At 64.4% G+C, this 57,234-nt stretch carries 49 protein-coding genes and 1 riboswitch (2 of these 50 cut by a window edge); of the genes, 16 read left to right on the forward strand and 33 right to left on the reverse strand.

Annotated features, from left to right (window positions below; genetic code table 11):
- The 4 genes from rarD to metX all read right to left on the reverse strand — a co-directional run.
- On the reverse strand, positions 1-34 hold the 5' portion of the coding sequence (gene rarD / locus Q5Z11_RS14845; RefSeq protein WP_303747111.1) for an EamA family transporter RarD. It extends 848 nt beyond the left edge of the window; 34 of the gene's 882 nt are visible here — the first part of the coding sequence; the start codon lies at positions 32-34; its stop codon lies beyond the left edge, outside the window.
- 269 nt (positions 35-303) lie between these two features.
- Positions 304-1,371 (reverse strand): homoserine dehydrogenase family protein, encoded by a 1,068-nt coding sequence (locus tag Q5Z11_RS14850; RefSeq protein ID WP_303747112.1) that lies wholly within the window; start codon positions 1,369-1,371, stop codon positions 304-306.
- A complete protein-coding gene (locus tag Q5Z11_RS14855) occupies positions 1,368-2,618 on the reverse strand; it encodes an O-succinylhomoserine (thiol)-lyase (RefSeq protein ID WP_303747113.1) in 1,251 nt (416 codons plus the stop codon). Before Q5Z11_RS14855 ends, Q5Z11_RS14850 begins: the two co-directional genes overlap by 4 nt.
- Positions 2,615-3,643, reverse strand: coding sequence for a homoserine O-succinyltransferase MetX (gene metX, locus Q5Z11_RS14860; protein ID WP_303747114.1), 1,029 nt, complete (start codon positions 3,641-3,643; stop codon positions 2,615-2,617). Before metX ends, Q5Z11_RS14855 begins: the two co-directional genes overlap by 4 nt.
- Before the next feature lie 71 nt (positions 3,644-3,714).
- Positions 3,715-3,834, reverse strand: a riboswitch (SAM riboswitch).
- Between the two features lie 117 nt (positions 3,835-3,951).
- Between metX and Q5Z11_RS14865 the strand changes: the two genes are divergently transcribed.
- From Q5Z11_RS14865 to Q5Z11_RS14880, 4 genes are all read left to right on the forward strand, one after another.
- Positions 3,952-4,761: a M23 family metallopeptidase gene (locus tag Q5Z11_RS14865; protein WP_303747115.1), complete on the forward strand. Its 810-nt coding sequence runs from the start codon at positions 3,952-3,954 to the stop codon at positions 4,759-4,761.
- Positions 4,762-4,930: 169 nt separating this feature from the next.
- On the forward strand, positions 4,931-6,535 hold the full coding sequence (locus Q5Z11_RS14870) for a peptide chain release factor 3 (protein WP_282265802.1): 1,605 nt from the start codon (positions 4,931-4,933) through the stop codon (positions 6,533-6,535).
- Positions 6,536-6,620: 85 nt separating this feature from the next.
- Positions 6,621-7,256, forward strand: a complete 636-nt coding sequence (gene trhA / locus Q5Z11_RS14875; protein ID WP_303747116.1) for a PAQR family membrane homeostasis protein TrhA — start codon at positions 6,621-6,623, stop codon at positions 7,254-7,256.
- Between the two features lie 118 nt (positions 7,257-7,374).
- Positions 7,375-9,345 carry an AsmA family protein gene (locus Q5Z11_RS14880; protein ID WP_405051608.1) on the forward strand — a complete coding sequence of 657 codons (1,971 nt, stop codon included), beginning with the start codon at positions 7,375-7,377 and terminating at the stop codon, positions 9,343-9,345.
- Positions 9,346-9,356: 11 nt separating this feature from the next.
- Here the strand turns inward: Q5Z11_RS14880 and Q5Z11_RS14885 are convergent, their stop codons facing one another.
- Genes Q5Z11_RS14885 through mtgA form a run of 3 tightly spaced genes read right to left on the reverse strand, consistent with a single transcriptional unit; the run spans position 9,357 to position 11,547 of the window.
- Positions 9,357-9,788: a CBS domain-containing protein gene (locus Q5Z11_RS14885; RefSeq protein ID WP_303747117.1), complete on the reverse strand. Its 432-nt coding sequence runs from the start codon at positions 9,786-9,788 to the stop codon at positions 9,357-9,359.
- Positions 9,748-10,770 (reverse strand): glycosyltransferase family 2 protein, encoded by a 1,023-nt coding sequence (locus Q5Z11_RS14890; protein WP_303747118.1) that lies wholly within the window; start codon positions 10,768-10,770, stop codon positions 9,748-9,750. Before Q5Z11_RS14890 ends, Q5Z11_RS14885 begins: the two co-directional genes overlap by 41 nt.
- A 27-nt stretch (positions 10,771-10,797) precedes the next feature.
- Entirely contained in the window at positions 10,798-11,547 is a 750-nt protein-coding gene (mtgA, locus tag Q5Z11_RS14895) for a monofunctional biosynthetic peptidoglycan transglycosylase (RefSeq protein WP_303747119.1), read from the reverse strand.
- A gap of 74 nt (positions 11,548-11,621) precedes the next feature.
- Here mtgA and hslO point away from each other — a divergent pair, with 74 nt between their 5' ends.
- From hslO to Q5Z11_RS14910, 3 genes are all read left to right on the forward strand, one after another.
- Positions 11,622-12,515 (forward strand): Hsp33 family molecular chaperone HslO, encoded by an 894-nt coding sequence (gene hslO, locus Q5Z11_RS14900; RefSeq protein WP_303747120.1) that lies wholly within the window; start codon positions 11,622-11,624, stop codon positions 12,513-12,515.
- A 151-nt stretch (positions 12,516-12,666) separates the two neighbouring features.
- Complete coding sequence (locus Q5Z11_RS14905; protein ID WP_303750059.1) at positions 12,667-13,494, forward strand: XOO1806 family protein; 828 nt, start codon at positions 12,667-12,669, stop codon at positions 13,492-13,494.
- A gap of 34 nt (positions 13,495-13,528) precedes the next feature.
- On the forward strand, positions 13,529-14,362 hold the full coding sequence (locus Q5Z11_RS14910) for a TonB-dependent receptor domain-containing protein (protein WP_303750060.1): 834 nt from the start codon (positions 13,529-13,531) through the stop codon (positions 14,360-14,362).
- Between the two features lie 259 nt (positions 14,363-14,621).
- On the opposite strand, the gene Q5Z11_RS14915 is transcribed toward Q5Z11_RS14910, so the two are convergent.
- A complete protein-coding gene (locus tag Q5Z11_RS14915) occupies positions 14,622-15,224 on the reverse strand; it encodes a TetR/AcrR family transcriptional regulator (RefSeq protein WP_303747121.1) in 603 nt (200 codons plus the stop codon).
- A gap of 165 nt (positions 15,225-15,389) precedes the next feature.
- Between Q5Z11_RS14915 and Q5Z11_RS14920 the strand changes: the two genes are divergently transcribed.
- The 4 genes from Q5Z11_RS14920 to Q5Z11_RS14935 all read left to right on the forward strand — a co-directional run bounded on the left by Q5Z11_RS14920 (position 15,390) and on the right by Q5Z11_RS14935 (position 19,729).
- The gene (locus tag Q5Z11_RS14920) at positions 15,390-16,295 is read left to right on the forward strand and encodes an alpha/beta fold hydrolase (protein ID WP_303747122.1); all 906 of its coding nucleotides are present in this window, start codon (positions 15,390-15,392) and stop codon (positions 16,293-16,295) included.
- Complete coding sequence (locus Q5Z11_RS14925; RefSeq protein WP_303747123.1) at positions 16,292-18,772, forward strand: acyl-CoA dehydrogenase; 2,481 nt, start codon at positions 16,292-16,294, stop codon at positions 18,770-18,772. Before Q5Z11_RS14920 ends, Q5Z11_RS14925 begins: the two co-directional genes overlap by 4 nt.
- A gap of 66 nt (positions 18,773-18,838) precedes the next feature.
- Positions 18,839-19,321, forward strand: a complete 483-nt coding sequence (locus tag Q5Z11_RS14930) for a hotdog fold domain-containing protein (protein ID WP_303747124.1) — start codon at positions 18,839-18,841, stop codon at positions 19,319-19,321.
- Between the two features lie 3 nt (positions 19,322-19,324).
- A complete protein-coding gene (locus tag Q5Z11_RS14935; protein WP_303747125.1) occupies positions 19,325-19,729 on the forward strand; it encodes a hypothetical protein in 405 nt (134 codons plus the stop codon).
- A gap of 221 nt (positions 19,730-19,950) precedes the next feature.
- On the opposite strand, the gene Q5Z11_RS14940 is transcribed toward Q5Z11_RS14935, so the two are convergent.
- Positions 19,951-20,307: a DUF1304 domain-containing protein gene (locus tag Q5Z11_RS14940; RefSeq protein ID WP_405051609.1), complete on the reverse strand. Its 357-nt coding sequence runs from the start codon at positions 20,305-20,307 to the stop codon at positions 19,951-19,953.
- Positions 20,308-20,356: 49 nt separating this feature from the next.
- Entirely contained in the window at positions 20,357-21,685 is a 1,329-nt protein-coding gene (locus Q5Z11_RS14945) for an NTP/NDP exchange transporter (RefSeq protein WP_405051610.1), read from the reverse strand.
- Positions 21,686-21,854: 169 nt separating this feature from the next.
- Between Q5Z11_RS14945 and Q5Z11_RS14950 the strand changes: the two genes are divergently transcribed.
- Complete coding sequence (locus Q5Z11_RS14950; RefSeq protein WP_303747127.1) at positions 21,855-23,450, forward strand: GMC family oxidoreductase; 1,596 nt, start codon at positions 21,855-21,857, stop codon at positions 23,448-23,450.
- Positions 23,451-23,554: 104 nt separating this feature from the next.
- Here the strand turns inward: Q5Z11_RS14950 and Q5Z11_RS14955 are convergent, their stop codons facing one another.
- Positions 23,555-25,480 (reverse strand): M48 family metallopeptidase, encoded by a 1,926-nt coding sequence (locus Q5Z11_RS14955; RefSeq protein ID WP_303747128.1) that lies wholly within the window; start codon positions 25,478-25,480, stop codon positions 23,555-23,557.
- 29 nt (positions 25,481-25,509) lie between these two features.
- Positions 25,510-26,115 carry a LemA family protein gene (locus Q5Z11_RS14960; protein ID WP_405051611.1) on the reverse strand — a complete coding sequence of 202 codons (606 nt, stop codon included), beginning with the start codon at positions 26,113-26,115 and terminating at the stop codon, positions 25,510-25,512.
- 79 nt (positions 26,116-26,194) lie between these two features.
- On the opposite strand from Q5Z11_RS14960, the gene Q5Z11_RS14965 reads away from it, so the two are divergent.
- Complete coding sequence (locus tag Q5Z11_RS14965) at positions 26,195-27,610, forward strand: serine hydrolase domain-containing protein (protein WP_303747129.1); 1,416 nt, start codon at positions 26,195-26,197, stop codon at positions 27,608-27,610.
- Between the two features lie 676 nt (positions 27,611-28,286).
- Here Q5Z11_RS14965 and Q5Z11_RS14970 read toward each other — a convergent pair.
- From Q5Z11_RS14970 to nudE, 10 genes are all read right to left on the reverse strand, one after another.
- Entirely contained in the window at positions 28,287-28,829 is a 543-nt protein-coding gene (locus Q5Z11_RS14970; RefSeq protein WP_303747130.1) for a hypothetical protein, read from the reverse strand.
- A gap of 791 nt (positions 28,830-29,620) precedes the next feature.
- The gene (gcvH, locus tag Q5Z11_RS14975; RefSeq protein ID WP_282270622.1) at positions 29,621-30,016 is read right to left on the reverse strand and encodes a glycine cleavage system protein GcvH; all 396 of its coding nucleotides are present in this window, start codon (positions 30,014-30,016) and stop codon (positions 29,621-29,623) included.
- Between the two features lie 86 nt (positions 30,017-30,102).
- Positions 30,103-31,224, reverse strand: a complete 1,122-nt coding sequence (gcvT, locus tag Q5Z11_RS14980) for a glycine cleavage system aminomethyltransferase GcvT (protein ID WP_303747131.1) — start codon at positions 31,222-31,224, stop codon at positions 30,103-30,105.
- A gap of 90 nt (positions 31,225-31,314) precedes the next feature.
- Positions 31,315-31,746: an NfeD family protein gene (locus Q5Z11_RS14985; RefSeq protein ID WP_303747132.1), complete on the reverse strand. Its 432-nt coding sequence runs from the start codon at positions 31,744-31,746 to the stop codon at positions 31,315-31,317.
- 3 nt (positions 31,747-31,749) lie between these two features.
- The gene (locus tag Q5Z11_RS14990; protein ID WP_303747133.1) at positions 31,750-32,718 is read right to left on the reverse strand and encodes an SPFH domain-containing protein; all 969 of its coding nucleotides are present in this window, start codon (positions 32,716-32,718) and stop codon (positions 31,750-31,752) included.
- Positions 32,719-32,784: 66 nt separating this feature from the next.
- Positions 32,785-33,087, reverse strand: coding sequence for a DUF962 domain-containing protein (locus tag Q5Z11_RS14995; RefSeq protein ID WP_282270617.1), 303 nt, complete (start codon positions 33,085-33,087; stop codon positions 32,785-32,787).
- A gap of 39 nt (positions 33,088-33,126) precedes the next feature.
- On the reverse strand, positions 33,127-33,450 hold the full coding sequence (locus tag Q5Z11_RS15000) for a YnfA family protein (RefSeq protein WP_303747134.1): 324 nt from the start codon (positions 33,448-33,450) through the stop codon (positions 33,127-33,129).
- Entirely contained in the window at positions 33,447-34,268 is an 822-nt protein-coding gene (gene mazG, locus Q5Z11_RS15005; protein WP_303747135.1) for a nucleoside triphosphate pyrophosphohydrolase, read from the reverse strand. The genes Q5Z11_RS15000 and mazG overlap by 4 nt, the downstream gene beginning before the upstream one ends.
- 79 nt (positions 34,269-34,347) lie before the next feature.
- The gene (gene cysQ, locus Q5Z11_RS15010) at positions 34,348-35,157 is read right to left on the reverse strand and encodes a 3'(2'),5'-bisphosphate nucleotidase CysQ (RefSeq protein ID WP_303747136.1); all 810 of its coding nucleotides are present in this window, start codon (positions 35,155-35,157) and stop codon (positions 34,348-34,350) included.
- Positions 35,154-35,702: an ADP compounds hydrolase NudE gene (gene nudE / locus Q5Z11_RS15015; RefSeq protein ID WP_303747137.1), complete on the reverse strand. Its 549-nt coding sequence runs from the start codon at positions 35,700-35,702 to the stop codon at positions 35,154-35,156. The genes cysQ and nudE overlap by 4 nt, the downstream gene beginning before the upstream one ends.
- Positions 35,703-35,826: 124 nt before the next feature.
- Between nudE and Q5Z11_RS15020 the strand changes: the two genes are divergently transcribed.
- Positions 35,827-36,561, forward strand: a complete 735-nt coding sequence (locus tag Q5Z11_RS15020) for a 16S rRNA (uracil(1498)-N(3))-methyltransferase (protein ID WP_303747138.1) — start codon at positions 35,827-35,829, stop codon at positions 36,559-36,561.
- A 401-nt stretch (positions 36,562-36,962) separates the two neighbouring features.
- On the opposite strand, the gene Q5Z11_RS15025 is transcribed toward Q5Z11_RS15020, so the two are convergent.
- The 7 genes from Q5Z11_RS15025 to pilG all read right to left on the reverse strand — a co-directional run bounded on the left by Q5Z11_RS15025 (position 36,963) and on the right by pilG (position 49,124).
- Positions 36,963-37,439, reverse strand: coding sequence for a chemotaxis protein CheW (locus tag Q5Z11_RS15025; protein ID WP_303747139.1), 477 nt, complete (start codon positions 37,437-37,439; stop codon positions 36,963-36,965).
- 25 nt (positions 37,440-37,464) lie between these two features.
- Positions 37,465-38,805: a chemotaxis protein CheB gene (locus tag Q5Z11_RS15030; protein WP_303747140.1), complete on the reverse strand. Its 1,341-nt coding sequence runs from the start codon at positions 38,803-38,805 to the stop codon at positions 37,465-37,467.
- Positions 38,792-45,625, reverse strand: coding sequence for a hybrid sensor histidine kinase/response regulator (locus Q5Z11_RS15035; RefSeq protein WP_303747141.1), 6,834 nt, complete (start codon positions 45,623-45,625; stop codon positions 38,792-38,794). The genes Q5Z11_RS15030 and Q5Z11_RS15035 overlap by 14 nt, the downstream gene beginning before the upstream one ends.
- A 108-nt stretch (positions 45,626-45,733) precedes the next feature.
- On the reverse strand, positions 45,734-47,770 hold the full coding sequence (locus Q5Z11_RS15040; RefSeq protein ID WP_303747142.1) for a methyl-accepting chemotaxis protein: 2,037 nt from the start codon (positions 47,768-47,770) through the stop codon (positions 45,734-45,736).
- Between the two features lie 41 nt (positions 47,771-47,811).
- On the reverse strand, positions 47,812-48,342 hold the full coding sequence (locus tag Q5Z11_RS15045) for a chemotaxis protein CheW (protein WP_303747143.1): 531 nt from the start codon (positions 48,340-48,342) through the stop codon (positions 47,812-47,814).
- Entirely contained in the window at positions 48,342-48,704 is a 363-nt protein-coding gene (locus tag Q5Z11_RS15050; RefSeq protein WP_303747144.1) for a response regulator, read from the reverse strand. The genes Q5Z11_RS15045 and Q5Z11_RS15050 overlap by 1 nt, the downstream gene beginning before the upstream one ends.
- A gap of 18 nt (positions 48,705-48,722) precedes the next feature.
- The gene (pilG, locus tag Q5Z11_RS15055; protein WP_057628851.1) at positions 48,723-49,124 is read right to left on the reverse strand and encodes a twitching motility response regulator PilG; all 402 of its coding nucleotides are present in this window, start codon (positions 49,122-49,124) and stop codon (positions 48,723-48,725) included.
- Positions 49,125-49,365: 241 nt separating this feature from the next.
- On the opposite strand from pilG, the gene gshB reads away from it, so the two are divergent.
- Positions 49,366-50,313: a glutathione synthase gene (gshB, locus tag Q5Z11_RS15060; protein WP_303747145.1), complete on the forward strand. Its 948-nt coding sequence runs from the start codon at positions 49,366-49,368 to the stop codon at positions 50,311-50,313.
- The gene (locus tag Q5Z11_RS15065; protein WP_303747146.1) at positions 50,313-51,203 is read left to right on the forward strand and encodes an energy transducer TonB; all 891 of its coding nucleotides are present in this window, start codon (positions 50,313-50,315) and stop codon (positions 51,201-51,203) included. The genes gshB and Q5Z11_RS15065 overlap by 1 nt, the downstream gene beginning before the upstream one ends.
- 129 nt (positions 51,204-51,332) lie before the next feature.
- On the opposite strand, the gene tsaB is transcribed toward Q5Z11_RS15065, so the two are convergent.
- The 4 genes from tsaB to mrcB all read right to left on the reverse strand — a co-directional run.
- Entirely contained in the window at positions 51,333-52,040 is a 708-nt protein-coding gene (tsaB, locus tag Q5Z11_RS15070) for a tRNA (adenosine(37)-N6)-threonylcarbamoyltransferase complex dimerization subunit type 1 TsaB (RefSeq protein ID WP_303747147.1), read from the reverse strand.
- Positions 52,041-52,049: 9 nt separating this feature from the next.
- Positions 52,050-54,146, reverse strand: a complete 2,097-nt coding sequence (locus Q5Z11_RS15075) for an ATP-dependent DNA helicase (RefSeq protein WP_303747148.1) — start codon at positions 54,144-54,146, stop codon at positions 52,050-52,052.
- A 152-nt stretch (positions 54,147-54,298) separates the two neighbouring features.
- On the reverse strand, positions 54,299-54,832 hold the full coding sequence (locus tag Q5Z11_RS15080) for a hypothetical protein (protein ID WP_303747149.1): 534 nt from the start codon (positions 54,830-54,832) through the stop codon (positions 54,299-54,301).
- An 8-nt stretch (positions 54,833-54,840) separates the two neighbouring features.
- Positions 54,841-57,234: the 3' portion of a penicillin-binding protein 1B gene (gene mrcB, locus Q5Z11_RS15085; RefSeq protein WP_303747150.1), read on the reverse strand. It continues 33 nt past the right edge of the window; only the last 2,394 of its 2,427 coding nucleotides appear in the window; the start codon falls outside the window, past its right edge; it ends in the stop codon at positions 54,841-54,843.

The raw sequence follows: 57,234 nt of genomic DNA on the forward strand, positions 1-57,234 counted from the left end.
ACGCTGCCAGCGAAACCAGAACACCTTTGGACACGAATACACCTGTCAGATGAAGGGACACAGAGCCCTGCTCCTGCCCCGGTTTGGCGCGGAAACCGCCGCTACCCGTAGCAAGCCATAGTAGAGCCTTGGCGCTGTGCTGTTGCTGTCCAATCGCGCGACGCCCAACTCAGGCGCAGCGCAAAAGCACGTCGCCGCGATCAGCACCCCGACCTGAGCACACCGCACGCAAGCCCGCTGCGGATAGCGGCAGGCTCGTGGCAACCTTCTTTCGTTGCAAGATGCTGGAGAGGAATTTCCTGCTCAGCGATTGACGATCGCCAGTACGTCGTCCAGCAGCGCTGCGGCAGTTACTTCGGCACCGGCGCCCGGGCCCTGGATCAGCAGGGGCTGGGTGTTGTAACGATCACTGTGGATCGCCACCCGGTTGTCGGTGCCGCTGCCGCCGGCCAGGGCATGGCCCGGCGGCAATGCGCGCAGGCCAACACTCGCGCCCTGCGCATCCAGGCGACCGACGAAGCACAGCTTCAATCCATCCGCCTGCGCCTGTTGCAGGCGTTCAGCCAAAGGCGCATCCAGCAATGACAAGGCAGCATCTACGTCATTGGCCGACAGTGCCGCTAATGCCGCAGGCACGAGCGAGTCGACGGTGATCTGATCAGCCTCCAATGGCACGCCCGCTGCACGTGCAAGTATCAGCAGCTTGCGGCGTACATCTTCGCCGGAGAGGTCAATGCGCGGATCCGGTTCGGTGTAACCAGCAGCTGCGGCTTCACGCACGCAAGCCGAAAACGGCTGGCTGCCGTCGTAGCGATCGAACAGCCAGGCCAGCGAGCCGGACAGCACGCCTTCAATGGCGTGCACATGGTCACCACCGGCAACCAGTGCACGAATGCTGCGCAACAGCGGCAAGCCGGCACCGACGGTTGCCGCGTCGCCATAGCGTGCATCGCCAGCTGCAGCTGCCACGCCAATCTGCTGTGCGCGCACCAGGGCGGTGCCATTGCCCAGTTTGTTCGCGGTCACCACGTGGATGCCCTGCGCCAACCAAGGCGCATGATCAGCAGCAACCTCTTCGCTGGCAGTGGCATCGACCACGATGTCGCCAGCACGCAGACGCCCTACTTCCTGTTGATGCACGGGCTTGTCGCCCTGCCGCTGCGCGTCACGCGCACGCGAAAGTGCGGTATCGGGCGCATCCTCGCAGGCCAGGGCGATGCGCGAATTGGCCACCACATGCAGTGATGGCAGGCTCAGCTGGCGCTGTTGCAGCGCCTGGTAGCGCGCAACAAAGGCCGAACCGACCGTACCGGTTCCCAACAGCACCAGCCGCGCCTGCGGCTGTTCCAGCGGACGCAGTACTGCGCTCATGCATCCACCGTTTTTTTACAGTTGCCGGCGGCCAGCTGCGCTTCGGCAATCACCTTGGCGGCGCGTTCCAGGCCTGCCTGCAGATCGGCGACCAGGTCCTCGCTGGATTCGATGCCAACCGACAAGCGCATCAGGCACTCGCTGATGCCAGCCGCAGCACGTGCTTCGGCGCTCATCGCGGCGTGGGTCATGGTGGCCGGGTGCGCGACCAGGCTTTCCACACCACCCAGCGATTCGGCCAGGGTGAAATAATGCAGGCCATCCAGGAAGGCGCGCACCGCCGCATACGGATCCTCGCCCTGGCAGGCCGCCAGTTCGAACGACAGCATCGCGCCAAAGCCCTTCTGCTGGCGTGCCGCCAGCGCATGGCCCGGGTGCGACTCCAAACCGGGGTAATACACATTGGAAACCGCGTCGCTGGCCGCCAGCAGCTCAACCACGGCGCTGGTATTTTCCTGGTGCACGCGCAGACGCGCATCCAAGGTGCGCAGGCCTCGCAGGGTCAGGAATGCGTCGAACGGCGAGCCGGTCAGGCCCAGCGCATTGGCCCACCACACCAGCTGCTGGTGCACCTCGGCGTCACGCGCGATCACCGCACCGCCGACCACGTCGCTGTGGCCGTTGACGTACTTGGTGGTCGAGTGCAGCACCACGTCGGCACCGAAGGCGATCGGCGTCTGCAAGGCCGGCGACAGGAAGGTGTTGTCGACGACCACCTTGGCACCGGCCTTGTGTGCGGCCTCGATGACGAAGCGCAGGTCGGTGATGCGCAGCAGCGGGTTGGACGGGGTTTCGATCAGTACCAGTTTGGGCGACTGCGCCAGCGCATCGGCCAGCGAGCGCGGATCGGTCAGGTCGGCGGTGATCAGCTCGAAATGACCCTTCTTGGCCAGCGCATTGAACAGGCGCCAGCTGCCGCCGTAAGCATCGTGCGGTACCACCAGCCGCTCGCCCGGTTCCAGCAGGGCGTTCAACACAAGGGTGATCGCGCCCATGCCAGTGGCAGTGATCACGCCACCGGCACCACCTTCCAGCTCGGCCAATGCTTCGCCGAGCAGGTCGCGGGTCGGGTTGCCACTGCGGGTGTAGTCATACTGCCGCTTGTTGCCGAAGCCATCGAAGCTGAAGTTGGACGACAGCACGATCGGCGGCGTCACCGCGCCGTAGGCGGTATCGCGGTCGATACCTGCACGCACTGCCGACGTGGCACGGCTACAGGAGATATCGGAAGTGTGGGACAGGCTCATGCGGTTTCTCCGGGCAGGCGTAGGGCAGTGGCGAGGATCGCGTCGATGCGATCGGTTTCTTTGAGGAAGGCGTCGTGGCCATAGGGCGAGCGCAGCACGCGCAGACTGCCGCGCGGACCCAGCCCTTCAACCAGCGCAACCAGGTCCGACAACGGCACCAGCCGATCACCTTCAACGGCGACGACCAGGGTCGGCACGCTGACGGCGGCAGGGTCCACGCGGTGCAGGTCTATCGATTCGGACAGGCGCAGGTAAGCGTCAACGCGGGTGCGGGCCACGTATTGCGCGCCGGCGGCGTCGAGGTAGTCCTCGGCGGCGACGCGTACTCGGCCATTGACCACTTCCGGCGCAGCGTCGAAGCGCTCACCGAATTCTTCCGGAGTGCGGTAACTGAGCATCGCGAACTGCCGTGCCAACGCCAGACCATGGCTCTCCGCACATTGCAGTTGGCCGAGGGCGACCGCGCGGCGCTGCAGTGCGCGCCAGGCCGAGGCATAAGGATGCGGGCGATGCGCACCGCTGACTGCGATCAGCTTGTGCAGGCGACGCGGATGGCGGATGGCCAGCTGCAGGCCAACCAGCGCACCGTAGGAATAGCCGACGAAACCGTGCAGCTGTTCGATATGCAAGGCATCCAACAAGGCAGCGACGGCATCGGCCTGGTCGGCGGTATCGATGACCGCGTCCAGTTCGCCATCGGCGCCGATGAAATCAAAGCCAAGCAGGCGACGGCGCGTCGGATCCAAGGCGCGGCCGACGCCTACCAAGCCTTCGGCCCAGCCTTTTTCGGCATAGCCCGCATTCGCAGCAATGTGGCGATGTGCGGAAATACCGCCGGCGACCAGCACCACCGGTGCCTCGCTCGCGCCAACCAGCTCATAACGCAGGCGCAGCGCACGCTGACCTGCGTGACGCATGCGCAGCTGCAGCTCGATCTCGCCGCGCACGGCAGACACGCCGTCATCAATACGGTCGAGGGAAGCAACAGGAAAAAGCGGAGCTGCGGTAGCGGTGGCGAAACTCATGGCGGTATCCGATAAGGAGCGGCCATCGAGCTTTCGCGGAGCTCGTGTTCGCCGTACGCAAGGTACGGAACGAACCATCTTTCGGCGGACACGGAGGTCACCGCAGGATTTGGCACCAAACGCAGCCGCTTGCGCGTCCGCTGGTTGCCCCGGCTTCAAAGGGCCTGTCCCTCTGCCGGTCTCGATGGTGACGCTACATTGCCAGCGCCTTTGCGGCTTGTCAATCGCTTTATTCGCATAAAGAGATGAATAAGTTTCCAGGGCAACCAAACAGGCACAATCAGGCCCTGCCCCACCGACATCCCACCGTGCCCCTGATCGTCCGAGTACTGCTGACGCTGGCCTTGCTGCCCGCCTGTTCCGTAGACGCGAGCCCCAGCAACCGTTGGCGCGAAGCATGGGGGCTACCGGCGGCATCGGCACCCTTCGGTGGGGCGGCCAGTTCCGATGCTTTCGCCAGTCTGCAGCTGCAGCCGCGCGCAGGCGGACACACAGCCATCGTCAGCAACCTGCTGGCCGGGCCGGTGCAGGTGCGCCTGCTCGGAGACAGTCGCGCTCCCGAGGCGACGCTGCTGGCAGCAGGCGAGCAACGCAGTCTGTTGTGGCTGGCTGATGACGGCAGCGCACTGCGGCTGACGCTGGATGCATTCCCCGGCGATCCGGCTGCGCAACCGCAGGACCATCTCTATCTGCTGCCGCTGCAAAGCCCTGCCGTACGGGTCAGCCAGGCCTTCGCAGGCCACTACAGCCATACCGATGCGCAGAATCTGTATGCCGTGGATTTCCCGTTACCTGAGGGCACACCCGTACTGGCGGCCCGCGCCGGCCGGGTGATGCAGGTCGTCGACAGCCGCGAGCAAGGCAGTCTGCTGCGCGTCCTGCACAGCGACGGCAGCATGGCGCTGTACGCCCATCTGCAGGCGGGCAGCGCCAGCGTCCGCCCAGGCCAAGCCGTGGCCGCCGGACAAGCCATCGCGTTGTCCGGCAACACCGGTCACAGCAGCGGCCCGCACCTGCATTTCGTGGTGCAGGCCAATACCGGGCTGGCGCTGCGCTCGATCCCGTTCCGGATGGGCAGCGTACGCGGCGAGCTGCAATTTCCGCGACAGTCTCCCTGAACAGGCAGCTTCACCTGTAGTGCCGAGCCATGCTCGGCAGGGGCCTTACCGGGAACGCCCCTGCCGAGCATGGCTCGGCACTACCGGGGCCGGTCATCCTTGCTGGGCTGGCGACAGGTATAATCGCCGGTTCATTCGTTTCTGATGCGCCCGGGCGGGCGCCCCTGCCATGTCCGAAGTCGCCACCGAAGCCGCGCGCCGCCGCACCTTCGCCATCATTTCCCACCCTGACGCCGGCAAGACCACGCTGACCGAAAAGCTGTTGCTGTTCGGGGGCGCGATCCAGATGGCCGGCTCGGTCAAGGGCCGCAAGGCCGCCCGCCACGCCACCTCGGACTGGATGGCGCTGGAAAAGGAACGCGGTATCTCGGTCACTTCGTCGGTGATGCAGTTCCCCTACGAAGGCAAGATCGTCAACCTGCTCGACACCCCCGGCCACGCCGACTTCGGCGAGGACACCTATCGCGTGCTCACCGCGGTGGACTCGGCGCTGATGGTGATCGACGTGGCCAAGGGCGTGGAAGAGCGCACCATCAAGCTGATGGAAGTCTGCCGCCTGCGCGACACCCCGATCATGACCTTCATCAACAAGCTCGACCGCGAGGGCAAGGACCCGATCGAGCTGCTGGATGAAGTGGAAACCGTGCTCGGCATCCAGTGCGCGCCGGTGACCTGGCCGATCGGCATGGGCCAGCGCCTGAAGGGCGTGGTGCACCTGCTGACCGGCGAAGTGCACCTTTACGAACAGGGCCGCAACTTCACCCGCCAGGACTCGACCATCTTCCCGTCGCTGGACTCCCCCGGCCTGGCCGAGAAGATCGGCGAGAAGATGCTGGCCGACCTGCGCGACGAACTGGAACTGGTGCAGGGCGCCAGCCATCCGTTCGACGTCGAGGCCTACTTGGCCGGCAAGCAGACGCCGGTGTTCTTCGGCTCGGGCGTCAACAACTTCGGCGTGCAGCCGCTGCTGGACTTCTTCGTCGAGCACGCACCGGCACCGCAGACCCGCGCCACCACCGGCCGCGACATCGCCCCGCAGGAAGACAAGCTGACCGGCTTCGTGTTCAAGATCCAGGCCAACATGGACCCGCAGCACCGTGACCGTGTCGCCTTCATGCGCGTGTGCTCGGGCAAGTTCACCGCTGGCATGAAGACCTTCCACGTGCGCACCGGCAAGGAGATGAAGCTGGCCAACGCGCTGACCTTCATGGCCAGCGACCGCGAGATCGCCGCCGAGGCTTGGCCGGGCGATGTGATCGGCATCCACAACCACGGCACCATCTCCATCGGTGACACCTTCACCGAAGGCGAAGCCGTCACCTTCACCGGCATTCCCAACTTCGCCCCGGAACTGTTCCGCCGCGCCCGCTTGAAGGATCCGCTCAAGCTCAAGCAGTTGCAGAAGGGCTTGGCGCAGCTGTCGGAAGAAGGTGCTACCCAGTTCTTCCGCCCACTGATGAGCAACGACCTCATCCTCGGCGCGGTCGGCGTGCTGCAGTTCGACGTGGCCGCCTATCGCCTGAAGGACGAATACGGCGTGGAGGCGGTGTTCGAGCCGGTCTCGGTCAATACCGCACGCTGGATCAGCTGCAGCAATGCGAAGAAGCTGGAAGAGTTCCGCGAGAAGAACGCCAGCAACCTCAGCATCGATGCCGCCGGCCATCTGGTCTATCTGGCACCGACGCGGGTCAACCTGCAGCTGGCCCAGGAACGCGCGCCGGACGTACGTTTCTCCGCCACGCGTGAGGCCGCGCACACGGTTTCGGTCGCCTAAGTCTGATGGCGGCGTGCACACGCCGCCGTTCGGGGTGATGATAGCGGGCACCGGGCCTCCCCCCAGCCCGCGCCCCCATTTACCCATGACTGCATCCGTTGCATCGATCCGCGAAGAAGTCGCCAGCGCCCTCACCCACGGTCTGGGCGCGGTCAGCGCATTGGCTGGCGGCGCTGTACTCATTACCCTCGCCGCGATCTATGGCGATGGCTGGCAGCTGGCCAGCGCGATTGTCTTTGGCGTCGCACTGTTGCTGCTGTACACCGCTTCCACCCTGTACCACGCCATCCAGCACCCGGTGGCCAAGGGCCGGCTGAAGATCTTCGACCACTGCGCGATCTACATCCTGATCGCCGGCACCTATACGCCCTTCACCCTGATCGGCCTGCGCGGTCCCTGGGGCTGGGGATTGTTCTCTGCGATCTGGGCGCTGGCCGTCTTCGGTGTCATCTTCAAGCTGTTCTACACCGGCCGCTTCAAGAAGCTCTCCACTGCGATCTATATCGCGATGGGCTGGCTGGTCATCGTCGCAATCAAGCCCATGTGGGCCTCGCTGGATGGCTGGACCCTGAGTTGGCTGTTCGGCGGCGGCGTGTTCTACACCCTGGGCACCGTGTTCTATCACCGCGAGCAACTGCCTTACTCGCATGCGATCTGGCACCTGTTCGTGATTGCAGGCAGCGTCTGCCACTTCGTCTCGGTGACCGCGCAGATCCTGTAAACGCAACCAATCTGCCGTAGCCGCTGGAATTCCCGGCAACATCCTGGCAACACCGTGTTCACGTAACGCCAATGCCCGATTCGCGCTACGTGAACACGGACCACGCCACGATGGGGACGTGACTACTTCCCCGCCCCCGGCCACGCCAGCAGCGTCGCGCTGGCGACTGCAACGCCCCGGCAAGCGCAGCCAACGCTGGCTGATTGCCGCTGCGGCGGTGCTGATCGCAATCCTCGTGCTGATCCTGCTGTGGGACTGGAACTGGTTCAAAGGCCCGTTGGAACGTGCCGTGCAGGCCCGCACCGGCCGCGTCCTGCAGATCGGCAACCTGGACGTGGATCTGGGCCGCACCACCACCGTTCGTGGCGACGACATCCGCTTCGCCAATGCCAGCTGGGCAAAACAACCGCAGATGGCCAGCGCTGATCGCGTTGAATTGGACATCCGCATCTGGCCCCTGCTGCGTGGCAGTGTGCAGATGCCGGAGATCCGCCTGAGCCGCCCCGACGTGCTGCTGCAGACCGCGCCGCGCAAGGGCGAGCCTGGCAACTGGGACTTCCTTGGCAGTGGCGGCGGCGAACCGCCGCAACTCAAGCGCCTGTATATCACCGACGGCAAGCTGCAGTTCCTCGACGAACCCGGGCGCACCCGCGTTGACCTGACGGTGCGCAGCGGCACACCGAAACAGGCCGACGCCGCACCTCCAGTGCTGATCGAAGGCAAGGGCCGCTGGCAAGGTGCTGCGTTCACCCTGAAAGGTGGCACGGAATCGCCATTGGAACTCAGCAATAGCGAGCACCCGTTCCGCATCCACCTCGATGCCCGCGCTGGCGCTACCCACGCCATCGCCAGCGGCACGCTGACCAATCCCTTCCAGTTCCAGGTGTTCGACCTGCAGTTCCAGCTCAGCGGGCAGGATCTGGAAGACCTCTACGCGCTGATCGGCATCGCCATTCCTTCGTCGCCGCCGTACCGGCTGGACGGGCGACTGAAGCGCGAATACCAGCGCTGGCGCTACGAAAAATTCAGTGGGCGCGTTGGTGACAGCGACCTGGCCGGCGATGTGGAAATCGATGTGGCCGGCGAGCGCCCGCGACTGACTGCCAACCTGCTGTCCAAACGGCTGGACTTCGACGATCTTGCAGGCTTCATCGGTGCACCACCGAAAACCGGCGGCGATGAATCAGCAAACGCCGAACAGAAGGCCGAGGCTGCACGACTTGCCGCGAAACCAACGCTGCTGCCCGACAAACCCTATGACTTGAGCAAACTGCGCGCCATGGACGCGGACGTTCGCTGGAAGGCGCAGCACATCAGCGCGCCCAAACTGCCACTGGACGACATGGACGCGCACCTGTTGCTGGACAACGGACTGCTGCGACTGGAACCGCTCAACTTCGGCGTGGCCGGCGGGGATATCCGCAGCACCATCCGCATGGATGCGCGGCGTCCACAGATCAGCACCACGCTCAATGCCAGCCTGCGCGGTGTCCAGCTCGGCCAGCTGTTCCCGGATGCCAAGTTGGCGGAGCAGGCCTCCGGCGGCATCAGCGGAAACATCCGCCTGAGCGGCAACGGCAACTCCATCGCCGCGATGCTCGGCAGCAGCAATGGCGATGTGGCTGTGGGCATGGGTCGCGGGCATATCGGCAACCTGCTGATGGAGCTGGCCGGGCTGGATGTGGCCGAGTCGCTGAAATTCCTGTTCACCGGTGACAAGCAGATACCACTGCGCTGTGCCTTCGGCGACTTCGGTGTGCGCAACGGCGTCATGCAGTCGCGTGCACTAGCCTTCGACACCACCGACACGTTGGTTGTCGGCGAGGGCTCGGTCAATCTCAGGCAGGAACAGTTGGATCTGTTGCTGCGTCCACGTCCAAAGGATGTGAGCATCCTCGCCCTGCGTTCGCCGCTGCGTATCGGCGGCAGCTTCAAGGATCCGTCCTTCCGTCCTGACTTCAAGGCATTGGGCCTGCGTGGCGCGATCGCCCTGACCTTGGCCAGCATTGCCCCACCCGCAGCGCTGCTGGCCACGATTGAAACCGGGCCGGGCAAGGACGCGCAGTGTGGCGGGCGCTACGCCAAGTAGCGCCGACGCCCTCAGGTACCGGTGATGTACTGCTGTAGCTGGCCGAGTTCGCGGCGCTGCGCCTCGATCACCGACTTGACCAGGTCACCGATGGAAATCACGCCCACCACCTCATCGCCATCCACTACCGGCAGATGGCGGATACGTCGGTTGGTCACCAGTTCCAGGCATTGCTCGACGGTGACTGTAGGTGCCACGGTGACCAGCTCGGCGGTCATGATCTCGCGAACCGGCGTGCTCGCCGAAGAACGGTCCATCAATACGATCTTGCGTGCGTAGTCACGTTCGGAAAGGATGCCGACAAGATTGCGGCCCTCCATTACCAGCACCGCGCCGATGCCCTTCTCGGCCATCAGGCGGATTGCCTGCACCACCGCCACATCCGGTGGCACGGCGTGGATCTCAGGGGACTTGGCCCCAAGCAACTGTCGAACGGTCTGCATGGCGTTCTCCTGCGCTGGCGGATGGGGCAGATACTGCCACGTTCGCCGGCTGCCATGTGTCGACCAGGTACAAAGGCCGCTGCTTGGCCTCCATGTACAGGCGGCCGAGGTACTCGCCGATCAGCCCCAAGGCGATCAACTGCACGCCGCCCAGGAACAGGATCACCGCCATCATCGTCGGCCAGCCAGCAACCCGGTCGCCATACAGCGCCGCCTTGCCGATCACCCAGGCAGCGAAGGCGAATGCCCCGGCAGCGGTGAACAGGCCCAGATAGGTCGCCACCCGCAACGGTGCGGTGGAGAAGCTGGTGATGCCTTCCAGCGCGAAATTCCACAACTTCCAGAAACCGAACTTGCTGCTGCCCGCCAAGCGCGGCTCGCGTCGGTACGGCAAGGCGATGCGCTTGTAGCCGACCCAGCCGAACAGACCTTTCATGAACCGATGGCGCTCGCGCAGCTGCCGCAGGCCAGCCAGCGCACGCGCTGACAGCAAGCGGAAATCACCGGTATCGGCGGGGATCGGCGTCTTCGACAAGCGCCCCATCACCCGGTAAAACGCCGCTGCGGTGAAGCGCTTCAACCAACCATCACCGCCGCGCTCAACACGCGTGCCATAGACATCGTCATAGCCTTGCTGCCACAGGGCAACGAACTGCGGAATCAACTCGGGCGGATCCTGGCCATCGGCATCAAGAAGAATCACCGCACCTTCTTCAATGAAGTCCAACCCCGCCGTCAGTGCGATTTCCTTGCCGAAGTTACGCGACAGCCGCAGCACCGAGACCTGCGGCTCCTGCGCAGCCAGTTCTTGCATCACCCGCCAGGTGGCATCGCTGCTGCCGTCATCGACATACAGAATGCGGCCATCGACATCAGCTGCCAGCGCATGCAATTGGGCGCATAGGCGCGGATGCAGCTGCGGCAATGCTTCCTGCTCGTTGAAAGCGGTGATCAGCAGGGTGAGGCGTTCAGGCGTATTCATGAGCGAAGTCTAGCAACAGCCACACCTTCAATCAGCGTCATCAACGTAACCGGCCCCGCCCAACTGTCGCGCCTGCCGCTGGATCCACGCGGCGCGGCGCTGCACATATGGACCAGGCTTGGCCGCGTTGTAGCGCCGTGGCGACGGCAGTACCGCCGCGAGGCGGGCGCTTTCAGCAGGGCTCAAGCGCGCTGCATCCTTGCCCCAATATGTGCGCGATGCTGCCTGTACCCCGTAGATGCCATCACCAAACTCGGCGACGTTGGCGTACATCTCGATGATGCGTTGTTTGGGCCACAAGGCCTCGATCAGCACCGTGTACCAGACCTCCAGTCCTTTACGCAGCCAACTGCGGCCCTGCCACAGGAACACGTTCTTGGCGGTCTGCTGGCTGATGGTGCTGGCGCCGCGCAGGCGCCCGCCACGCTCATTGTGCTTGCGCGCCTTTTCAATGGCCTGCAGGTCGAAGCCGTTGTGCTCCGGGAAGCGCTGATCTTCGGCCGCCACCAGCGATATCGGCACGCTGCGCGCCATCTCGTCCAGGTCACGCCACTGATAACTGATACGGAACTTCCAGTCCCCATGGGCCAGAGCCTCAACCTGCCGGAACAGCATCACCGTGGAAAACGGCGGATCGACAAAGCGCAGCACCAGCACCTGCAACACGCTGAACACGACAAACACCACTGGCGCCCACAGCAAGCGCCGCAACCAGCGCCGTCGGCGCCCTGTTCCTGTCCCCTGCTCCACCTTGAGCTCGGCCTGCTCCGCCCCCATTGATATCCACCTTGCAAGACTCTTTGTCCGGCGCATTATCCGGCACCGACCCCACCTCGCGTAGATTCAGCCCCATGACCGACACCTCCGATCTGCTTGCCCGCTTCCTTCTGCCCGCCGCCGGCGTGCGCGGCGTCCACGTCCGGCTCGGCCAGGCATGGCGGGAAATCCTCTCGCACGGCACCTATCCCGCCACCGCCGCTCGCCTGCTCGGCGAGGCAAGCGTGGCCTCGGCGCTGTTTACCGGCCACACCAAGGTGGACGGCCGGCTGTCCATTCAGCTTCGCAGCAGCAGCGCCCTGCGCGCACTGTTCAGTGAATGCACCTCGGCCGGCACCCTGCGCGGCATTGTCCAGCTGAACGACGGCGAGGATGCCCCGGCCACCCTGCCAGGTCTCGGCGACGACGCCCTGTTGGCCATCACCATCGAAAACCCCGGCCTGGATCCGCGCGAACCGCAGCGCTACCAGAGCCTGGTCGCCCTGACCGGCGACAGCCTGGACGAGGCATTCGAGGACTACTTCCGTCACTCCGAACAGCTGCCGACCCGCCTGTTGCTGGCCAGCGACGGCGAGCACGCGGCCGGCCTGCTGCTGCAGAAACTGCCCGGCGACGAAGGCGATGAAGACGGCTGGGTCCGCGCTGGCGCACTGTTCGACACGCTCGGCCGCGACGAATTGCTGGCCCTGCCGGGCAGCGAGCTGCTGCACCGCCTGTTCCATGAGGAGAACCCGCAGCTGGTTGGCGACAAGGCCCTGCGCTTTGGCTGCTCCTGCTCGCGCGAGCGGGTCAGTTCCATGTTGCAGTCGCTCGGCGAGGAGGAAGCACGTGCCGCCGCCGAGCCCACTGGGCAGGTCGAAGTACGCTGCGAGTTCTGCGGTCAGGAATATCACTTCCCATTAGCAGAAATTGGCGTATTGTTCAGTTCCACACCGGCTAACCAGCCCGCTCCCGAGCGGCTGCAATAACGGTCCAACGAGTTGCGTTCTGGGGAGGGCGAAGACTTGTTAAGAAACCATAAACCGCATAGGATCGAGAACTCACGCGCCGGGAACTTCCTGGCGCCCACGGGGTCTTACTGAGTCCATGAACGCCTTATTGCGCCTACCGCTTGCCCTGATGATCGCCCTTGGCGTGGTCACGGGCGTGCATGCGCAAAGCAAGCCGCGCGCCATGGACAGCACCGTGTTGCCGGTCTGGAACCGCGGCAGCGGCAAGGTCGAGGCCCTGCTTTATCTGGAGCCCACCGGCACCCAGAACGTTGGGGCCCGCTGGAATTTCGGTCAAAGCTCGCTGGATGCCGCATTTGGGCTGTCCTCGGGTGACTCGCTCGGCCTGCTCTGCAACAGCAGCCGCGGCAGCAGCATTGGCGGCCTTGCCAGCCATTGCATGCTGGCCAGCCTCGGCGATGACGACGACAGCAACAACGGCCGTCATATCTCGGCAACCACTGCGTTCAACCGCCCAGGCGGCCGCGTCGGAGTAAGCGCCGGCACTGGCCGCGACACGCTCCCGGCCTGGTTGTCGGGTGGCAACAAGAGCGGCGCGGCGCGGGTCGAGCAGAATGACCTCACCGTATTCGGGCAGAAGAACATCGGCCGCGAAGGTTTCGTCTCCATCGGCGGCACCTACGCCAAGGCACGCCTGGTGCCGTTGACCGATGCCGCTCCGGCGGTGGTTGATCAATGGGACAGCAAGAGCCTGACCGTTGGCGGTGGCTACGGCGCCTTCAGCGCCAATGTCATCGGCCGCGTTGTCGACGCCCCCGGCCAGAGTGGCAAATGGGAAGGCCTGGGACTGGGCATCACCTGGCGCACCCCGTGGAGCGGCCAGCTCACGGTCGGCGCGGAAAACGTGATCACCCGCGGCAAGAATCCATTCTCACCGCGTAACGAAAGCAATGACGACGGCGCAATACCGTACGTCCGTTACGAGCAGGACCTGTAAGAATTCTCTGCTTCAAATCTCAAGCGCCCCGTAAATCGGGGCGTTTTGCGTTCTTGCGCGCTCGGAAACCTCGACCTCCAAGACCTTGGGCTTCGTGTTCAGCCCGAGCTTCCTGAAGGGCTTCGACGTGTCGCTGGACTGGTGGCAGATCAACATCAAGAACGTGATCAGCCGTCCGCAGGTCACCTACATACTTGACCAGTGCTATGTGGAAGGCAACCAGAGCTGGTGCGACATCGTCAATGACGGCCTGACCCGCAACGCACTGGGCCAGATCACCTACCTGAAGATGGGCCTGGCCAACCTAGGCGAGATCGAAGTGGAAGATTACGACCTGACCATGCGCTACTCGCTGCCCGATACCCGCTTCGGTGCGTTCTCGTTCATCTGGGACAGCACCTACATGTCGTCCTATCGCACCAAGGCAACCCCGGACGCAGACTGGGATGCCTCGGAAGTGGGCACCTACGTCAAGGACACTCCGGTCTGGCGCATCCGCTCCAACCTGACCGCGAACTGGACCTATGGCGATTTCGGTCTGACTTGGACCACGCGTTACTTCTCCAGCCTGGTCGAGAACTGCAAGTACCCGACGGTGGCTGCGCTGTGCAGCGATCCGAACCGCGTCACCGCTTCCGGCAAGGACCCGCAGAACAAGCTGGCCGCGACCACGTATCACGACCTGCCGGCACGTTACAACGTGCCGTGGAATGCAACCGTGTCGGTGGGCGTGAACAACGTGTTCGCGAAGGAACCGCCGGTGGCGACACAGGCGTCGCCAACAGCTTCGACTACCAGTACGACACCCCTGGGCGCTACTACTACATGGAGTACCGTCAGCGCTTCTGATCGTAGCCTGGTCAGTTGAAACAGGACGGCCCTGGTTTCCCGGGCCGTTTTTATTTCCATGTTGCGATGGCCCGGCACACCCTGAGCAGATTCCAGTTCGCTCAGTCGTTGGACACTGGTCCCGACCAGGCGCCCGGCATCAACATCGAACCCCCGCCGAGCGGGGCTACCGAAATGGCAGAGCTGTTCGCGACTATCGTTGCACGCAGCAGACACCTCACTGCAAAAGAAAAGGCCGCATCACTGCGACCTTGCTCCGTCACTTGTGTTCGAACAATTCAGCCGTTCGGAATCAAGGTCTCGATCACATGCTCGACATAGGCCTCGAAATCCTCGCGCGCCTGCTTGGGCTGCTGCAACTGCAGCGACAGCTGCAGGAAGCCGACATATGCGGCATACGCAAGCCGAGCACGATGGCGGGCATCAGTGGAACTCAGCCCGGCCTGGCGGAACGAGGCAATCAGGTATTCCATGCGCCGCTGCGAAACGCGGTCAATGACCGGCCGCACCATCGGGTTGTCCAGGGCCTTGAGCAGCTCGCTGTAGATCACATGCGGGGTGACCTCATGCGCCACCAGCTGGAACAGCGCGCGCAGCCGCGTACGCGGATCAGGCACCTCTTCCAGACTGCCGAACACCTGCTGCTGCTCCACCACTTCCCAGCGCTCCAAGGCTGCTTGCAGCAGCGCATCGCGCGAGGGGAAATGCCAGTAGAAGCTGCCCTTGGTCACGCCAAGGCGGCGCGCCAGCGGCTCTACCGCGACCGCGCCCACACCCTGTTCAGCGATCAGGTCCAAGGCCGCTTGCGCCCAGTCATCCGCGCTCAGGCGGCTATTCCGCGTGCTGCGGGACTCGGTGCTGGAAACTGAAGAATCGTTCATGGGCAGATTTAACCATACGGCGGGGACTGGTTGCAGTATGTGGACAACAAATCCGCGGACAATCTGGCAATTAATTGTCCAGATGGCCGATCGCAGGCGCCGCTCGGCGGCGCCTCCATACCTATAGGTATTGACAGTGATTCAGGCCATTCCATACCATCAGGTATGGTTACCCCTCTGCCCTCCTCTACATCTGCCGAAGACATCCGCCTCGAAGGCGCGCATGGCGCTGGCCTGGGCGCATCCAGAACCAGCGGAAAACAGCCCTGCATCCTGTTCGCGCATGGCTTCGGCCAGACCCGCGGCGCATGGACTGCTGCTGCCGAAGCGCTCAACGCCGAAGGGCATGCCACGCTCAGCTACGACGCGCGTGGCCATGGCGACTCGGACTGGAATGCCAACGATCTGCCTTATCACGGCGACCAGTTCACCGATGACCTGATCGTGGTCGCTGGCGAGCTGCCGCGTCCGCCCGTGTTGGTCGCCGCTTCGATGGGCGGCCTGTTCGGCCTGATGGCCGAAGCGCGCTGGCCGGGCCTGTTCTCGGCAATGGTGCTTGTGGATATCACCCCGCGCTGGGAAACCAGCGGTGTGGAGCGCATCCTTGCCTTCATGAGCGCGCACCCGGACGGTTTCGCCTCGCTGCAGGCTGCCGCCGACACCATCTCCGCCTATATGCCTCACCGCCCACGCAAGAGCGAAGATTCGCTGCGTGCGCTGCTGCGCCCAGGCAAGGATGGCCGCTGGAACTGGCATTGGGACCCGCGCCTGGTCAACGAACTGGCGCGCGACAGCGAGCAGCATCAAGGCGTTATCGCAGACGCAGCAAGGCAGGTGCAGTGCCCGCTGCTGCTGGTAAGCGGTGGTCGCAGCGACCTGGTCTCGCCACAGACCGTTGAAGAATTCATGGCGCTGGTGCCACACGCACAGCATGTCCATCTGCCCCATGCCACCCACATGGTGGCCGGCGATGACAACAATGCGTTTACCGCCGCTGTGTTGAACTACCTGGACGCACTGCCTTCCGCAGCGTCCGCCCGAACCGAGCACGTTACCGGAGCACGTCCATGAGCATCCTCGTACCTTTCCTGGCCCTGCTGCTAGCAGGCGCCTTTGTTGCCTACCATCGCATGCGGCTCGTCGTCTGGACGATCATCAGCGTTGCAGCCCTGGCCATCTGCTGGTTCGCCGGCGTCAACCAAACCGCGATCATCGTCGCTGCCGCCATCGTTGCGCTGATCTGCGTGCCGGTGCTGCTGCCGTTCCTGCGCAAGCCGCTGATCACCGCACCGTTCATGGGCGTGTTCCGCAAAGTGCTGCCGCCGCTGTCCAAGACCGAGCGCATCGCACTGGAAACCGGCTCGGTTGGCTTTGAAGGCGAGCTGTTCACCGGCGACCCGGACTGGAACATCCTGCTCAACTATCCCAAGCCGCAGCTCACCGCCGAAGAACAGGCCTTCATGGATGGCCCGGTGGAAGAGCTCTGCAAGATGGTCAATGACTTCGAGATCACCCACGTCCACGCGGACCTGCCGCCGGAGCTGTGGGAGTTCATCAAGAAGAACAAGTTCTTCGGCATGATCATCCCGAAGGAATACGGCGGCCTGGGCTTCAGCGCGCTGGCCCACCACAAGGTCATCCAGAAGCTGGCCTCGGTATCGAGCGTGGTCAGCTCCACCGTCGGCGTGCCCAATTCGCTGGGTCCGGGTGAACTGCTCAACCATTACGGCACCCAGGAGCAGAAGGATTACTACCTGCCGCGCCTGGCCATCGGCCAGGAAGTACCGTGCTTCGGCCTGACCGGCCCGTTCGCCGGCTCCGATGCAACCTCGATTCCCGACTTCGGCATCGTCTGCAAGGGCATGTGGAAGGGCGAGGAAGTGCTGGGCCTGAAGCTCACCTTCGACAAGCGCTACATCACCCTGGCACCGGTCGCGACCCTGATCGGCATGGCCTTCCGCATGTACGACCCGGACGGCCTGCTCGGCGATACCAAGGACATCGGCATCACCCTGGCACTGCTGCCGCGTGACACCGATGGCGTGGAAATCGGCCGTCGCCACTTCCCGCTGAACTCCACCTTCCAGAACGGCCCGATCCGCGGCAAGGACGTGTTCATCCCGCTGACCCAGCTGATCGGCGGCGCCGAGAAGCGCGGCCTGGGCTGGAACATGCTCAACGAGTGCCTGGCCGTTGGTCGCTCCATCACCCTGCCCTCCACCGCGTCCGGCGGTGCCAAGGCCGGTGCGGTGGTGACCGGTGCCTATGCACGCATCCGCAAGCAGTTCGGTCTGTCGGTCGGCCGCTTCGAGGGCGTGGAAGAAGCGCTGGCCCGCATCGGTGGCAAGGCCTACAAGATCAGTGCGCTGTCGCAGGCCACCGCAGCCGCGGTTGACCGTGGCGACGTGCCGTCGGTGCCGTCGGCGATCGCCAAGTACCACTGCACCAACATGAGCCGCGAAGTCATTTCCGACGTGATGGACGTGATCGGCGGCAAGGGCATCATCCTCGGCCCGCGCAACTTCGCCGGCCGCAGCTGGCAGGCCGCACCGATCGCCATCACGGTGGAAGGTGCCAACATCATGACCCGTTCGCTGCTGATCTTCGGCCAGGGCGCCATCCTCTGCCACCCGTGGGTACTGAAGGAAATGAAGGCTGCGCAGGATGAAGACCGCAAGGCCGGCCTGCGTGAGTTCGACCAGGCGCTGTTCGGCCACGTTCGCTTCGGTATCTCCAACGCCGTGCGTTCGCTGTGGTTCGGTCTGACCGGTGCGCGCTTCGGTGCCGCCCCAGGTGACGCTTACACCCGCCGCTACTTCCGCAAGCTCGACCGTTACTCGGCCAACCTGGCGCTGATGGCCGATATCTCGATGATGACCCTGGGCGGCAAGCTCAAGTTCAAGGAATCGCTGTCCGGTCGCCTGGGCGATGTGCTCAGCCACATCTACATGACCAGCGCCATGCTCAAGCGTTACCACGATGAAGGCGCACCGAGCGCTGACCAGCCGCTGCTGGCCTGGGCCTTCCACGACAGCGTGCACAAGATCGAGGAATCGCTGTCGGCTGCGCTGCGCAACTTCCCGATCCGTCCGATCGGCTGGCTGATGTGGGCACTGATCTTCCCGTTCGGCCGTCGCGCCGAGGCCCCGGGTGATCGCCTGAGCCGCCGCGTTGCCGCCACGCTGATGGCACCGGGCGAGGCGCGTGACCGCTTGGCCCAGGGCGTGTTCCTGACCCCGTGCGAGAACAACCCGGGTGGCCGCATCAACAGCTACCTGTCCAAGGCGATCATGGCCGAGCCGGTGGAACGCAAGTTCATCAAGGCACTGAAGACCAAGGGCATCGAAGCACTGACCTTCGCCACCCAGCTCGACGAAGCCGTGGCCGAAGGCGTAATTACCCAGGACGAGCGCAAGCTGCTGGAAGAGCTGCGCGAGATCACCATGGACACCATCACCGTGGACGACTTCGAGCCGCACGAACTGCGTTCGGCCGGCTACTACGACCTGCCGGGCAAGCAGCGCCCGCAGCCGCAGCAGGCCGCGTAAGCCAATCCACATGCAATACCGACGGCGGGCCTTGTGCCCGCCGTTTTCATATCAGGACACCATGCCATGACTGCGCCCCTGCTCGCGCTATACCGTCGTTTCAACCGCTGGCCCGCCGGCAACTGGCTGTTCTCGCGCGCGGTCTGCTTCAAGGCACCCTACTTCGCCAGCATCTCGCCAACCATCACTGCGCTGGAGCCGGGCCGCTGCGAAGGCGTGATCCGCCAGCGCCGCCGCATCAGCAACCATATCGGCACGGTGCACGCGATCGCGATGTGCAATCTTGCCGAGCTCGTCGGCGGGGTGATGGTCGATGCCAGCCTGCCGGCTGACATGCGCTGGATCCCCAAGGGCATGGAAGTGAAGTACCAGGCCAAGGCGCTGGGCGTGTTGAAGGCGGTGGCCACCCCGCAGCAGCCCATCATCAGCACCGACCACGGCTATGACCTGCCGGTGCAGGTCAGCGTCACCGATGCCGCCGGTACCGAGGTATTCCAGGCCATCATCGCGATGTGGGTATCACCACGTCCCAGCCGCAGCGGAGGCTAGCCCATGCAGACCGCGGAATGGATGCTGCGCCTTGGCGGACTGCACTGTCTGGGTTTCGCCCTGTTCCACCTCGCGTTCTGGCGCTTGTTCGGCTGGAAACATGAGCTGGCAAAGCTCAGCGCTGCCAACCGCGCGATCATGCAGATACTCAACTTGCGCCTGATCTACGTGTTTGTGGGAATGGCCGTGCTGTCGCTGGTGTTCACCCGCGAACTGCTGGATACCCAGCTTGGGCACGTGGTGTTGGCTTTCATGGCCGTGTTCTGGCTGGGCCGCACCATCGAGCAATTCGTTTTCCTGCGCATCAATGACTGGCGCGTGCACCTGCTGACCGCCTTGTTCGTGCTCGGGGCGGTGCTGTATGCAGTGCCGTTGTGGCTGGGATTCGCGCTGTACATCAGTCGTTGATCACCAGCGATGCTCCTCTGTAGTGCCGAGCCATGCTCGGCAGGGGCCTTACAAGCCAACCCAACGTAGCGGCGAGCCATGCTCGGCACGGGCTCTACGGATAATGCCTCTGCCGAGCATGGCTCGGCACTACAGGTGATCTATCGGTAATGCCCCTGCCGAGCATGGCTCGGCACTACAGTTGATCTATCGGCAACGCTCCTGCCGAGCATGGCTCGGCTCTACAGCGCGCGTAGCAGCAGGGCCACGATTGCCGGTACGGCCTGCACGTAGAAGATGCGCGGGCTGACGCTGTACGCGCCGTAGGCACCGGCCACCACCACGCAGACCAGCGAGAACGTCACCAGCACCGGCTGCGCCAGCACCAGCCCGGCGATGATGCCGGCAGCGAGGAAGCCGTTGTACAAGCCCTGGTTCGCCGCCAACACGCGCGTGGCCTGCGCTTTCTCCGGCGTGTTGCGGAAGGTCTTCAAGCCCTGCGGCTTGGTCCACAGGAACATCTCCAGCACCAGGAAGTACACATGCAACACCGCCACCAGCAGTGTCACCGCCATCGCACTCACGCCCAATACGCTCATCGTCATCTCATCCTGGCAACACGGCGGCAGCCCGCCGCGGGGGAATCACTCAACGATCCTGCGGCAGCTTCTTCTCTTCGCGCAAGACGCCCAACGCCGACAGCGTCATGAACACGGCCACCGCAGCGCCACCGACGAACACCGCCTTTGAGCCAAACAGGGACAAACCTTTGTGCACCCAGGCAAAGGTCAGGTCAGCGCCGCGATAAACCACGGTGTCGATGGCCGCACCGGCCTTGTAACGCCATTGCCGGTCAACACGCGTATAGATGGTCTCGCGTGCCGGTTTGCCCAGCGAGAATTCGCTGGCACGGGTCAGCACCTGGATCACCGCTACCATCACCGGCAACGGCGATGCTGCCGCGATCGAGAAGCCGATGATGATCGCGAAACCCGGAATCAACAGCGCCGGAGCCACGCCATAACGTGACAGCAACCAGCGGGTCAGGCCCAGCTGGATGATCAGGGTCAAGGCATTCACCGCCAGGTCGATGCGCGAGTAGAACGCGGTACTGGCCGCTGGATCGGTGATCATGCGGCGTACGATCGAGGCCTGCTCGTTGTACAGCATGGTCCCCACGCCCACCCCGAAGACCACCATCAGGGCCAGCCAGCGCAGCAGCGGCTCCCGTGCGATCAGCTTCAGTCCATCGAACACGCTGCCGCCCATCGGCTGCTCGCCGTCGGTCAGCTGCTGCTCGCGTTCGCGCTGCACCGCCCACGGCCGCAGCTTCCAGATGCAGAACAGGCAGATCGACAGGAAGCCGGCCGAGACCAGCATCAGGTTGGCGATACCGACCCGCTGCACCAGCGAGCTGGTGATGATCGGCCCCAGGAACGCCCCCACCGTGCCCGCTGCGCCGATATACCCGTAGAAAGCACGCGCCTGCACGTTGGAGAACACGTCGGCCATGAAGCTCCAGAACACCGCCACCGCGAACAGGTTGAAGACGGTGATCCAGAAGAAGAACGCCATGCCCCGGCCGGGGATGTTGGCGCTGAACATCGCGTAGAACACGAACAAGGTGAAGATGAAGAAGCCATACACCAGCGGCAGGAACACCCGTCGCGGATAGCGGCTGACCAGCCAGCCATACAGCGGCTGCAGCACCAGCATGATCAGGAACACGCAGGAGAACAGGAACTGCAGGGTGAAGTCCTTCAGCGGCATGCCATGGGCTGCGAACCAGGCGATCAACCCAGGCGGAAACAAGGCCTCCATGTCCGCCGATGCGGCCATCGCCTCGCGTACCGGGCGCAGCACGTAATAGCCGCTGAGCAGGCAGAAGAAGTACAGGAACGACCACCACAGCGGCGGCGAGCCGCGCAGCGCCAGCAATAGTCGATGCATTGCACCGGGTCCGCGCGGAACGGTCATGCGGCACCCCGGCGCAGCGGGTGGCGAGAGGACGGCGGCATCGGGCAACTCCGGTGGGACTCGGCAGAGCGCGTACGTTATCTAATGCACTGCAACATCGCCAGTGCGGCAGGGCTTACTCCGGTACAACGCGCCGTTCTATCCTGAGGGACTCGGGAGGGAGAAGCGTGTGAGCGAAGCTGCAAAGGAATTCGACTACATCATCGTCGGTGCCGGTTCGGCCGGCTGCGTGCTGGCCAACCGGCTCAGTGCCGACCCGCAGCTACGGGTGCTGCTGATCGAAGCCGGCCCACGCGACTGGCACCCCTTCATCCATATGCCGGCCGGCATCGCCCGGCTGGTCAACAACCGCCGCGTGAACTGGAGCTATGACACCGAGCCGGAACCCGCGTTGGGCAACCGCCGACTGTGGTGGCCGCGCGGCAAGGTGCTGGGCGGCTCGAGCTCGATCAATGCCATGTGCTATGTGCGCGGCGTGCCCGGCGACTACGACCGCTGGGCAGCGGCAGGTGCCAGCGGTTGGAACTGGGACAACGTGCTGCCGTGGTTCCGCCACAGCGAAGGCAATGCGCGCGGCGCCGATGCACTGCATGGCGCCGACGGTCCGCTGCAGGTAGCCGACCTGCGCCATGTCAATCCACTCAGCCGCGCCTTCATCGAAGCCGGGCAGCAGGCTGGACACGCACACAACGCCGATTTCAACGGCGTCCAGCACGAAGGCGTGGGTCTCTACCAGGTAACGCAGAAGAACGGCGCACGTTGCTCCTCAGCCGCCGCGTATCTCACTCCAGTGCGCTCGCGTAGCAATCTGCAGGTAGTCACCGGCGCACTGGTTGAACGGCTGCAGATCGACGCTGGGCGCGTTACCGGCGTGCACCTGCGCGTGGGCGGCCAGCGCCAGCAGTACCACGCGGCCGCAGAAGTATTGCTCAGCGCCGGCGCGATCAACTCGCCGCAACTGTTGATGCTGTCCGGCATTGGCCCCGCCGATGCGCTACGCGCGCAGGGCATCGACGTCCAGCTCGACCAACCCGGCGTCGGTGCCAACCTGCAGGACCATCTGGATATCTGCACGCTGTACCGCAGCGTGCCCGGCGTCAGCTACGACCGCGCCAGCGAGATCATGATCGGGCTGAACTACTTCCTGCGCGGCCATCGGGGTGCCGGCACCAGCAATGTGGCCGAGGCCGGCGGTTTCGTGCGCTCGCGTTTCGCCCCGGACGAACGTGCCGACATCCAGTTCCATTTCGTCCCGGCGATGCTGGACAACCACGGCCGCAATCGCCTTCCCGGCGACGGCTACACCCTGCACGCCTGCTACCTGCATCCGCGCAGCCGTGGCCGCATCAGCCTGGCCAGCGCCGACCCGGCTACACCCGCGCGCATCCAGGCCAATTACCTCAGCGATGCCGAAGGCTTCGATCTGAAGATGATGGTCGAGGCCGCACGCCTGAGCCGCGACATCCTGCAGCAGGCCGCGTTTGCACCGTGGCGCAAGTCAGCGCTGTTCCCCGCCGATGAGCACCTGGACGATGCCGGGCTGGAAGCCTTCATCCGCGCCAAGGCCGAGACCATCTACCACCCGATCGGCACCTGCCGCATGGGCAGCGACAACGCGGCAGTGGTCGACCCGCAGCTGCGTGTGCGCGGCATCGATGGATTGCGGGTAATCGATGCCTCGGTGATGCCGACACTGGTCAGCGGCAATACCAATGCGCCGACCATCATGATTGCGGAGCGGGCGGCGGGGTTGATGCTGGGGTGAGGCCCAGTGGTTGTTGTCAGGGAGAAGCAGGCAGAGGCAGAAAGCACACCCCTCTCCGGCCCTCCCCTTCGCCTTTGGCGAAAGGGAGGGAGACAAGCGGCTGCTCACGCCACCTGCAGCATCGCTGGCAAGGGGCAATGCAAGGTGGCGCAGATGGTCCGCAGCAACTCGGCTTCGGCGATGTTGACGCGCTGGTTGTGGCTCACCGTTGCGGTCACCGCTTCCACCAGCAGCTGCTTGGCCAGCGGGTCCATCGAATCCAAGGGTGCCCAGACTTCATCCAGGGCCAGCACGCCGTTTGCCGGCGGCGCGTAGGGCAGATGATCCTGCGGCAGGATGCGCTGCAGGCCGGCCAGATAGGCTCGGCGTGCGCCCGCTTCGTCGCCGGGGTTGCCGGCGCGCGCCACCACCGACAACAGGATGGCGAACTCACGTTGCACGCCGCTGGCTTTGCGGCGGCCGAAATGCAGGTGACGCGATGGATCCAGGGCTGCCTGCACCTGCACCAGCAACAAGCGCGACAGGCAGTACTCGAACAGGGAGATGCGCCCATCGGCGTGGGTCACCGCATCAATGCAGCGCATGAAAGCCATCAATTGCGGGCGGGGCAAGCTGCGCAGGGTCGGGAATGCCAAAGCCGCCAATGGCAGCCGCAGCGCAGCGTGCAGCTCGCGTAACGGGCCCGCCGCGATGCTCATTACGCTGGCGGCCATCGGCTCGCCCAGTTGCGCGCTCACCGCTTCACGCTGGCGCGCGGCGACCGCGGCATCCACGTCCAGCAACATTGCCAGCAACAGCGGCTGCGCCGCGCCACGATCGCCGGCCAATGCGCGCAGGGGCAGTGGCAGACTGCCGGCCAGGCGCACTGCCTGCTGGTAATCGTCGTCGGCAGGCGTCGCCACCTGTGCGGCAACCATCACCGGATCAACGGACACCCGCTGCACTCCCGGCAACGGCGGCAGCAACGCATCCACACTCGCTGCATCGCGCCCTGCCAGACCAAGCACGCGATCCTCGGCCAGCCCGTCGGGCGGCGTAATGAACCAGTTCCCGCGCAGCTTCTGCAGCTGTTCGGCTCGGAATGACGGTTCCAAACGCTGGATACGCTCAACCAGCGGCGGATGGGTGGCGAACCAGCTGGACAACCGCAAGCCTTCGCCAAACAACATATGGCTGACCTCCTCGGCGCCGGCACGGTCGGCCAGATGCGAGCCGTCATCCAGACCGCCGATCTTTTTCAGCGCACCCGCCAAGCCCTGCGTCTGCCGGGTGAACTGCACCGCCGAAGCGTCCGCCAGGATTTCGCGCTGGCGCGATACCGCCGCCTTGATCAGCCGACCAAACAAGACGCCGATGCTGCCGATGGCGATGCCGGCCAAACCAATCAGCATCAACAAGAACACCGGCCCGACACTGCGACCGAAGCGCACACGCGTGCCGCCGCCCATATGCAGCAGCACGCGCTTGCCGATCACACTGAGCATCAGGATGCCGAACAGCACGCCCATCAGGCGGATGTTCAGGCGCATGTCGCCATTGAGGATGTGGCTGAACTCATGCGCGATCACGCCCTGCAGTTCGTCGCGGTTGAGCCGCTGCAAGGTGCCGCGGGTCACAGCAATGGTCGCGTCAGCCGGCGAATAACCGGCGGCAAAGGCGTTGATGCCCGCTTCCTGTTCCAGCACGTACAGGCGCGGCATCGGCACGCCGGAGGCGATTGCGATCTCCTCCACCACATTGCGCAGCCGCCGCAATGCAGGATCGCGGGTATCGGCCGGCACTTCGCTGCCGCCCATCTGCGCCGCCACCGCTTCACCGCCGCCGCTCAACGAACGGATCCGGTACAGCGAGGCGAAGCCGATCACCGCCACGGTCAGCACGCTGCTCCACAGCACGCCGCGCACGCTGCCAGTGCCAAACCACACCAGCACATCCACCATCAGCACGATGGCCAGCACCGCCAGTGCAAACAACAGCACCAGCCGCCCGGAGTTACGCCGCGCCTGGGCCTGGTGTTCGAAGAAGTTCATCCCGCGCCCCTGTTACACCTGCGCCAGGCTCAGAACTGCACCTTGGGCGCTTCGCGCACCTGCTCGCGCTTTTCCTGTGGAATATCCAACAGCGCCGCCGTGGCGAAATTGAACATGTCGGCAAACACATTGGCCGGGAAAGTCTCGCGGCGGTTGTTATAGCCCATCACCGCGTCGTTGTAGGCCTGGCGCGCGAAGGCGACCTTGTTCTCGGTGCTGGAGAGCTCTTCGCTGAGCTGCATCATGTTCTGGTTGACTTTCAGTTCCGGGTAGGCCTCGGCCACCGCCATCAAGCGCCCCAGCACACCATTCAACTGCCCCTGCGAGGCCGCCAGCTGCGCCATTGCCGCCGCATCACCCGGATCAGCCTTGGCCGCCGCCAAACCTGACTGCGCAGCACTGCGCGCTGCGATCACCGCTTCCAGGGTCTGCCGCTCGTGGCCCATATAGGCCTTGGCGGTCTCCACCAGGTTGGGAATCAGGTCAAAACGGCGCTGCAGCTGTACGTCGATCTGCGCAAAAGCGTTCTTGTAGCCGTTACGGGCCCGGACCAGGCCGTTATAGACACCCACGCCTGCTGCCACAACTGCGACAACCACCACAAGAAAGATCAGCAATATCAACGCGATGCCCATTCATTCTCTCCCCGTTTGTGCATTGATGAAAAGCGGCGCTAGAATCGCCGACAGCAGTAGCTTACAGGCACCGATCACGATGAAAGACAAGAGCAAGCGCCGGCACATTCGTCCGGTGGCATCGGGATTGCTGGGGGTGTTGATGCCCTTCGCATTGTCGTCTACCGCGCAGACTCCCACTCACAACGGCTCGCCAGCCGTCGCGCCCGCGACAAGCGTGTTGCCGGTGAACCTGGAGAACGCGCCCACTCAATCGCCGACGCAGCCGATGCCGTATCGCACCGCACTGCGCCCGGATCAGATAAAGCCGCTGCCGGCCGACTTCAATGTCGCGTCCATCGAATCACTGGCCGAGCAGCTGACCTACGGCAACCGCGTCCCCGGCATGGCCATGGCCATCGTCCAGAACGGGCGCGTGCTGTCGGCACGTGGTTACGGCGTCACCGATATCAGCAACCCGCAGGAAGTCGACGCACATACCGTGTTCCGCCTGGCATCGCTGTCCAAGGCCTTCGCCGGCACCATGGCCGGCCTGCTGGTCAACGACGGCACCCTGCGCTGGGACAGCAAGGTCACCGACTACGTGCCCGGCTTCCGCCTGGCCACGCCCGAGGCAACCGACAAGCTGACCGTGGCCGATGTGTTGAGCCAACGCGTCGGCCTGACCAGCAATGCCTATGACCGCGATGTCGAGGCCAATGCCGACTACTACTCGCTGACCCAGAAGCTGGCCACCGCGCCACTCAAGTGCGCACCCGGCGAATGCTATTCCTACCAGAACGTCGCCTTCAGCCTGGTTGGCGATGTGGTGTTTGCCGCCTCGGGCAGCTTCTACGAGCAAGCCGTTGAAAAGCGCATCCTCAAGCCGCTGGGCATGAACGATGCCAGCCTCGGCCTGGCCGGCATCCAGGCCAGCCCGCGCTGGGCGCGCCCGCACGTGCGCAGCCGCAACGGCTGGGTGTCGTTGACGCCCAAGCCCACCTATTACCGCGTCGCACCTGCCGCCGGCGTCAACGCCAGTGCCAGTGACATGGCGCAGTGGCTGTTGGCGCACACTGGCCATCGTCCGGACGTATTGCCGGCGCCCTTGCTGGCAACGCTGCACGCACCGTTGGTGAACACACCAGGCGAAATGCGCTCGGGCTGGCGTCATCAGCGCCTGGACTCGGCGGGCTATGCGCTGGGTTGGCGCGTATTCGATTACTCCGGCCACCAGGTTGTCTTCCATGCCGGCGCGGTGCAGGGCTATCGCGGTCTGGTCGCGCTGCTACCGGAACGCGACCTGGGCATCGCCATCATGTGGAACGGCGAGAGCACCCTGCCCAGCGGCATGATGCCGACCATCCTCGATCGCGCAATCGGCCTGCCGACACAGCGCTGGCTGGATGTGGACACCGACTTCGGCAGCGACAACCTGATGGCAGAAGATGCGGCTCCGGCACGCGGCGGCAAGAAGGGCGCATCCTCGGATCGCGCGGTGGCATCGCCCCGCTGAGTTGGGTGGTGGTTTCCAGCAATACGGGAAAGGCGGCCGATGGCCGCCTTTCTCTTTGGTCGACAGCGTAGAAACCAGAGTCCGGTAGATCGGATGCACCATCAGCTTCGCGGCTGACGCCGCTCCTACAAAAACCGGTGCCACCAGTAGTGCCGAGCCATGCTCGGCAAGGGGCTTTACCAGCAAATCAAATGCACCCCTCCCAACCCACCCCTTGCCTGCGGCATAGGGAGGGCTCGGTTCATCGGCACGGGTTGGTCGGCGAAGTTCACCACTCCGGTAGTGCCGAGCCATGCTCGGCAGGGGCTTTACCAGCAAACCAAAAGCACCCCTCCCAACCCTGCCCTTGCCTGCGGCAAAGGGAGGGCTCGGTTCGTCGGCATCGGTCAATGGAAGTTAGATCTCCGACCAACGCGCAGGCATCGCCCGAGCGGATGCATCGCTGGCTTCGCGGCTGACGCCGCTCCCACAAACCAGATCTCATCTCCGCTGCGCTGGATGTTGAGCGGCTTCGCTGCTGAGGCAGCGCTCAATGGTTGGCTGCTGCCGAGCATGGCTCGGCACTACCGAAGCGGTTGGCCTGCCCGGCACGGGCCACTTCGATCCGCCCATAAAAAAACTCCCTCCCCGCTGGGCAGTCGGGGAAGGAGTTTCAGGTACTGCTAGTGGAGCTGGATCAGATCAGCGGCGCCGGGGTAGCCGGCAGCGCTACCGGAGCGGCCTTCTTCTTGCGAGCGGCCGGCTTCTTCTTCGCAGCAACCTTCTTGGCGGCCGGCTTCTTGGCGGCAACCTTCTTTGCAGTCTTCTTTACGACCTTCTTGGCAGCTGCCTTCTTGGCAACCTTCTTTACGGCCTTCTTAGCTACTTTCTTGACGGCCTTCTTGGCAGTTGCCTTCTTGGCAACCTTCTTTACGGCCTTCTTAGCTACTTTCTTGGCGGCCTTCTTGGCAGTTGCCTTCTTGGCAACCTTCTTTACGGCCTTCTTGACGGTCTTCTTGGCAGCTGCCTTCTTGACGGTCTTCTTGGCTGCTGCCTTCTTCACGGTCTTCTTGGCGGCTGCCTTCTTCACGGTCTTCTTGGCAACAGCCTTCTTTGCGACCTTCTTCACTGCCTTCTTGGCGGTTGCCTTCTTGGCAACCTTCTTCACGGCAGCCTTCTTGGCGACTTTCTTTACCGCCTTCTTGGCGGCCGGCTTTTTAGCAGCTTTCTTCGTAGCCATGGTTTGTTCCTCGTCAGTGATCTATGGAATTGAAATGCCCAGTTGAAGCAAATCCGCGGTGTTCGGCGGAGGACCGACGACGCGTCTAGCGCGTCGTTACGGATACAGAAACACCCGCAACGGGTCCCGCTGCAGGTGCCAGATAGAAATCAGGGGGGTGTTTCGCGGAAGGAAGCGAGTCCTGCTCCACCATCGAGAGAATCCTGGCGGACGTCCAAGTTGTGCTTCGCGTCTGAATGTTGATCCGGCTCACTCGCTTCCGCAGGAAAGGTCTGCTGGGCGAAACCTAATCACGGTTTTTTTTACTGTCAACTATCTTTGCAAAATATTTTTCGGAAGCCTTCAGCCTTCCGCGCCCCGCTGCCGACCGTCACCGCTCGCTGCGCACACCCTACGACAGCGCGACAGCACCCTCCAAAAAAAACACAAAGTAAAAAAACATCGGTAAAAGCGCACTTTTCTTTTCAGCCCTGGCAACACGCGCCGGTGCGCGCCTTACTTCAAGCGCATCTCAAGGCATGCGACCAACGGCCACCAAGGACCGTTTCCCGCACCCGAAAAAAAGTTTGCCGACGGCAACGCTTTGCCGCTGCAGCGGATCATTTTGCGCAAACTTTTTGAACGTTTTCGCAGCCCTCGACGACTGCGATCGGAACGACCTGGCGTCGACCTGCATCCACTTCGACATGCAATCGTCCGGCACTCATCACCAGCGGTCATCACGTGATGCTGACATCGGCGTAAAAAAAAACGGCCGCTGACAGCGGCCGCTTTCCGGATCACGACAGGACTCAGTGGTCCTCGTTCTCCAACATCTCGGCGTAGTCGTCCGGGCCGAGCAGGTCATTCAACTGATCCGGATCGGACAGCTCGACCACGTACAGCCAGCCGTCGCCGTACGCATCTTCGTTGATGGTTTCCGGCTTGTCGGTCACCGCTTCGTTGACTTCGACAACGGTGCCGGACACCGGGCTGTAGACGTCGGATGCTGCCTTCACCGACTCGACCACCGCTGCGCCAACACCAGCCTGCACGCTGTCACCAACAGCCGGCAGTTCGACGTAGACCAGGTCACCCAGCAAGCCCTGGGCATGATCGGAAATACCGACGGTAACGCGGTTGCTGCCTTCGACACGTGCCCACTCGTGGGACTTGAGGAACTTGAGGTCGCCAGGGATCTCGCTCATGGAACTACTCCGGAAAAACGGTGGTCGGGATGAAGCGCTAGTTTAACGAACCGGAAGCGAGGTGGCTTCCGGCCCGGTCCTACAGGTCAAAGATTGATGCCGGCCTGCGGCTGGCCGTCACGCACGAACGGGAACTTGACGATGCGCACCGGCACTTCCTTGCCGCGGATGTCCACCCGCACATCACCGGGCGCACCGGCCGGCACGCGGGCGAAGGCGATCGCCTTGCCCAGCGTCGGCGAGAAGGTGCCGGACAGGATCTCGCCTTCGCCATTTGCGGTGAGCACCTTCTGGCCGTGGCGCAGCACGCCCTTCTCGTCCATCACCAGGCCGATCATCTGCCGCGCGTTGCCAGCAGCCTTCTGTGCTTCCAGCACGGCGCGACCAATGAAGGCGCGCGGCGTGCCGTCGACAAGATCATCCAGCGCCACTGTCCAGGCCAACGCCGCTTCGTACGGGGTGATGGCTTCGTCCATGTCCTGGCCGTAAAGATTCATGCCCGCTTCCAGGCGCAGCGTGTCGCGCGCGCCGAGACCGGCCGGCTTCACGCCCGCAGCCAGCAGTGCGTTCCAGAACGCCACCACCGAGTCCTGCGGCAGCAACACTTCGTAGCCGTCTTCACCGGTGTAACCGGTGCGTGCAACGAACAGTGCAACGCCGTCGACGGAACTGACTTCCCGCGCGGCGAAGCGGCCTAGCTTGTCCAGTGCTGCACGATCGGCTTCTGCCACCAGGCCTGCAACCAGTGCACGCGCCTGCGGCCCCTGCACGGCGATGATGGCCAGGTCTTCGCGTTCGACCACCTCGACACCGAAGGCTTCGGCCTGCTGGCGGATCCAGGCCAGGTCCTTCTCGCGGGTGGAGGCGTTGACCACCATGCGGAACATGTCTTCGGCCAGGAAGTAGACGATCAGGTCGTCGATCACGCCGCCCTGCGCATTGAGCATGCAGGAGTACAGGGCCTTGCCGCTGACCTTGATCTTGTCGATGGAGTTGGCAAGCAGCTGGCGCAGGAACTCGCGGGTACGCGCGCCCTTCAGGTCGACCACGGTCATGTGGCTGACGTCGAACATGCCGGCGGCATTGCGAACCAGGTTGTGCTCGTCGATCTGCGAGCCGTAATGGATCGGCATGTCCCAACCGCCGAAGTCGACCATCTTGGCGCCGAGTGAGCGGTGGGTTTCGTTGAGCAGGGTTTTCAGGGTCATGGCCGTTCCACACTAAGGGGACCGCCATTATCCCAGATGGTTACTTCCAAAACCTGCGGCACTGCCACAACGGCAGTACCGCAGCTGTATTCAGACCACCTGCACCTTGAGCGTCATGCCGTCCACGGCAACCACGCGCACCGTGCTGCCCTGCGGCAGGTCCGGGCCGGCCACCACCCAGAATGCATCGTCCACCTTGGCCCGGCCAACGCCCGCGCTGATCGGCTGATCCAGCGTCACCACGCGCCCGATCAGCTGCTCGGCGCGGCGATTGAGCAGCGGCTGGTCGCTGGCCCGTGCGCGTTGCCGGAACCAGGTGCGATAGACCTGAATTGAGACAAAGCTCAGGACCACGAACAGGATCACCTGCAGCAACACGCTCATGCCGTCGATTGCCCAGACGGTCAGGAAGACTGCCGCCGCGGCGATCCCCATCCACAACATGAAGGCACCCGGCGCCAGCGCCTCGGCGGCGAACAGGACCACCGCCAGCGCCGCCCACGCCACCACTTCCCAGCGCATGGTTCAGCGCCCCAACGGCGGCGGGTTGCCGCGAGCAGGCTGCTTGGCTTCGCCCTGTTTGGAGAATGCTTCCTTGGCCAGTTCCGAGATACCGGCGATGGAACTGATCACACCGGTAGCCTCCATCGGCATCAACACCAGCTTCTGGTTCGGCGAGTTGGCCAGTTCACTGAAGGCCTCCACGTACTTCTGCGCGATGAAGTAATTGATCGCCTGCACGCTGCCATTGGCGATGGCGTCGGACACCATCGCTGTCGCCTTTGCTTCGGCCTCGGCCAGGCGCTCGCGCGCCTCCGCATCGCGGAAGGCGGCTTCCCTGCGACCTTCTGCCTCCAGCACGGCGGATTGCTTCTGGCCTTCGGCTCGCAGGATTTCCGATTGGCGGATACCTTCGGATTCCAGAATGGCGGCACGCTTGTTCTGCTCGGCCATCTTCTGCTGCTGCATCGACTGCACCAGGTTGGCCGGCGGCTGGATGTCCTTGATCTCGATGCGGGTGACCTTGACGCCCCACGGATTGGTGGCGTGGTCGACCACGTTGAGCAGCTTGGCATTGATGGTCTCGCGCTGGCTCAGTGATTCGTCCAGGTCCATCGAGCCGATCACGGTGCGGATGTTGGTCTGCACCAGGGCGATCATCGCCACTTCCAGATTCGCCACTTCATAAGCGGCCTTGGCCGCGTCCAGCACCTGGAAGAACACCACCCCATCCACCCGCACCACCGCGTTGTCCCGGGTAATGACGTCCTGGCTGGGAACCTCCAGCACCTGCTCCATCATGTTCACCTTGCGGCCGACGCCGTAGACGATGGGGATCAGGAAGTGCAGGCCGGGGCTCATTGTGTGCGTGTACTTGCCGAAGCGCTCCACCGTCCACTCGTAGCCCTGCGGCACCATCCGCACCGTCTTGAACAGCACGATGATGCCGGCCACCAATACCACCAACGCCAACAACCCTGCTCCGCCGCCCATTTCCCCACTCCTTGTGCCGATAGATGAAGCGAGTATAGCCACAGCCCAGGAAAGCGCCCGATACGCCTAAAGCCGCACCCGCCCACGCAGGATGTCGACGAACATCACCCAGTCGCCGGCAAATGAATAGAAAGGGTGGCGGAAGGTCGCCGGCCGGTTCTTCTCGAAGAAGAAGTGCCCTACCCAGGCAAACCCATAACCGCATAGCAGCGCGAACCACAGCCAGCGCAGCTGGCCGCTCCACAACAGCATCGCCACACACAACAGCACGCCGCAGCTGCCGATGAAATGCAGGCGGCGGCTGACGACGTTGCTGTGTTCGCCCAGGTAGAACGGGTAGAACTCACGGAAACTGCTGAAACCTGACATGGCCTGCACCCAAGGCTGGATGCCGCCAGCATAGGCGCTTCAGTTGCTGCGCGGGGCGAACATGATCACGGCCATGCCCAGCAGGCAGAGCCCACCGCCGAGCAGGTCCCAACGGGTGGGTTTGACCGAGTCCACCAGCCACAGCCACAGCAGCGCCACGCAGACATAGACACCGCCGTAAGCGGCGTACACCCTGCCGCTGGCGGCCGGGTGCAGGGTCAGCAGCCAAGCAAACAAAGCCAGGCTGGCGGCAGCCGGCAACAGCAGCCATGGGCTGCCCTGCTGCCGCAGCCATACCCACGGCAGATAGCAGCCGACGATTTCAGCCAGCGCGGTGAGCAGGAACAGCGCCAGGGTTTTCACTGTGCGGCGTCCTTTTCCTGCAGCTTCACCCGCTGCCACAGCGCTTCCTGCTGCTGCAGGTCCAGCTGCGCCATTGTGGTCCCCTGCTCGGCCGCCAGCGCTTCCATTGCGCGGAAACGGCGCTCGAACTTGTGGTTGGCCTGGCGCAGCGCGGTGCCGCTGTCGACCTTGGCATGACGGGCGAGATTGGCGCAGACGAACAGCACATCGCCCAGTTCTTCCTGCAGACGGGTCCGGTTGTCCGCGCCGTCGGCGGCGAGCTCGAACTCGGCCTGCAGCTCGTCGATCTCCTCGCGCAGCTTGTCCAGCACCGGCACCGCATCGGGCCAATCGAAGCCGGTACGCGCAGCCCGCGACTGCAACTTGGTGGCGCGCAGCCATTCCGGCAGCCCACGCGAAATACCGGCCAATGCCGAAGCGTCCTGCTCGCCCTTGGCGGCACGCTCACTGCGCTTGATCTCATCCCAGTTGGCCAGCACCTCGTCGGCGTCGCTGACCTCGGTGTCACCGAAGATATGCGGATGGCGGCGGATCATCTTGTTGCTGATCGATGCCACCACATCACCGAAATTGAACGCACCCTGCTCGCTGGCCATCTGCGCATGGAACACCACCTGCAGCAGCAGATCGCCAAGCTCGTCCTTCAGGTCCGGCAGATCGTTACGGTCGATGGCATCGGCCACTTCGTAGGCCTCCTCCACCGTATACGGCGCGATGCTGGCGAAGTCCTGCTCCAGGTCCCAGGGGCATCCGCCCTGGGGATCGCGCAGGCGCGCCATGATCTGCAGCAGGGTCTGGATATCGGTCAATTCGGACATGGGTGCATCACCTTTCATTACGAATACGCCGGCAAGAGCCGGCGTTTGAAGTTCCCTGCAGGCCGCCTGCAGCCCGGCATCAAAGCCCTGCCACCCACTCCTGCCATGGCAGCGAGGCGTCACCCAAGGCAACAAAGTCGCCGTTGAGCAGACGTGGACGCTGGTTATAGGCGAACGGCACACCGTCATCGGCGGCCAATACCACTCCGCCGGCCGCTTCCAGCACGCACTGGCCTGCAGCGGTATCCCACTCGCTGGTCGGCCCCAGCCGTGGGTACACGTCGAGTGTGCCCTCGGCGATGCGGCAGAACTTCAGCGAGGAACCCTGCGCGACCAGCTCGATCTCACCCATCCGCGCCAACAAGGTCGCAGTGCGCGCACTGGCATGTGAGCGGCTGGCGGCCACCCGCAGCGGCGATGCCGGTGGCACACGGGTGGTGATCGCGTCCTGCTGTTCGCCACTGCGGCGCCAGGCCTGGCTACCGCGCTGCGCATGCCAGATGACCTCGGTCACCGGCGCCTGCACCACGCCAAACACCGACACACCACGCTCGATCAGTGCGATGTTGACGCTGAATTCGCCATTGCGCTTGATGAACTCGCGGGTGCCGTCCAGCGGATCCACCAGCCAGTAGCGCCGCCACTGGCGGCGCGTCTCCCACGGCAGCTGCGCCGATTCTTCGGACAACACCGGGATGTCCGGGGTCAGTTGCGACAGACCGTCCACGATCAACCGGTGCGCGGCCAGATCAGCTGTGGTGACCGGGCTGTCATCAGCCTTCTGTTCGATATCGAAGCCGCTGGCGTAGACCTGCATGATCGCCGCGCCTGCGCGCTGGGCTATATCCAGCACGCCTTCGCGCAGGGCATCATCGACTACCGCGCTCATGCACCACCCCGCAGCCACTCACGGGTAATGAACAGGGCCGCCAGCGAGCGTCCTTCGGAGAAGTCCTCGCGCAGCATCAGCTGGTCCAGTTCGGCCAGCTTCCACGGCACCACTTCCAGTTCTTCGGGCTCATCGCCAGGCAGACGCTTCGGATACAGGTCGCGCGCCAGCACCAGCGTGGATTGGTGACTCATATAAGTAGGTGCCAGGGTCAGGCTGCGCAGCGCATCCAGCCTGCGCGCACCGTAACCGGCCTCCTCCTTGAGCTCGCGGTCGGCCGCTTCGATCGGCGTCTCGCCTTCATCGATGCGGCCCTTGACCAGACCCAGCTCGTAGCGGTGCAGGCCAGCAGCGTATTCACGCACCAGCAACACGGTCTCATCGTCGAGCATCGGCACCACCACCACCGCGCCGTGACCACCGCTGACCAGTCGCTGGAAATGGCGGCGCTCGCCGTTGGAGAACTCCAGATCCAACTGTTGCTGGCGGAACGGCCCGATGTGTTCTTCGACCACGTTGTGGATCTGTGGCAGGCGGCGACTCATGCGTCGCTCCGGGCAAAACGACGGTAGATCGATAGAATGCGCATTGGCAGATACGTTTTCATGACGTTGAAATGCTAGCAGACCCAGCCGCTCCCCACGTGGCACCGCCTTTGCGAGAACTCCCATGCGCCTTACCCGTAGCCCGATTGAACTGCCACTTGCCGTCGGCCAGACCCTGTCCCTGCCCGAGGATGTGGCCAATCACCTGGTTCGGGTGATGCGCCTGCGCGAGGGCGAAGGCTGCGTGTTGTTCAATGGTGATGGGCATGACTACGCGGCCACCCTCAGCGCGATCAGCAAGCGCGAGGTACAGGTGCACATCGACAGTGCCCAGGCCGTCGACAACGAATCGCCGCTGGCGATCACCTTGCTGCAGGGTATTGCGCGCGGCGAGAAGATGGACCTGATCCTGCAGAAGGCCACCGAGCTTGGGGTCAGCAGCATCATTCCGGTCAATGCCGAGCGTACCGAGGTCAAGCTGGATGCCGCTCGGGCCGAAAAGCGCATCGCCCATTGGCGCAATGTGGTTGGTTCGGCCTGTGGTCAATCCGGGCGTGCGCGGATTCCGTCCATCGGCAGCCCGCAGGCCTTGGCGGCGGCAGCGACGGCACTGCCCGTACAGACACTGCGACTGACCCTGGATCCATTGGGTGAGCACCGCCTGGCTTCACTGCCGTCGGCGCCAGCCAACGGCGTGGTGATCGCAATTGGCCCGGAAGGCGGCTGGTCGCCGCGTGATCGCCAGCAACTGAGCGAGGCGGGCTTCCAGGGCCTGCAGCTGGGCCCGCGCATCCTGCGCACCGAGACCGCCGGCCTGGCCGCGATCGCGGCCCTGCAGGCGCGGCTGGGCGACCTGTAGCGCCGAGCCATGCTCGGCTGGGGCGTTGCCGCTGCCCCCACCGTGTAGGAGCGGCGTAAGCCGCGAAGCCGACAACGCTGGAATCAGCAACCGGTCTGCAATCTGATGCCGTGCGGGCTTCGCGGCTTACGCCGCTCACACAACCTTCTGGTCCTCGGGAAAGCCTCTGCCGAGCATGGCTCGGCACTACAGTTATGTCTGACCCTGCGCCATGTTCGGCTGGGTCGTTACCGCTGCCCCCACCGTGTAGGAGCGGTGTCAGCCGCGAGGCCGACAACGCTGGAATCAGCAACTGGTCTGCAATCTGATGGAGTGCGAGTTTCGCGGTTCACGCCGCTCCCACAACCTTCATCTCCTCGGGAAAGCCGCTGCCGAGCATGGCTCGGCACTACCGATGCCTGTCAGGCTACGGCTTCTGCCAGGGCGAGGATGACCGCGCTTTCGACTGCATCAAGGTCCGGCAGCAGCGCGCTTTGTTCGCCGAGCAGGACGCGCATGTGCACGCCTACCGGCAGGCTTTCTTCCGATGCGTCGGCCAGCAGGCCGTCACGCGGAACCGCGATCAGCTGCGGGAAGGACTGGGTCAGCAAGGCGAAATACGGCAGGTCCGGGTTGCCACCCAAGGCCTTGAGTACAACCACCTTGTTGTTGCTGGTGACCATTTCATTGCCATGGCCGCTGAGTCCGGCGTAGGACAGCAGCGGCACGCTCCAGCCATGCCACGCGATCTGCCCGACCAGCCACGCTGGTGCATTGGCAATCGGCTCGACCGCCACGCGCGACATCATTTCCGCCACCGTCGCGTTGGGCAGCAATACGCGCTCGGTACCGGCCTGTATCAGTACCCCACGGACTTCATCGTTGTTTGCGTAGCTCATCGTCAGTTCCTGGGTCGCGCTGCGGTCACGCCGCGCAATGCACAGCCAATTCGGCGGCGAGGTATTCCGGATCACCGGCGCTCATGCCAGCGACAGCCAACTGGCTGGCAGCAGCCGGGTCATAGCAACCCTCGCCGATCTGCCCTGCCACCCAGCCACCCTTCCCGGCAAATTCCAACACCGGGGCGACCATCGCCACGTCGGCGCCACTGAGCATCAGCACCGCGCTGCGGTCCGGTTGCAGCGCGCCGAGCAGGTCGTTGGCTTCCGCGCAGAAGCGCAGGCCCTCGGCGCTGGACTCCACACCGATCACGTCGGGAAGAATATAGACGTCGCCCGGGACCAGGTTCTGGCCCGGATCGGCCAAGGTCACCGGCAACGGCGTCGCCCGTGCCATCTGCTTGACCAGGTTGGCGTAACGACCACCGTCCAGGCGCAGCTGCACCAGCACCGGCCGCGCGAAGTCTTCCGGCAGGCCGGCCAACACGCGTCGCACTGCGTCCGGGCCGCCAATACCAGCGATCAGCAGCACCGCACCGTTGCCCTCGGCAGCACCTGCATCAATCTCAACCAACGACAGCTCGCTGTTGAGCAGGCTGGCCAAGGCCGGCGGCGGTTCGGGTGCAGCAGTAGTAGCCGGTGCCGTTTCATAGCCATCGTCTTCCAGCAGCGACCAGCTGCTGAAATCGCCAATCGGCGCTTTCTTTGCTTCTGCTTCAACCGGCGCAACAAGCGGTTCCGGCGGCAGCGGTGGCGGCAGGCTCGGTGACGGAGCTTGCGGCGCCTGCGCGCTACCGGCGATCAGTTCCTCGAAGGACAACACTTCCGGGCGCGGTTCAAGCGCGCGGGCCGGAGCGATGTAGATTTCGTCGGCAGGCAGGTCATAGGCCTGCACCTGCGCCTCGTCCAGGTGGAACTGCAGCGGCGCGTCCACGTGACCATCGGCCGGGCGCGGCGGCAGGCCAGGTTCCAGGGTGATGGCCGGCTCGGCGTCTTCGTTCTCCAGCCCCGGCGGCAGCACGTTGCCGTGTCCCTGCAGCTTGGCGGCCAGATGGCGGATCCAGCGCTGTGCTTCCCAGCCTTCGCGGCGTGCAGCCAGCTCGGCTTCCTCGAACAACAAGGAAAGCTCTGGCGTCTCCAGCACCGATTCCAGCCGCTCCAGCGCGTCCTCGACCGCCGGCTCCAAGGCCACCAGCACCACCTGCGGCGCAGCGGAGGTGAGCGCTGCCGGCTCCAGCTGGTTGGGATCTTCTTCCAGCACGATGCGGCCGCCAGCGGCGACCAGCGCCTCGCGCAGGCGTTCACGGGCGGCGCCGGCACGGGCCAGCAGTGCAACCGGCTTGGCAGTGTCGTCAGTCGCGTGCACGGGCGATCCCCAGCAGGTCATAGACATTGCGCATCAAATCCAGCTCCTGGTACGGCTTGCCGAGGTAGCGCTGCACGCCGATCTCGAATGCGCGCTGGCGATGCTTGTCGCCACTGCGCGAGGTGATCATCACGATCGGGATGTTCTTGTAGCGCGGATCGGCACGCATGGCGGTGGCCAGCTCGTAGCCGTCCATTCGCGGCATCTCGATATCCAGCAGCATCAGGTCCGGGATACGCTCTTCCAGCTGCTCCAGCGCTTCCACGCCGTCGCGGGCCACGGCCACATCCAGGTTGTGACGCTCCAGCACACGGCCGGTGACCTTGCGCATGGTCAGCGAATCGTCGACCACCATCACCAGCGGCACGTGGCGCTGGCTGCTGGCTTCGATCACTTCAACCGTCTGCTGCGGCTGGGTGAGATGACGACGCACCAGCGGTGCCACGTCCAGGATCACCACCACATTGCCTTCGCCGGTGATCGTTGCACCGTAGATACCCGGCACCGAGGCGATCTGCAGGCCCACCGGCTTGACCACGACTTCGCGGTTACCCAGCACCTGGTCGATCGCCACCGCCGCACGCAGGTCGCCGGAGCGCACCAGCAGCAGCGGAATCTCGGTCTGTCCTTCGGCCTTGGCGGCAACCTGACCCACCAGGGTGCCGAGGTTGTACAGGCTGAATTCTTCGCCGCTGTAGTGGTAAGCGCCCTCGCCCGACTCGAAACGCTCGCGCGAGATCCGGCCGATACCGCTGACCGATGCCACCGGCACCGCGTAGGTGGTTTCGCCGATACGGACGAACACCGCCTGGGTGACCGCCAAGGTCTGCGGCAGGCGCAGGGTGAAGGTCGCGCCCTGGCCACGCACCGAGTGGATGTCCACCGAGCCGCCAAGCTGGCGCACTTCGTTGCGCACCACGTCCATGCCCACACCGCGGCCAGCCAGCTGGCTGACCTGTTCGCTGGTGCTGAAACCGGAGGCAAAGATCATCTGGTCCAGCTGGGTGTCGTCGATCTGCTCGTCGCTGCCCAACAGGCCACGCTGCTCGGCGCGGCGACGGATCGCCTCGCGGTCCAGGCCAGCACCGTCATCGCCGACTTCCAGCACGATTTCCGAACCTTCGCGGCGCAGACGCAGGGCGATTTCGCCTTCTTCCGGCTTGCCCGCGGCAGTACGTGCGGCCGGCTGCTCCAGACCATGGGCAACCGAGTTGCGCAGCATGTGTTCGAGCGGCGCGACCATGCGATCGAGCACGTTGCGATCGAGTTCGCCGTGGGTGCCTTCCAGCTTCAGGTGTACCTGCTTGTCGGTTTCCTGCGCGGCCTGACGCACCACACGGCGCAGGCGCGGCACCAGGCCGTCGAACGGCACCATGCGCGCGCGCATCAGGCCGTCCTGCAGCTCCGAGCTCACACGCGACTGCTGCTGCAGCAAGGTGTCGTAGTTGCGCGACAGATCGTCCAGCACGCCTTGCAGACCGCCCAAGTCGGCTGCCGATTCGTTCAGCGCACGGCTGAGCTGCTGCAGGGTGGAGAAACGGTCCAGCTCCAGCGGATCGAAGGTCTGGTCGGCCTGCTCATGCTCGCGGCGGTAACGCGCCACGATCTGTGCTTCGGTTTCCAGATCCAGACGACGCAGCTGGTCACGCAGACGTGCGTTGGTGCGGTCCAACTCGGCCATGGCGCCACGGAAGGCACCCAACTGCTGCTCCAGGCGCGAGCGGTAGATCGCCACTTCACCGGCGTGGTTGACCAGGCTGTCGAGCAGGTCGGCGCGTACACGCACCTGTTCCTGTCCACGCGGCGCGCCTTCCTCTTCGGCACCGGCCTGTTCTTCGCGCAGCGGCGCCGACAAGGGCTCGGCCTGGGCCAGCGGTCGCGGCAGCACCGCTTCCACCGCCGCAGCTGCGACCGGGCTTGCGGCTGCAACAGCGGCAGCTTCGACTGGAGCCTGCGCAGCTTCCGCACGACCATCGGTACGGGCTTCGAAGGTTTCGATCAGATCCGTCGGCATCAGCACCGCACGGTGCTCGCCGGTACGGGTCAACAGCTGGTGCAGGCGATCGAAACCGCGCTCCAGCAGCTGCACGTCGGCACGGGTGATCTCGGTGCGGTTGGCGGCGACGGCTTCCAGCAACGATTCGATGCTGTGGCCCAGATCGCCGATGGCATTGATGCCGGCCATGCGTGCACCACCCTTGAGGGTGTGCAGGTCACGCTGCAGACCCGCCAGGGCTTCGCGGTCTTCCGGCGCCGCGCGCATGTCATTGATCAGGCCATCGCAATGGTCGAGCAGATCCTTGCCTTCCTCGACAAAGATATCGACCAGTTCGCGGTCCAGATCGGCGAAGTTCAGTGGGCCCGCGTCCAACTCGCTTGCTACCGGCGCAGCCACAGCAACCGCTTCCTGTTCCGGCAAGGCAGCGGTCAACGGCGCCAACGCAGCCTTGGCTTCGACGGCGGGTTCGATGACCGCCGGCTCGGTGGATGCTTCCACCTCTGCCGGTTCAATCGTTGCCGCTTCGTCGAGCTGTGCGGCTTCTTCGAGCTGCGCAGCTTCTTCCAGCGCAATGGCGTCCTCGAGTTCTGCGGTTTCGTCGAACTCAAGCACTTCGTCGGGCTGTACGGCTTCTTCAAGCGAAGCCTGCTCTTCAATCAATTCGACAGCTTCGGTGTCTGCAGAAGTATCTACCGCGTCGGCGATCTCCAGCTCCGCGACCGGCGCGTCCGCAATCGCGGCGACATCGTCAGCCTGCGCGGTTTCAACCGGCGCCTGCTCGGCAGCGTCTTCGATGCCAACATCGGTCTGTTCGCCGACCTGTTCTGCGTCCGCAATGGCCGGGGCATCTTCTTCGCCCTGCTCGTCCGAGCCTGATGCTTCAGCTTCAGCCTGTGCATCGAACGAGCTCGCGTGGGCAGCACCAACAACCGCCGCACCTGCACCGGTCGCGATGGCCAAGGCGCGCGCAATCACGCTGTCGCGATCGTCCAGATGGCTCGAAGCCTCAACAACCGCCTGTTCGTCCTGCTGGTCATTCTCGATCTGTGCACCGAGCACCTCATCTTCTGCCACCGCTTCAGCATCGCTGCTGACGGCACCTTCGGACTCGATCTCGCCAGCATCGGCTTCAGCCGTGACCTGCAGATCAGTCGCTTCTGCGGCCTGCTGCGGCTCCACTGCTTCCACCGCAACGCCCCAGGTGGAAGCCCGCACGGCATCGTAATGATCAACGGCTTCATCGGAATGCTGTGCTGCATCCGGCTGGCTCGGCTCGGCAGACTCGCTGCTACCGACCTGGCCGGCTGCAGCATCGGCCGACGCCGGCAATGCATCTGCATCGCTGGAACCAGCAAGCTCAACACCTTCAGCCAAATTCTGCTCAACGATGTCAGCCGCGAACCCGGTCGGCAATACGACTTCGGATTCATCCGTAGCGGTTTGCACTTCAGCGCTATCGGCCGCGGCCACGCTGCCCGGCGTCTCATCCAGCAAGCCGGCGTCGAAGTACGCGGACAGGTCTTCGGTACCCACCAAGCCGACGGACAGACCGCCATCCAATGCAGTCTCGGACTGCACGGCAGCGACATCGTCGGCAGCCAGCTCATCTTCGGCCGGCATCGGCGGCCACTTGGAATCTGGCAAGGCATCAACCAGCGCCTGCAGGCGCTCGGCCACGCCCGGGAATGCCGGGATGCGCGGCGAAGGCGCACGCAATGCGGTGATGGTGGTGTGTACGGCTGCCGCCATCTGCGCCAACGCATCCACACCAGCAGCCGTCGGCATCACTGCCGCTGCCAGCGAACGCTTGACGAAGGTTTCTGCCGGGCTGGTGATCTGGGTGATCACCGGCACGTCGGTCATCGCGAACGCGCCGCTCATGGTGTGCACGGCACGCAGCAGGTCTTCGGAGACTGCCTGCGGCTGCGCCGCCGAGGCGGCCAGCCAAGCATTGACCGTAACCAGGTGGGCACCGATCTCGGCTTCGAGAATCTCGCGCAGCACCTCGTCCACCGATGCAGGCGTGCCCTCTTCGGCATTGGCTCCGCTATCCGCGGCAACGTCGTTCTCGACCGGCACGACAGCCTCGACGAGCTCGGCATCTGTCGCCGCGTCGCTGACTGGCGTTGCGGCTGCAACCGCACTGGCACCGGTGACGTAGAACGCTTCTTCGCCTGCGGCAATGCGATCAGCCACATCCTGCAAGCCCAGCAGATCGGACTGGATGATGCCTGCGCCACGCAATGCGGCATTCAATTCCGGCAACACGTCATAGGCCTGCGTTACCGCGGCCATGACCGCCGGGCTGGCGGGACGGCTGCCGTCGAGCACGCGGTTGAGCATGCTCTCGATCTTCCAGCTGAACTCACCCAGGGTCCGCGCGCCCACCAGGCGACCGCTGCCCTTGAGCGTGTGGAACACACGTCGCACCGGGCGCAGGCGTTCCATGTTGGCCGGCGCGGCGCGCCATGCAGGCAACAGGTTGCCCAGGTTCTCCAGCTCTTCGTCGAACTCCTCGATGAACACATCGCGGATGTCCTGATCGATCACGTCACCGCCATCGATGAAGCCGCCTTCGAGCTGCTGTGCCGGCACAAAGCTCTTTGCGGGCGCACCGGAGCCGACTACAGCAGCTCCAGTCTCGGCCGCGACGGTTTCCAGCTGCAGCGATTCGGGCAATGCAAACGGATCGAATGCTTCGGCGGCGGCATCAAGCTGCGCCATGAACGCAGCAGTTTCCGTATCCAGCTTGGAGGCCGGCTCGGTCAGGCTGGCTGCCGGCTCAATCGCCGCGGCACCCAGTTCCCACTCGTTCGATTTCTGTGCCTGTTCGTGCGTTTCGCCTTCGAATGCAGGATTGACGGCCTCCAGCTCCGGGCTGAAGAACACGTCGGCATCGGCGAATTCAACATTGGCCAGCTCGACCTCAACCACACCCGCATCAACCGGTTCGGCTGCGGACGGTGCTTGCGTATCGGCGTCATCCAGGGTCAGCAACGAATCGTCGAAACGATAGCTGTGTTCGGTGCCAGCGACCATGGCGTCTTCTGCGGCGACCGGATCAAACGTCGCGGCGAACGATGCCGGCGGATCAGCTTCAACCTCTGACGTAGGCTCATGGCCTTCCAGCACCATCGGTGCCAGGCTGAAATTGCTCTCTTCGGTACCCGACGTCTCGGCGGCAACCGGATCGAATGCAGAGGCTGCCGAACCGGTGCCTGCTTCGGCAGGCGCAAACGCGTCCGCGACAGCCGGCATCTGTACCGGAGCAACCGGGGTCGCCACCGCGTTGATTGCCGCGCCGAACACCAGCGGGTAGTCGGCAGCGGCAGCCTGCGGCTTGTCTTCTGCTTCCAGTGGCGGCAACGGCGGCGGCAACGCCGAAGCTGCGTTCACCTGCGTCTCGGCATTTGCAGAGGCTTCTTCAGCGACGTCTTCAGCAACTGCTTCGACAATATCGCTGGGCGCATCGAAGGTATCGACAGCTGTCGGTTCGGCCAACGCATGGCTTGCCGACGCGACGTCGGCAACGTTGAACTCAGCGGCCACCGCTTCAGCGTCGGTAGCGGCCTGCGGCGCCGGGATCGGCCAATAGCGCAGGGTTTCCAGGCTGGTGCGGGTGATATCGAGGATTTCCTCGCGGCCCGGACGGCGGTCGCGCAAGGCTTCCAGGAAGTATTCCAGGCTGGCCATCGCATCGGCCAAGGTATCGAGCTGGCGGCCGCTGGGGATGCGCTGGCGCGCAATCAACTCAACGTCGATGTACTGCCGCACGGCCTGCAGGTAGTCGGCAGGCTCGGACATCTCGAGCATCCGCAGCGCGCCGGAAACCTCTCCCAGCAGGCGCGGCACTTCGGCAAGGCGTGCGTGGTCCCAGTTGGTCTCGATGAAGGCGACGAAGGATTCACGCGCAGCGGTGAAGTTGGCGATGGCTTCATGCGCCAGCACCTCAACGGTGCGGCGGGTTTCCACCGAGCCTGCGTCGTCTTCACCGGCAACGTTGGCGCCAAGGTGGGCGACCTGATCGTCCAGTGATGCGTCCACATAAAGCAGCGCACCGGCGATATCCAGCAACAGGTTGTCGTCGATCTGACGGCTGCCTTCCACGACTTCGCGCAGGGCATCACGCTGCTGCGCGACGATGCCGCGGGCAACGCCCAGGCCCATGACGCCCAAGGTGTCGGAAACCGCGCCGAGTTCATTGACCTGGGTCTGCAGCTCAGCCGGGTTGCCGTCCATGCGCATGTGCAGATCGAGCGCATCCTTGATGCGCATCAGTTCTTCCTTGACCGCACCGCCGACGGTGTCGAGCAGTTCGCGGTTGCGACCGCTCACGCTGCCACGTGCGTGCTCCAGCTCGTCCGGGCTGGCGTCGCTGGCATCGGGATTGAAGGCGAACAACACGCTTTCATTGATGCCCTCGGCGCCGCGGGCAGCGCGGATGTCATTGAGCAACGGCAGCAGCACGATCGGAATATCACGATGGCCGTTCTGCAGGCGCTCCAGATAATCAGGCAGCAGCACGGTGCCGCGCATCAGCGTGGCACAGGCTTCATCACGGTCGGCAACACCTCCGTCACGCACTGCATTGGCCAGCAGCTCCAGCTCCTCGGCAACCATCGCCGGCGCGTACAGCTCAACCATCCGCAGCGTGCCCTGCACCTGGTGCAGGTAACCGGCGCAGAAGCGCATGCGGCTGGTGTCGCTGGGATCTTCCACGAAGGCTTCGACCTCGTTGCGCACCTGGCGCAGGGTCTCGTCCAGCTCGGGCTTCACCCAGCCCAAGGCCGCGTGGCTCATCGCATCGCGCAAGGTACTCATCGCACTCCCCCGTGCAGCATCAATTGCATGCCGTCCGGGCGGCCCTGCGTTGCGTTGTGACGAAACTTCATCTGCTGATTCCTCTGCATCCCCGCCCGATCAGTCCGTTCAGGCCGGCAACTTGAAGTCGGCCACCGAACGGCGCAGCTCTGCCGCCAACTGGTTCAGCTGACCCAGCGAGTCGGCGGTCTGCCCGGCACCCTGCGAGGTCTGGCCGGTAATCTGCCGGATCACGCCCATCGTCTGGGTGATGTCGGTAGCTGCCGAGGCCTGCTGGTTGGCGGCGATGGAGATGCTCTTAATCAAGTTGTTGAGTGCGTTGGACACGCGTTCGATTTCGGTCAGTGCAGTACCGGCGTCCTCGGCCAGGCGTGCACCGGACACCACTTCGGCGGTGGTCTGTTCCATCGAGGTAACCGCTTCGTTGGTATCGGCCTGAATCGCCTGCACCAGACCTTCGATTCGGCGGGTTGCGCCGGAGGTACGTTCTGCAAGGCGCTGCACTTCGTCGGCCACCACAGCGAAACCGCGGCCGGCTTCACCGGCCGAGGCTGCCTGCACGGCTGCGTTCAATGCCAGGATGTTGGTCTGCTCGGAAATGTCGTTGATCAGTTCCACGATCGAGCCGATTTCCTGCGAGGACTCACCCAGGCGCTTGATGCGCTTGGAGGTTTCCTGGATCTGGTCACGGATCTGGTCCATGCCCTGAATCGTCTGGCGCACTACGCCGGCACCCTCGGTCGCGATCACCACCGAGCGTTGTGCCACTTCCGCCGACTCGGTGGAGTTGCGCGACACCTGTTCAATGGAGGTGGCGATTTCGCCGATCCGGTCCGAGGCGCTGGTGATCTCGTCGGCCTGGTGGCCTGCGGCTTCTGCCAGCTGCATTGCGGTTGCCTGGGTTTCCTGTGCCGACACCGCCACCTTCGAGGAGATGTCGTTGATCGTGGTCACCAGGTGGCGCAGTTCGTCCACGGCGTAGTTGATAGCGTCGGCGATGGCGCCGGTCATGTCCTCGGTCACCGAGGCCTTTACCGTCAGGTCACCTTCACCGAGCGAGCTGATTTCGTCCAGCAGACGCATAATCGCCTGCTGGTTGCGGCTGTTGAATTCCACCTGGGTCTGGTAGCGCACGTCCTGCTCACGCGAACGGGTGCGCACCGTACTCCAGACGAAGCCAATGATCGACAGCACCGACAGGCCGCCGAAGATCACGCTCCACCAGAAGTTCGGGAAGATACGGGTGTCGCGGGCCGAACCGAAGGCCGAGAACGCGTCGAACAGCTTGCGGCTGCTTTCCAGCATCTTGTCCGAGCCGGTCGCCAGTGCGGCTGCCGAGGACTGTGCGGCGAACAGGTTGCGCGAGCTGGCCAGAATGGCGTCGGCATCCTTCTTCATCTTCGCCCACTGGTTGGCCGACTGTTCCAGCGCAACCTGTGCATTGGCATTGCGCACGGCGGCAATGCCCATTTCATCATTGCCGTTGCGCAGGCCTTCCAGCACCTGGGTGAACACCACCATGTCGCGCGCCAGCGCGTCGCCGGCGCCGCTTGCACCTGCGCCACCTGCGCGGATTTCGGTCACACGACGGGCCATCGTGCCAACCACCACGACCTGCTGCAGGCCGTTGTAGACCTGCGAGGACTGCGCACCACCGGCGGTCATCGCACGCACCACTTCGTTCAACTGCGCCTGCAGCTGCGGCACCGCGCCGACGAAGGCATCTGCGTTACCGGCCAGGGCCAGTACCGCCGGCTCGGAGGCGACGATCTGCTCGGCGTTCTTGGACAGCGGCTTCCAGGTATCGACCAGCGCGCTCAGCGGGCCGGACACGCCGGTCTCGTTGCCGTAACGTCCCTGCAACTCGCTGACCGTACTTTCCACCTTGCTGCGCGTGTCCTTGAAGGCTGCGTAGCTTTCGCGGCTACCGGCCACGGCTTCACGGCCCTGGTTGGCCAGCTGCTGTGACAGCACCTGCAGATCGGCGGCGCCGGTACTGGCGCCGGCCAGGCGGCTGCCCTGCCAGGTGGCCACGCCGGTGTTGGCACCGAACACGACCATCGAGAGCACCAACAAGCCCAACCAGAAGTTGGTGCTTACGTTGCCAAGCTTGCCAGCCTTGGCGGCTTCAGGAGCAGTACTCATCGTTCGACCTCGGTCTCAATGCGAAGAAGCAAGCGCGCCGATCAGGCGGCCGCTTGCCGGAATTCAGGAGTGCGGGAAAGCAGCGACAGCGAGAACACGCCCCAGTCACGGCCTTCATCATGGAAGGCACGCTCGACGAAGTGCGCATAGCGGCCCTGGGCGATATCACCGGCCGGCACCTGCATCGGCGCCTCGAAGCTGCGCTGTCCATATAGCTCGTCGATCACCAGGGCAACGTCGCCGCCGCTCTGGCGCATGATCAACACGCGCTGGCCTTCCTGCGGCGCCGTCCGCTCGCCTTCCAGGAAGTTCTTCAGGTCCACCACCGGGAACAGGTTGCCGCGCAGGTTGCCCACGCCCAGCAACCATGCCTGTGCGCCGGGAACCGGCGTGACCGGCGGCATCGGCACGATTTCCACGACTTCGCGGAAGTCCGAGACCAGATGCCGGCTGCCGACGCGGTAACCCACGCCACGCCAGACATCCTGCGAAAAGCTGCGCTCGGGCAGCTGTACCGCGTGCGCCAGACTGCGGCGTTCGTAGGCTTCAAGGATGTCGAATGGAGAACGCATCAACCCACCAGTTTGTTGATCCGCGCGATCAGATCATCCTCGCGCGGCGGCTTGACGATGTAATCGCTGGCGCCTTGGCGCATGCCCCAGGCCTTGTCGGTCTCCATGCCCTTGGTGCTGACAATCAGCACCGGGATGGCACGGGTGGCCTCGTCACGCGACAGTGCACGGGTGGCCTGGAAACCGCTCATCCCCGGCAACACCACGTCCATCAGCACCAGCTGCGGCCCCTGCTCACGGGCAATCTGCAGGCCGTCTTCAGCATTGTCAGCCGACAACACCTCATGCCCAGCCTTGAGCAACCACTGTGTAAACACCGCCCTGTCGGTCGGTGAGTCCTCGATCAAAAGAATTCGAGCCATTTCTGCCTTACCCCCTGGTCAGGCGTTGACGTATGTGCGGATGGCACCTAGTAGTTCGTCGCGGGTAAATGGCTTGGTGAGGTATTGCTCGGAACCGACGATGCGGCCACGGGCTTTGTCGAACAGGCCATCCTTGGATGACAACATGATCACAGGTGTCGACTTGAAGAGCTGGTTGCCCTTGATCAAGGCGCAGGTCTGATAGCCATCCAGACGCGGCATCATGATGTCGACAAAGATGATCTGCGGTTGCTGGTCGGCGATCTTGGCCAAAGCCTCGAAACCGTCGGTAGCGGTCACGACCTCACAACCTTCACGTTTGAGCAGCGTTTCAGCCGTACGTCGGATGGTCTTCGAATCATCGATGACCATCACCTTCAGCCCTGCGAGTTCCCCACCCGCAGCCATGTTTTCAACCATTAGTTCTTCCCCGAACGCGCGACCGATATCGAATGCGATATTGCCGCGAAAGCGCATCTATATCCCAGCCCAGCCGCGAACTGTCAAGCGATGCCGACAGGACTTGGCTGATCCTCAATTTAATGTGATGCACTTCTCAATAAAAGCGCAGCGCCATTCAGCCTCAGCGTTCCGCTTTCCGCGCTGTGCGACCCCGCCCTGAACGGCTAACATCGTCGGCCAGATCTGCTGGATTCAAGTCATGCCTTTAGACGTCATCGTGGTGATGGACCCCATCGCCGACATCAAGATCGCCAAGGACACCACCTTTGCCATGCTGCTGGAAGCCCAGCGGCGCGGGCATCGGCTGCACTATGTGCGCCCCGGCGGGCTGTCCCTGCACGGTGGCCAGGCCCAGGCCGAAGTTGCCCCACTGCAGGTGCGCGACGACAAGGCCGGCTGGTTCAGCCTGGGCGAGTTCGCCCCGCTGGCGTTCGGCCCGGGACAGATCGTGCTGATGCGCAAGGACCCGCCGTTCGACGGCGAGTACCTGTACGACACCCACATCCTCAGCGTCGCCCAGCAGGCCGGCGCCATCGTGGTCAACGACCCGCAGGGCCTGCGCGACTTCAATGAGAAGCTGGCAGCGCTGCTGTTCCCGCAGTGCTGCCCGCCGACCCTGGTCAGCCGCAACGCACGCGAACTCAAGGCCTTCGTGCTCGAACACGGCCAGGCCGTGCTGAAGCCACTGGACGGCATGGGCGGGCGCTCGATCTTCCGCAGCGGCACCGGCGACCCCAATCTCAACGTGATCCTGGAGACGCTGACCGACGGTGGCCAGCACCTGGCACTGGCGCAGCGCTTCATCCCGGACATCAGCGCTGGCGACAAGCGCATCCTGTTGATCGACGGCGTACCGGTGGATTACTGCCTGGCGCGGATCCCGCAGGGTGACGAGTTCCGCGGCAACCTGGCTGCCGGCGGCCGCGGCGAAGGCCGCCCGCTGAGCGAGCGCGACCGCTGGATCGCCGCCCAGGTTGGCCCGGAAATGAAACGCCGCGGCATGCGCTTCGTTGGCCTGGACGTGATCGGCGACTACCTGACCGAGGTCAACGTCACCAGCCCCACCTGTGTGCGCGAGCTGGATGCCCAGTTCGGCCTGAACATCGCCGGCCAGCTGTTTGATGCGATCGAGGCTGGCCTTGCCTGATGTATTCGCAGCCTGACGTCCTGCCCGCAGCACCGCGGGTCACCGAGCAGCAACGCCTGACCGCCACCCTGGTGCTATCCACGCTGGTGCATGGCCTGTTGATCCTCGGGGTGGGCTTCGCGGTGAGCGATAACGCGCCATTGGTGCCGACGCTGGACGTGATCTTCAGCCAGACCAGCACCCCGCTCACGCCCAAGCAGGCTGACTTCCTCGCCCAGGCCAACCAGCAGGGCGGCGGTGACCACGACAAGGCGCAACGTCCGCGCGATGCGCAGGCCGGCATCGTGCCGCAGCTGCAGAACGGCCTGGCGCCGGTGCCACTGCAGGCGCAGAGCGTGGCAGCGCCGCCACCGCCGCAGGCACGCGTCATCACCAGCACCCAGGGCAAGGACGCGGTTGCGAGCGCCCAGACCCAACCGCTGCCGGACCGCCCCGACGCCAATGCGCCGATGAACGCACGTGAGCAGCGTGACGCTGAAATGGCACGCCTGGCAGCCGAAGTGCACCTGCGCTCGGAGCAGTACGCCAAGCGCCCCAACCGCAAGTTCGTCTCGGCCAGCACCCGCGAATACGCCTACGCTAACTACCTGCGCGCCTGGGTCGACCGTGCCGAGCGCGTTGGCAACCTGAATTACCCTGACGAAGCACGCCAGCGCCGGCTTGCAGGCCAGGTGGTGATCACCGTCGGCGTGCGCCGCGATGGCAGCGTGGAGAGCAGCCGCGTCCTGCGCAGCAGCGGCGTGCCCTTGCTGGATGCTACTGCCCTGCGCGTGATCGAGCAGGCACAGCCGTTCCCGGCATTGCCCGAGACCAAGGACGACATCGACATCCTGCAGGTCACCCGCACCTGGATGTTCCTGCCCGGCGGGCAGTTGCACGACGATCGTTGAGCCGATTTTTGTAGGAGCGGCGTAAGCCGCGAAGCTCTTACGTTCCCAGATCGCAATCAAGCCGGTAGTTCAGACAACACCGGCTTCGCGGCTTACGCCGCTCCTACAAAACCACCGCACACCGCTGCTTCAGCGCTTGGAATCGCGCAACGCCTGCTGTTCGATCAGGGTCAGCGCGACGTTGTCGCGCAGGTAGGCGGGCTGCACCAGCTCCGGGGCGATGGCTTCGCCGCGCAGCATTGCCGGCACGGCGATCTTCAGCACGTCGGCGGCGCTGGGCAGGGCCTGCGCATCCACGCTGCTCAGACGCGACTGCAGGCGCGTACTCAACACGCCCTCGCCCGCTGCGAAGCCGGTGCCAACACCGGCCCAGACGCTGTCGTCGGCCGGCAGCTGCACGGCCTCCGGCGCGACCAGCAACTCACGTTCCTGCAACTGCAGCTCACCATCGGCATCGCGCAGATAACGCGCCGCATACAACTCTCCCATGCGTGCATCGATGCAGGCCAGCACCCGCGGTGCATCGGTCGGTGCACGCAACGCCAGCGTCTGCAGGGTGGATACCGGCAGCAAGGGCCGGTCCAGCGCCAAGGCAATGCCCTGCACGATGGCAATTGCCAAGCGCACGCCGGTGAAGGCACCCGGCCCGCGGCTCAGCGCGATGGCATCCAACTCGCTACGGGCGACACCGGCTTCGGCGAGCAACTGCTCCGCCCAGGGCAGGCTCAATTCGGCATGGCGGCGCGGCGCTACTTCAAACCGCTCCAATACCTGCCCATCCACATACAGGGCGACGGAACAGGCTTCGGTGGCGGTTTCAAAGGCAAGCAGCTTCATGGCATCACATCAGGAAAGAGAGAACGGTGGCGCTTCAGAACCAGCGTCGGCCGAGGGTGGCACGCTGGCGGAATCCGCCTCCGGCGCCCATTGTCGCGCAAAGAAGGCCTGCACATCGGCCAGCGCGCGGGTACGGCGGAATGGTGGCAGTGAATCCAGGAAGATCCGGCCGTAACCGCGCGACAGCAGACGCGGGTCACACAGCACCAGCACGCCGCGATCGGTCTCGCTGCGGATCAGCCGGCCCACGCCCTGCTTGAGCGCGATCACTGCCTGCGGCAGCTGCTCATCGCGGAACGGGTTGCCGCCCTGCCGGCGGATCGCATCCAGCCGCGCCTCGAACACCGGATCATCGGGGGCAGCGAACGGCAGTTTGTCGATCACCACCACGCTCAGCGCATCGCCAACCACGTCCACGCCCTCACGGAAGCTGGCCGCGCCCAACAGCACGCCATTGCCCGACTCGCGAAAGCGTTGCAGCAGGCTGGCGCGTGGCGCCTCGCCCTGCACGAACAACGGCCACGGGCCATCACGCAGCGCATCGGCGGCCTCGCGCAGCGCACGGTGCGAGGCGAACAACAGGAATGCCCTGCCCTGCGAGGCCTCCAGTACCGGCCGCAAGGTCGCAATCAAGGCCGCGCCATAACCGCGCGCGGCCGGATCGGGCAGCTGCTGCGGCAGATAGCACAGCGCCTGCTGCTGCCAATCGAAGGGACTGGGCTGGACCAGCGTATCCGGGTCATCCAGGCCCAAGCGCTTGGACAGATGTTCGAAGCCTCCATCCACGGTCAGCGTGGCCGAGGTGAATACCCACGCTGCCATCGAGCGCTGGCGGTGCTCACGCAGCGGCCCGGATACGTCCATCGGCGTGCGCTGGCAGCGGAAACCGCGCGGTGTCAGCTCGTACCACAGCACGTCGTTGCCATCGTCAACGGGGAACAGCGAATCGCTGTCCGCCGGGCCGGCACCATCTTCCGCAGCGACCGCAACCTCATCGATATCCCACTCATCGACCGCGCCACCATCACCATCATCCAACCAGCGCGAAAGCCGTGAGACACCTTCCAGCGCACGTGCGTGGCAAGCATCCAACCCCGGCGAGGCTTCACGCAGAAAGCCCAATGCATCACGCAGCTGCGCCATCGCCGCAGCGACCGAATCAAAACCTTCCGCCACCGCCGGTACTGCCAGCGCGCGCCAGCGGGTGCCGCGTTGCGGCAGTTTTTCCATTGCCTCGCGCAGTTCGCGCAGCGCCAGCTCCAGCGTCGCCACCGGTTGCTGCAGGGTCGCCTGTGCGCCAGCGACGCTGCGGCATTCGGCCAGGCAGTCGCGCGCCAGTTCCTGCCACGGGCGCATGCCGAAGCCTTCACCGAAGAAATTGGCGGCCAGCTCGGGCAACTGGTGCGCCTCATCGATGACGAAGGCCTGCGCGCCGGGCAGGATTTCACCGAAGCCTTCCTGCTTCAGCGCCAGATCGGCGAGCAACAGGTGGTGATTGACCACCACAAGGTCCGCCTCCTGCGCCCGCTGCCGCGCCTGCACCACGAAGCAATCGCCCCAGAACGGGCAGTCTGTGCCGAGGCAATTGTCGACGGTCGAGGTGACCATCGGCAGCAAGGGGGAATCATCGGCAAGCCCATCCAGCTCGGCCATGTCGCCGTACTGGGTGCGGCCAGACCAGGTGAGGATGCGCTGGAACTGCGCCACCTGTTCGGTCGAAGTGAAGCGCGGTTCGCCGCGGGCCTGATCCAGGCGATAGCGACATAGATAGTTCGCCCGCCCCTTCAACAAGGCGGCGCGATGGCCAACGCCCAGTGCGGCGCGCACGCGCGGAAGATCGCGGTGATAGAGCTGGTCCTGCAGCGCGCGGGTGCCGGTGGAGACAATGGTCTTCAAACCGGACAGCAAGGCCGGCACCAGATAGGCGTAGGTCTTGCCGGTACCGGTACCGGCTTCGGCCAGCAGCACGTCGCGCTGTTGGAAGGTCTCGGCGATGGCTCCGGTCAGGCGCAGCTGGGCAGGCCTAGGCACGAAGGCATCGAGCTGACGCGCAAGCGCGCCGCCTTCACTGAGTGCTTCGCAGCTGGCGGTGACTAGGGAGGACATGGCTCAAGCATTGGGAGGGGTGCGTCGAGAACCGGCAATGGAGGTAAACCGCGATTGCAACGCTGATCGCGCCATCGCAATGACGAAGTACCACATCGCCCGGTGATCAGGCGCTTCCATTCCCTATTCCCGACTGCCGGTTCCCGGCGCGCTCAAAAGCGCTTGATCCCCGGCACGGTGCAGCCTTCGATCTGCGCATGCGCGGAGACGGCATTCTCTTTTTCAGCACGGGCCAGACGCGATTGTTCGATGGTGGCCCAGTGGCGACGGCACAGCGGGCCGGTGCGCGAACCCAGGTCCAAGGCCTTCTTGGACAGGGTTTCGGCGCGCAGCCAGTCGGCCTGCAGCAAGGCGATATCGGCGCGCTCCTGCAGGATGCCCGGGTCATCACTTACCTGCAGCAGTGCTTCGTTCAGGGCTTCCGCCGCGCCGGCCAGATCGCCGGCCTTGCGCTTGGCGATTGCGGTCTGGCGCAGATCGTCGACCTGCGCATCACGCAGCGGCTGTACCGTCAGTTCGGTGTCGTCGACACCGGCGATGGCATCCACCGCGGCCAAACGTTGGGCCGGGGTGGTGTTGTCGACCACCGCCGGCTTCGCCGCCGGTGGTGCGCTGACGCAGCCTGCAAGTGACAGGGAAGCTGCGGCGGCAAGCAGCGTGTAACGGATCAAAGACTTGGTATTCATGCTCGGGATTATCGCGCAGGCGTCTGTGCAGCGGGGGCCGCAGCCGGTTCAGGTTCCTTGCGGTCCAAGCCCAGCCAGCCACGCCAACCACCACCGGACTGCTCCTGTGCGCCCTCGGCACCTTCTTCCAGCGGCACTTCCGCCGGCAAGGCACAGGGCACGTACTGCGGCGCGTAACCCACCACGAACGGGAAGCGACGCGCGCCCGGGCAGGATTCGTCGGTGGCATTGCTGCCGGCCGCTTCCACGTACTGCCAATCCAGGCCCTTGTTGTTCACATGCAAGGCCTTGCTCGGCAGGTTGAGGAAGATGCCCGACCACACCCGCATCGCGCCGGAAGCACCAAACAGACCGGTCTGCTCGTTCTGGTCGTTGCCCATCCAGATCACCGCCAGATGGTCACCGGTATAACCGGCATACCAGCTGTCACGGCCGTCGTTGGAGGTACCGGTCTTGCCAGCGGCCTGCAGCCGCGACAGACCATCGGCGTTCAAGCCCGAGGCGGTACCACTGGAGACCACCTGTTGCAGGCCGACGCTGATCAGGTTCGCTGCAATCGAGTCGCCCTCCTGTGCCGGTGCCGGGCTCTTGTCATAGCGTTTGAGCAACTTGCCCTGCGCATCGACCACGCCACGCACCGCATGCAGCGGCTGGATCTCGCCACCGGAAGCGAGGAACTGATACAGCTGGGCCATACCGTACGGACTCTGGTCGGTGGAACCGAGGATCACCGACGGATTGGATTCGGCCTTGAGTCCAGCCAGCACATTGATCAACTGGGTCAGCCGCTCCGGCCCGACCTGCATGCCAACGCGCACCGTGGCCTGGTTGTAGGAGCGGGCCAAGGCATCGATCAAGCGCACCGTGCCATGGCTGCGGTTGTCGGCGTTGCCCGGCGTCCAGTTGCGGCCGCGGCTGAGCTTGACGGTGACCGGTGAGTCATCGACCCAACTGGACAGCGAAAACCGATCCGGCTGGGCCAGCGCCAGCAGATAGACGAAGGGCTTGAGCAGCGAACCGACCGGCCGTTGCGCCTCGATGGCGCGGTTGAAGCCGGGTTCGGACACATCCCGGCTGCCGACCACCGCCAGCACGTCGCCGTTGTGCACGTCGGTCACCACCAGGCCGGTCTGCAGCTCTGGACGACGCTTGTTCTCCAACGCCTTGATGGTGTGCGCCACCGCGCCCTCGGCATAGGCCTGGGCAGACGGCGACATGCCGGTGAAGACATTCAGACCGGCGCCCTGCAGCACGTTTTCCGGGTAATCGTTGCCCAGCTGGCGACGCACCAGGTCAACATAGGCCGGGAAACGATTGGCCGCGGCGATACCAGCGTTCTTGGACACGCCCAACGGTGCCTTGATCGCACGCTGATACTCGGCGTCGTCGATCAGGTTGTTCTCGCGTAGCTTGCCCAGCACGAAGTTGCGGCGGTCCAGCGCGTTCTCGGGGTTGCGGCGCGGGTCGTAGAACGAGGGGCCTTTGACCAGGCCGATCAGCAACGCGATCTGCTCGCTGCTCAGCGAATTGAGATCGCGACCAAACCAGAATTCGGCACCGGCCGACACCCCGTGGATGGCCTGCTTGCCGCGCTGGCCCAGGTAGACCTGGTTGAGGTAGGCCTCGAGGATGGTGGCCTTATCGTAGCGCGCCTCCATGATCAGCGCGTACAGCACCTCGTTGAACTTGCGGGTGATGGTCTGTTCCTTGCCGATGCCGAGCAGGCCACTGCGGGCCAGCTGCTGGGTCAAGGTACTGGCGCCCTGTTTGGTCTCACCGCCGGTACGGATGGTCACCCACACCGCGCGCGCGATACCGCTCAGGTCGATGCCGTGATGACGGGCAAAGTCCTTGTCTTCGACCGCCTGTAGGCCGGTGACCAGTAGTTCGGGCACTTCGCGCACCCGTACCAGCCGGCGCTCTTCCTGCTTCTGCCCGTAGAGTGTGGCAATACGTGCCGGATCCAATCGCGCAGCCTTCAGCGCCTTGCGGCTGCCGGCCTCGCGCAAGGAAGCCACTTGCCCGCCGGAGACCACCACATCCACCTTCCTGGCCGCGACGTTGCCGTCCACATCGACGTAGCCGCGGCTGGAAATGGTGAAGCTGCCGCCCTGCGCCTTATAGGTACCGGGACTGTTGCCGGTGCCGTCATCGCGGTAGCCGGAGGCCGCCAGCTCGGTCTTCAGCGTATTGGCGTTCATCGCCGTGCCCGGGCTGAGCACCAGCGGGCGGGCATATACGCGGGTCGGGATCTGCCAACGCAGTTCACCAAAACGCTGGGTGACCTGGCTGTTCAGGTACAGCGTGTAGGGGATCATGAAGCCCAGCCCCAATGCGGCTGCGGCCAGTCCCCAGGTGATCAAGCGGCTACGCCACACAGGGCTGCTGCCGTCGGTATCGTC

The organism is Stenotrophomonas sp. 610A2 (genome assembly GCF_030549615.1).
Taxonomy (GTDB): domain Bacteria; phylum Pseudomonadota; class Gammaproteobacteria; order Xanthomonadales; family Xanthomonadaceae; genus Stenotrophomonas; species Stenotrophomonas pigmentata.

Excerpts from the sequence above, each read along its gene's own strand:
- Q5Z11_RS14850 (WP_303747112.1), bottom strand. The coding sequence starts at position 1,371 with ATGAGCGCAGTACTGCGTCCGCTGGAACAGCCGCAGGCGCGGCTGGTG.
- Q5Z11_RS14855 (WP_303747113.1), bottom strand. The coding sequence starts at position 2,618 with ATGAGCCTGTCCCACACTTCCGATATCTCCTGTAGCCGTGCCACGTCG.
- metX (WP_303747114.1), bottom strand. The coding sequence starts at position 3,643 with ATGAGTTTCGCCACCGCTACCGCAGCTCCGCTTTTTCCTGTTGCTTCC.
- Q5Z11_RS14870 (WP_282265802.1), top strand. The coding sequence starts at position 4,931 with ATGTCCGAAGTCGCCACCGAAGCCGCGCGCCGCCGCACCTTCGCCATC.
- trhA (WP_303747116.1), top strand. The coding sequence starts at position 6,621 with ATGACTGCATCCGTTGCATCGATCCGCGAAGAAGTCGCCAGCGCCCTC.
- Q5Z11_RS14885 (WP_303747117.1), bottom strand. The coding sequence starts at position 9,788 with ATGCAGACCGTTCGACAGTTGCTTGGGGCCAAGTCCCCTGAGATCCAC.
- Q5Z11_RS14890 (WP_303747118.1), bottom strand. The coding sequence starts at position 10,770 with ATGAATACGCCTGAACGCCTCACCCTGCTGATCACCGCTTTCAACGAG.
- mtgA (WP_303747119.1), bottom strand. The coding sequence starts at position 11,547 with ATGGGGGCGGAGCAGGCCGAGCTCAAGGTGGAGCAGGGGACAGGAACA.
- hslO (WP_303747120.1), top strand. The coding sequence starts at position 11,622 with ATGACCGACACCTCCGATCTGCTTGCCCGCTTCCTTCTGCCCGCCGCC.
- Q5Z11_RS14905 (WP_303750059.1), top strand. The coding sequence starts at position 12,667 with ATGATCGCCCTTGGCGTGGTCACGGGCGTGCATGCGCAAAGCAAGCCG.
- Q5Z11_RS14915 (WP_303747121.1), bottom strand. The coding sequence starts at position 15,224 with ATGAACGATTCTTCAGTTTCCAGCACCGAGTCCCGCAGCACGCGGAAT.
- Q5Z11_RS14920 (WP_303747122.1), top strand. The coding sequence starts at position 15,390 with ATGGTTACCCCTCTGCCCTCCTCTACATCTGCCGAAGACATCCGCCTC.
- Q5Z11_RS14925 (WP_303747123.1), top strand. The coding sequence starts at position 16,292 with ATGAGCATCCTCGTACCTTTCCTGGCCCTGCTGCTAGCAGGCGCCTTT.
- Q5Z11_RS14930 (WP_303747124.1), top strand. The coding sequence starts at position 18,839 with ATGACTGCGCCCCTGCTCGCGCTATACCGTCGTTTCAACCGCTGGCCC.
- Q5Z11_RS14935 (WP_303747125.1), top strand. The coding sequence starts at position 19,325 with ATGCAGACCGCGGAATGGATGCTGCGCCTTGGCGGACTGCACTGTCTG.
- Q5Z11_RS14940 (WP_405051609.1), bottom strand. The coding sequence starts at position 20,307 with ATGAGCGTATTGGGCGTGAGTGCGATGGCGGTGACACTGCTGGTGGCG.
- Q5Z11_RS14945 (WP_405051610.1), bottom strand. The coding sequence starts at position 21,685 with ATGACCGTTCCGCGCGGACCCGGTGCAATGCATCGACTATTGCTGGCG.
- Q5Z11_RS14955 (WP_303747128.1), bottom strand. The coding sequence starts at position 25,480 with ATGAACTTCTTCGAACACCAGGCCCAGGCGCGGCGTAACTCCGGGCGG.
- Q5Z11_RS14960 (WP_405051611.1), bottom strand. The coding sequence starts at position 26,115 with ATGGGCATCGCGTTGATATTGCTGATCTTTCTTGTGGTGGTTGTCGCA.
- Q5Z11_RS14965 (WP_303747129.1), top strand. The coding sequence starts at position 26,195 with ATGAAAGACAAGAGCAAGCGCCGGCACATTCGTCCGGTGGCATCGGGA.
- Q5Z11_RS14970 (WP_303747130.1), bottom strand. The coding sequence starts at position 28,829 with ATGGCTACGAAGAAAGCTGCTAAAAAGCCGGCCGCCAAGAAGGCGGTA.
- gcvH (WP_282270622.1), bottom strand. The coding sequence starts at position 30,016 with ATGAGCGAGATCCCTGGCGACCTCAAGTTCCTCAAGTCCCACGAGTGG.
- gcvT (WP_303747131.1), bottom strand. The coding sequence starts at position 31,224 with ATGACCCTGAAAACCCTGCTCAACGAAACCCACCGCTCACTCGGCGCC.
- Q5Z11_RS14985 (WP_303747132.1), bottom strand. The coding sequence starts at position 31,746 with ATGCGCTGGGAAGTGGTGGCGTGGGCGGCGCTGGCGGTGGTCCTGTTC.
- Q5Z11_RS14990 (WP_303747133.1), bottom strand. The coding sequence starts at position 32,718 with ATGGGCGGCGGAGCAGGGTTGTTGGCGTTGGTGGTATTGGTGGCCGGC.
- Q5Z11_RS14995 (WP_282270617.1), bottom strand. The coding sequence starts at position 33,087 with ATGTCAGGTTTCAGCAGTTTCCGTGAGTTCTACCCGTTCTACCTGGGC.
- mazG (WP_303747135.1), bottom strand. The coding sequence starts at position 34,268 with ATGTCCGAATTGACCGATATCCAGACCCTGCTGCAGATCATGGCGCGC.
- cysQ (WP_303747136.1), bottom strand. The coding sequence starts at position 35,157 with ATGAGCGCGGTAGTCGATGATGCCCTGCGCGAAGGCGTGCTGGATATA.
- nudE (WP_303747137.1), bottom strand. The coding sequence starts at position 35,702 with ATGAGTCGCCGCCTGCCACAGATCCACAACGTGGTCGAAGAACACATC.
- Q5Z11_RS15020 (WP_303747138.1), top strand. The coding sequence starts at position 35,827 with ATGCGCCTTACCCGTAGCCCGATTGAACTGCCACTTGCCGTCGGCCAG.
- Q5Z11_RS15025 (WP_303747139.1), bottom strand. The coding sequence starts at position 37,439 with ATGAGCTACGCAAACAACGATGAAGTCCGTGGGGTACTGATACAGGCC.
- Q5Z11_RS15035 (WP_303747141.1), bottom strand. The coding sequence starts at position 45,625 with ATGAGTACCTTGCGCGATGCGATGAGCCACGCGGCCTTGGGCTGGGTG.
- Q5Z11_RS15040 (WP_303747142.1), bottom strand. The coding sequence starts at position 47,770 with ATGAGTACTGCTCCTGAAGCCGCCAAGGCTGGCAAGCTTGGCAACGTA.
- Q5Z11_RS15045 (WP_303747143.1), bottom strand. The coding sequence starts at position 48,342 with ATGCGTTCTCCATTCGACATCCTTGAAGCCTACGAACGCCGCAGTCTG.
- Q5Z11_RS15050 (WP_303747144.1), bottom strand. The coding sequence starts at position 48,704 with ATGGCTCGAATTCTTTTGATCGAGGACTCACCGACCGACAGGGCGGTG.
- pilG (WP_057628851.1), bottom strand. The coding sequence starts at position 49,124 with ATGGTTGAAAACATGGCTGCGGGTGGGGAACTCGCAGGGCTGAAGGTG.
- gshB (WP_303747145.1), top strand. The coding sequence starts at position 49,366 with ATGCCTTTAGACGTCATCGTGGTGATGGACCCCATCGCCGACATCAAG.
- Q5Z11_RS15065 (WP_303747146.1), top strand. The coding sequence starts at position 50,313 with ATGTATTCGCAGCCTGACGTCCTGCCCGCAGCACCGCGGGTCACCGAG.
- tsaB (WP_303747147.1), bottom strand. The coding sequence starts at position 52,040 with ATGAAGCTGCTTGCCTTTGAAACCGCCACCGAAGCCTGTTCCGTCGCC.
- Q5Z11_RS15075 (WP_303747148.1), bottom strand. The coding sequence starts at position 54,146 with ATGTCCTCCCTAGTCACCGCCAGCTGCGAAGCACTCAGTGAAGGCGGC.
- Q5Z11_RS15080 (WP_303747149.1), bottom strand. The coding sequence starts at position 54,832 with ATGAATACCAAGTCTTTGATCCGTTACACGCTGCTTGCCGCCGCAGCT.